57 protein-coding genes and 2 tRNA genes (2 of these 59 only partly in view) are annotated in these 54,270 nt (G+C 67.8%); 31 read left to right on the forward strand and 28 right to left on the reverse strand.

Features of this window, described 5'->3' with window-relative positions:
- On the reverse strand, nucleotides 1-96 hold the beginning of the coding sequence (locus tag MKK65_RS26850; protein ID WP_243961162.1) for an HlyD family secretion protein. It extends 1,155 nt beyond the left edge of the window; 96 of the gene's 1,251 nt are visible here — the first part of the coding sequence; it begins with the start codon at nucleotides 94-96; its stop codon lies off the left edge, out of view.
- Between the two features lie 197 nt (nucleotides 97-293).
- On the opposite strand from MKK65_RS26850, the gene MKK65_RS26855 reads away from it, so the two are divergent.
- Together MKK65_RS26855 and MKK65_RS26860 are read left to right on the forward strand one after the other, a co-directional pair.
- A complete protein-coding gene (locus tag MKK65_RS26855; RefSeq protein ID WP_243961163.1) occupies nucleotides 294-953 on the forward strand; it encodes an HdeD family acid-resistance protein in 660 nt (219 codons plus the stop codon).
- 169 nt (nucleotides 954-1,122) lie between these two features.
- A complete protein-coding gene (locus MKK65_RS26860) occupies nucleotides 1,123-3,567 on the forward strand; it encodes a PBP1A family penicillin-binding protein (RefSeq protein WP_243961164.1) in 2,445 nt (814 codons plus the stop codon).
- Between the two features lie 4 nt (nucleotides 3,568-3,571).
- Here MKK65_RS26860 and MKK65_RS26865 read toward each other — a convergent pair whose 3' ends face one another.
- The gene (locus MKK65_RS26865; protein WP_058194086.1) at nucleotides 3,572-4,000 is read right to left on the reverse strand and encodes a DUF1810 domain-containing protein; all 429 of its coding nucleotides are present in this window, start codon (nucleotides 3,998-4,000) and stop codon (nucleotides 3,572-3,574) included.
- Nucleotides 4,001-4,087: 87 nt separating this feature from the next.
- Here MKK65_RS26865 and MKK65_RS26870 point away from each other — a divergent pair, with 87 nt between their 5' ends.
- Together MKK65_RS26870 and pcaD are read left to right on the forward strand one after the other, a co-directional pair.
- Nucleotides 4,088-4,441 (forward strand): hypothetical protein, encoded by a 354-nt coding sequence (locus MKK65_RS26870; protein ID WP_243961165.1) that lies wholly within the window; start codon nucleotides 4,088-4,090, stop codon nucleotides 4,439-4,441.
- Between the two features lie 63 nt (nucleotides 4,442-4,504).
- Nucleotides 4,505-5,305, forward strand: a complete 801-nt coding sequence (pcaD, locus tag MKK65_RS26875; protein WP_243961166.1) for a 3-oxoadipate enol-lactonase — start codon at nucleotides 4,505-4,507, stop codon at nucleotides 5,303-5,305.
- Between the two features lie 42 nt (nucleotides 5,306-5,347).
- Here pcaD and MKK65_RS26880 read toward each other — a convergent pair whose 3' ends face one another.
- The 8 genes from MKK65_RS26880 to MKK65_RS26915 all read right to left on the reverse strand — a co-directional run bounded on the left by MKK65_RS26880 (nucleotide 5,348) and on the right by MKK65_RS26915 (nucleotide 12,232).
- Complete coding sequence (locus MKK65_RS26880; protein ID WP_243961168.1) at nucleotides 5,348-5,689, reverse strand: hypothetical protein; 342 nt, start codon at nucleotides 5,687-5,689, stop codon at nucleotides 5,348-5,350.
- 299 nt (nucleotides 5,690-5,988) lie between these two features.
- On the reverse strand, nucleotides 5,989-6,402 hold the full coding sequence (locus MKK65_RS26885) for a histidine kinase (protein WP_058194090.1): 414 nt from the start codon (nucleotides 6,400-6,402) through the stop codon (nucleotides 5,989-5,991).
- A 177-nt stretch (nucleotides 6,403-6,579) separates the two neighbouring features.
- On the reverse strand, nucleotides 6,580-6,831 hold the full coding sequence (locus MKK65_RS26890; protein WP_243961170.1) for a hypothetical protein: 252 nt from the start codon (nucleotides 6,829-6,831) through the stop codon (nucleotides 6,580-6,582).
- A gap of 101 nt (nucleotides 6,832-6,932) precedes the next feature.
- Entirely contained in the window at nucleotides 6,933-8,552 is a 1,620-nt protein-coding gene (locus tag MKK65_RS26895) for an ABC transporter substrate-binding protein (RefSeq protein ID WP_243961172.1), read from the reverse strand.
- A 130-nt stretch (nucleotides 8,553-8,682) separates the two neighbouring features.
- Nucleotides 8,683-9,744, reverse strand: coding sequence for an MBL fold metallo-hydrolase (locus MKK65_RS26900; RefSeq protein ID WP_243961174.1), 1,062 nt, complete (start codon nucleotides 9,742-9,744; stop codon nucleotides 8,683-8,685).
- Between the two features lie 76 nt (nucleotides 9,745-9,820).
- Entirely contained in the window at nucleotides 9,821-10,057 is a 237-nt protein-coding gene (locus tag MKK65_RS26905) for a DUF6894 family protein (protein ID WP_243961176.1), read from the reverse strand.
- Nucleotides 10,058-10,161: 104 nt separating this feature from the next.
- Entirely contained in the window at nucleotides 10,162-11,283 is a 1,122-nt protein-coding gene (locus MKK65_RS26910) for an aromatic ring-hydroxylating oxygenase subunit alpha (protein WP_243961178.1), read from the reverse strand.
- Nucleotides 11,284-11,590: 307 nt separating this feature from the next.
- Nucleotides 11,591-12,232, reverse strand: coding sequence for an ATPase (locus tag MKK65_RS26915; protein ID WP_243961180.1), 642 nt, complete (start codon nucleotides 12,230-12,232; stop codon nucleotides 11,591-11,593).
- A 295-nt stretch (nucleotides 12,233-12,527) separates the two neighbouring features.
- Here MKK65_RS26915 and MKK65_RS26920 point away from each other — a divergent pair, with 295 nt between their 5' ends.
- From MKK65_RS26920 to rimM, 5 genes are read left to right on the forward strand one after another with little or no spacing between them, the layout of a single operon-like run.
- On the forward strand, nucleotides 12,528-12,755 hold the full coding sequence (locus MKK65_RS26920) for a glutathione S-transferase (RefSeq protein ID WP_243961182.1): 228 nt from the start codon (nucleotides 12,528-12,530) through the stop codon (nucleotides 12,753-12,755).
- 18 nt (nucleotides 12,756-12,773) lie between these two features.
- On the forward strand, nucleotides 12,774-14,354 hold the full coding sequence (ffh, locus tag MKK65_RS26925) for a signal recognition particle protein (protein WP_243961183.1): 1,581 nt from the start codon (nucleotides 12,774-12,776) through the stop codon (nucleotides 14,352-14,354).
- A complete protein-coding gene (locus MKK65_RS26930) occupies nucleotides 14,351-14,686 on the forward strand; it encodes a chorismate mutase (protein ID WP_243961185.1) in 336 nt (111 codons plus the stop codon). Before ffh ends, MKK65_RS26930 begins: the two co-directional genes overlap by 4 nt.
- A 4-nt stretch (nucleotides 14,687-14,690) precedes the next feature.
- Nucleotides 14,691-15,053, forward strand: a complete 363-nt coding sequence (gene rpsP / locus MKK65_RS26935) for a 30S ribosomal protein S16 (protein ID WP_147896965.1) — start codon at nucleotides 14,691-14,693, stop codon at nucleotides 15,051-15,053.
- A 12-nt stretch (nucleotides 15,054-15,065) separates the two neighbouring features.
- Nucleotides 15,066-15,761 (forward strand): ribosome maturation factor RimM, encoded by a 696-nt coding sequence (rimM, locus tag MKK65_RS26940; RefSeq protein ID WP_243961187.1) that lies wholly within the window; start codon nucleotides 15,066-15,068, stop codon nucleotides 15,759-15,761.
- Nucleotides 15,762-15,795: 34 nt separating this feature from the next.
- Here rimM and MKK65_RS26945 read toward each other — a convergent pair whose 3' ends face one another.
- Nucleotides 15,796-16,716 carry a LysR family transcriptional regulator gene (locus tag MKK65_RS26945; RefSeq protein WP_243961189.1) on the reverse strand — a complete coding sequence of 307 codons (921 nt, stop codon included), beginning with the start codon at nucleotides 16,714-16,716 and terminating at the stop codon, nucleotides 15,796-15,798.
- 92 nt (nucleotides 16,717-16,808) lie between these two features.
- Between MKK65_RS26945 and MKK65_RS26950 the strand changes: the two genes are divergently transcribed.
- Nucleotides 16,809-17,594 carry an NAD(P)H-dependent oxidoreductase gene (locus MKK65_RS26950; RefSeq protein WP_243961191.1) on the forward strand — a complete coding sequence of 262 codons (786 nt, stop codon included), beginning with the start codon at nucleotides 16,809-16,811 and terminating at the stop codon, nucleotides 17,592-17,594.
- Between the two features lie 45 nt (nucleotides 17,595-17,639).
- Here the strand turns inward: MKK65_RS26950 and MKK65_RS26955 are convergent, their stop codons facing one another.
- The gene (locus MKK65_RS26955; RefSeq protein WP_243961193.1) at nucleotides 17,640-18,359 is read right to left on the reverse strand and encodes a class I SAM-dependent methyltransferase; all 720 of its coding nucleotides are present in this window, start codon (nucleotides 18,357-18,359) and stop codon (nucleotides 17,640-17,642) included.
- A gap of 75 nt (nucleotides 18,360-18,434) precedes the next feature.
- Between MKK65_RS26955 and trmD the strand changes: the two genes are divergently transcribed.
- Nucleotides 18,435-19,178, forward strand: coding sequence for a tRNA (guanosine(37)-N1)-methyltransferase TrmD (gene trmD / locus MKK65_RS26960; RefSeq protein ID WP_243961195.1), 744 nt, complete (start codon nucleotides 18,435-18,437; stop codon nucleotides 19,176-19,178).
- A gap of 352 nt (nucleotides 19,179-19,530) precedes the next feature.
- On the forward strand, nucleotides 19,531-20,697 hold the full coding sequence (locus tag MKK65_RS26965) for a phosphoserine transaminase (protein ID WP_243961197.1): 1,167 nt from the start codon (nucleotides 19,531-19,533) through the stop codon (nucleotides 20,695-20,697).
- A 558-nt stretch (nucleotides 20,698-21,255) separates the two neighbouring features.
- Here MKK65_RS26965 and MKK65_RS26970 read toward each other — a convergent pair.
- Entirely contained in the window at nucleotides 21,256-21,669 is a 414-nt protein-coding gene (locus tag MKK65_RS26970; RefSeq protein ID WP_243961199.1) for a hypothetical protein, read from the reverse strand.
- Nucleotides 21,670-21,897: 228 nt separating this feature from the next.
- Nucleotides 21,898-22,875, reverse strand: a complete 978-nt coding sequence (locus MKK65_RS26975; protein ID WP_243961201.1) for an SDR family NAD(P)-dependent oxidoreductase — start codon at nucleotides 22,873-22,875, stop codon at nucleotides 21,898-21,900.
- Nucleotides 22,876-22,992: 117 nt separating this feature from the next.
- On the opposite strand from MKK65_RS26975, the gene MKK65_RS26980 reads away from it, so the two are divergent.
- The 4 genes from MKK65_RS26980 to MKK65_RS26995 all read left to right on the forward strand — a co-directional run bounded on the left by MKK65_RS26980 (nucleotide 22,993) and on the right by MKK65_RS26995 (nucleotide 25,568).
- Nucleotides 22,993-23,922 carry an AraC family transcriptional regulator gene (locus tag MKK65_RS26980; protein ID WP_243961203.1) on the forward strand — a complete coding sequence of 310 codons (930 nt, stop codon included), beginning with the start codon at nucleotides 22,993-22,995 and terminating at the stop codon, nucleotides 23,920-23,922.
- Between the two features lie 91 nt (nucleotides 23,923-24,013).
- On the forward strand, nucleotides 24,014-24,811 hold the full coding sequence (locus MKK65_RS26985) for a heme ABC transporter permease (RefSeq protein ID WP_243961207.1): 798 nt from the start codon (nucleotides 24,014-24,016) through the stop codon (nucleotides 24,809-24,811).
- An 11-nt stretch (nucleotides 24,812-24,822) separates the two neighbouring features.
- Complete coding sequence (gene ccmD, locus MKK65_RS26990; RefSeq protein ID WP_058193846.1) at nucleotides 24,823-24,966, forward strand: heme exporter protein CcmD; 144 nt, start codon at nucleotides 24,823-24,825, stop codon at nucleotides 24,964-24,966.
- Nucleotides 24,963-25,568: a DsbE family thiol:disulfide interchange protein gene (locus tag MKK65_RS26995; protein WP_243961208.1), complete on the forward strand. Its 606-nt coding sequence runs from the start codon at nucleotides 24,963-24,965 to the stop codon at nucleotides 25,566-25,568. The genes ccmD and MKK65_RS26995 overlap by 4 nt, the downstream gene beginning before the upstream one ends.
- 3 nt (nucleotides 25,569-25,571) lie before the next feature.
- Here MKK65_RS26995 and MKK65_RS27000 read toward each other — a convergent pair whose 3' ends face one another.
- Nucleotides 25,572-26,186, reverse strand: coding sequence for a septation protein A (locus MKK65_RS27000; RefSeq protein WP_243961209.1), 615 nt, complete (start codon nucleotides 26,184-26,186; stop codon nucleotides 25,572-25,574).
- Between the two features lie 87 nt (nucleotides 26,187-26,273).
- On the opposite strand from MKK65_RS27000, the gene MKK65_RS27005 reads away from it, so the two are divergent.
- On the forward strand, nucleotides 26,274-26,534 hold the full coding sequence (locus MKK65_RS27005) for a type II toxin-antitoxin system VapB family antitoxin (protein WP_243961210.1): 261 nt from the start codon (nucleotides 26,274-26,276) through the stop codon (nucleotides 26,532-26,534).
- Entirely contained in the window at nucleotides 26,531-26,926 is a 396-nt protein-coding gene (locus tag MKK65_RS27010) for a type II toxin-antitoxin system VapC family toxin (RefSeq protein ID WP_243961211.1), read from the forward strand. The genes MKK65_RS27005 and MKK65_RS27010 overlap by 4 nt, the downstream gene beginning before the upstream one ends.
- Here the strand turns inward: MKK65_RS27010 and ftsY are convergent.
- Nucleotides 26,923-28,278: a signal recognition particle-docking protein FtsY gene (gene ftsY, locus MKK65_RS27015; RefSeq protein WP_243961212.1), complete on the reverse strand. Its 1,356-nt coding sequence runs from the start codon at nucleotides 28,276-28,278 to the stop codon at nucleotides 26,923-26,925. The genes MKK65_RS27010 and ftsY overlap by 4 nt on opposite strands.
- A gap of 159 nt (nucleotides 28,279-28,437) precedes the next feature.
- Here ftsY and MKK65_RS27020 point away from each other — a divergent pair, with 159 nt between their 5' ends.
- Nucleotides 28,438-29,115 carry an RluA family pseudouridine synthase gene (locus MKK65_RS27020; RefSeq protein WP_243961213.1) on the forward strand — a complete coding sequence of 226 codons (678 nt, stop codon included), beginning with the start codon at nucleotides 28,438-28,440 and terminating at the stop codon, nucleotides 29,113-29,115.
- Nucleotides 29,116-29,167: 52 nt separating this feature from the next.
- Here MKK65_RS27020 and MKK65_RS27025 read toward each other — a convergent pair whose 3' ends face one another.
- The gene (locus MKK65_RS27025) at nucleotides 29,168-29,599 is read right to left on the reverse strand and encodes a cupin domain-containing protein (RefSeq protein ID WP_243961214.1); all 432 of its coding nucleotides are present in this window, start codon (nucleotides 29,597-29,599) and stop codon (nucleotides 29,168-29,170) included.
- An 83-nt stretch (nucleotides 29,600-29,682) separates the two neighbouring features.
- On the opposite strand from MKK65_RS27025, the gene MKK65_RS27030 reads away from it, so the two are divergent.
- Nucleotides 29,683-30,306 carry a ribonuclease D gene (locus MKK65_RS27030; protein ID WP_243961215.1) on the forward strand — a complete coding sequence of 208 codons (624 nt, stop codon included), beginning with the start codon at nucleotides 29,683-29,685 and terminating at the stop codon, nucleotides 30,304-30,306.
- A gap of 153 nt (nucleotides 30,307-30,459) precedes the next feature.
- On the opposite strand, the gene MKK65_RS27035 is transcribed toward MKK65_RS27030, so the two are convergent.
- From MKK65_RS27035 to glnA, 4 genes are all read right to left on the reverse strand, one after another.
- A complete protein-coding gene (locus MKK65_RS27035) occupies nucleotides 30,460-31,098 on the reverse strand; it encodes a VOC family protein (protein ID WP_243961217.1) in 639 nt (212 codons plus the stop codon).
- Between the two features lie 150 nt (nucleotides 31,099-31,248).
- Complete coding sequence (locus tag MKK65_RS27040; protein WP_243961218.1) at nucleotides 31,249-31,590, reverse strand: hypothetical protein; 342 nt, start codon at nucleotides 31,588-31,590, stop codon at nucleotides 31,249-31,251.
- Nucleotides 31,591-31,681: 91 nt separating this feature from the next.
- Entirely contained in the window at nucleotides 31,682-32,179 is a 498-nt protein-coding gene (locus MKK65_RS27045; protein ID WP_243961219.1) for an RNase A-like domain-containing protein, read from the reverse strand.
- Nucleotides 32,180-32,339: 160 nt separating this feature from the next.
- Nucleotides 32,340-33,749: a type I glutamate--ammonia ligase gene (gene glnA, locus MKK65_RS27050; RefSeq protein ID WP_243961220.1), complete on the reverse strand. Its 1,410-nt coding sequence runs from the start codon at nucleotides 33,747-33,749 to the stop codon at nucleotides 32,340-32,342.
- A 339-nt stretch (nucleotides 33,750-34,088) separates the two neighbouring features.
- Between glnA and MKK65_RS27055 the strand changes: the two genes are divergently transcribed.
- Nucleotides 34,089-35,123, forward strand: coding sequence for a glutamine synthetase beta-grasp domain-containing protein (locus MKK65_RS27055; protein ID WP_243961221.1), 1,035 nt, complete (start codon nucleotides 34,089-34,091; stop codon nucleotides 35,121-35,123).
- A 73-nt stretch (nucleotides 35,124-35,196) separates the two neighbouring features.
- On the opposite strand, the gene MKK65_RS27060 is transcribed toward MKK65_RS27055, so the two are convergent.
- Both MKK65_RS27060 and MKK65_RS27065 read right to left on the reverse strand, forming a co-directional pair.
- Entirely contained in the window at nucleotides 35,197-35,379 is a 183-nt protein-coding gene (locus MKK65_RS27060; RefSeq protein WP_243961222.1) for a DUF2735 domain-containing protein, read from the reverse strand.
- Nucleotides 35,380-35,818: 439 nt separating this feature from the next.
- Nucleotides 35,819-36,157 (reverse strand): P-II family nitrogen regulator, encoded by a 339-nt coding sequence (locus MKK65_RS27065; RefSeq protein WP_003600526.1) that lies wholly within the window; start codon nucleotides 36,155-36,157, stop codon nucleotides 35,819-35,821.
- A 194-nt stretch (nucleotides 36,158-36,351) separates the two neighbouring features.
- Between MKK65_RS27065 and MKK65_RS27070 the strand changes: the two genes are divergently transcribed.
- A complete protein-coding gene (locus tag MKK65_RS27070) occupies nucleotides 36,352-37,857 on the forward strand; it encodes an NAD(P)H-hydrate dehydratase (RefSeq protein ID WP_243961223.1) in 1,506 nt (501 codons plus the stop codon).
- Here MKK65_RS27070 and MKK65_RS27075 read toward each other — a convergent pair.
- Nucleotides 37,850-39,349: a multicopper oxidase family protein gene (locus MKK65_RS27075; RefSeq protein WP_243961225.1), complete on the reverse strand. Its 1,500-nt coding sequence runs from the start codon at nucleotides 39,347-39,349 to the stop codon at nucleotides 37,850-37,852. The genes MKK65_RS27070 and MKK65_RS27075 overlap by 8 nt on opposite strands.
- Before the next feature lie 160 nt (nucleotides 39,350-39,509).
- On the opposite strand from MKK65_RS27075, the gene MKK65_RS27080 reads away from it, so the two are divergent.
- The 7 genes from MKK65_RS27080 (at nucleotide 39,510) to MKK65_RS27110 (ending at nucleotide 46,965) form a co-directional block, all read left to right on the forward strand.
- Nucleotides 39,510-39,594 (forward strand) — tRNA-Leu (locus tag MKK65_RS27080).
- Nucleotides 39,595-39,735: 141 nt separating this feature from the next.
- A complete protein-coding gene (gene tig, locus MKK65_RS27085) occupies nucleotides 39,736-41,157 on the forward strand; it encodes a trigger factor (protein ID WP_243961226.1) in 1,422 nt (473 codons plus the stop codon).
- Between the two features lie 125 nt (nucleotides 41,158-41,282).
- Nucleotides 41,283-41,909: an ATP-dependent Clp protease proteolytic subunit gene (locus MKK65_RS27090; RefSeq protein WP_243961228.1), complete on the forward strand. Its 627-nt coding sequence runs from the start codon at nucleotides 41,283-41,285 to the stop codon at nucleotides 41,907-41,909.
- Nucleotides 41,910-42,093: 184 nt separating this feature from the next.
- A complete protein-coding gene (gene clpX / locus MKK65_RS27095; RefSeq protein ID WP_007567156.1) occupies nucleotides 42,094-43,365 on the forward strand; it encodes an ATP-dependent Clp protease ATP-binding subunit ClpX in 1,272 nt (423 codons plus the stop codon).
- Between the two features lie 250 nt (nucleotides 43,366-43,615).
- Nucleotides 43,616-46,045, forward strand: a complete 2,430-nt coding sequence (gene lon, locus MKK65_RS27100; RefSeq protein ID WP_058193859.1) for an endopeptidase La — start codon at nucleotides 43,616-43,618, stop codon at nucleotides 46,043-46,045.
- A 69-nt stretch (nucleotides 46,046-46,114) separates the two neighbouring features.
- Entirely contained in the window at nucleotides 46,115-46,843 is a 729-nt protein-coding gene (locus MKK65_RS27105) for an aspartate/glutamate racemase family protein (protein WP_243961229.1), read from the forward strand.
- A 46-nt stretch (nucleotides 46,844-46,889) separates the two neighbouring features.
- Nucleotides 46,890-46,965 (forward strand) — tRNA-Val (locus tag MKK65_RS27110).
- A 319-nt stretch (nucleotides 46,966-47,284) separates the two neighbouring features.
- Here MKK65_RS27110 and MKK65_RS27115 read toward each other — a convergent pair.
- Nucleotides 47,285-49,372, reverse strand: coding sequence for a methyl-accepting chemotaxis protein (locus MKK65_RS27115; RefSeq protein ID WP_243961230.1), 2,088 nt, complete (start codon nucleotides 49,370-49,372; stop codon nucleotides 47,285-47,287).
- A gap of 474 nt (nucleotides 49,373-49,846) precedes the next feature.
- Entirely contained in the window at nucleotides 49,847-50,365 is a 519-nt protein-coding gene (locus tag MKK65_RS27120; RefSeq protein ID WP_243961231.1) for a cupin domain-containing protein, read from the reverse strand.
- Nucleotides 50,366-51,230: 865 nt separating this feature from the next.
- Between MKK65_RS27120 and MKK65_RS27125 the strand changes: the two genes are divergently transcribed.
- Both MKK65_RS27125 and MKK65_RS27130 read left to right on the forward strand, forming a co-directional pair.
- Nucleotides 51,231-52,118: an acyltransferase gene (locus tag MKK65_RS27125; protein ID WP_152997568.1), complete on the forward strand. Its 888-nt coding sequence runs from the start codon at nucleotides 51,231-51,233 to the stop codon at nucleotides 52,116-52,118.
- Complete coding sequence (locus tag MKK65_RS27130; protein WP_058193864.1) at nucleotides 52,111-52,371, forward strand: hypothetical protein; 261 nt, start codon at nucleotides 52,111-52,113, stop codon at nucleotides 52,369-52,371. The genes MKK65_RS27125 and MKK65_RS27130 overlap by 8 nt, the downstream gene beginning before the upstream one ends.
- Here MKK65_RS27130 and MKK65_RS27135 read toward each other — a convergent pair.
- The gene (locus tag MKK65_RS27135) at nucleotides 52,368-53,273 is read right to left on the reverse strand and encodes an alpha/beta fold hydrolase (protein WP_243961232.1); all 906 of its coding nucleotides are present in this window, start codon (nucleotides 53,271-53,273) and stop codon (nucleotides 52,368-52,370) included. The genes MKK65_RS27130 and MKK65_RS27135 overlap by 4 nt on opposite strands.
- Nucleotides 53,274-54,270, reverse strand: the 3' portion of a protein-coding gene (locus MKK65_RS27140) for an SDR family oxidoreductase (RefSeq protein WP_243961241.1). It continues 17 nt past the right edge of the window; 997 of the gene's 1,014 nt are visible here — the last part of the coding sequence; its start codon lies off the right edge, out of view; it ends in the stop codon at nucleotides 53,274-53,276.

The following is a 54,270-nucleotide window of genomic DNA, read 5'->3' on the forward strand; positions in this document are numbered from 1 at the left end:
AAGATCCAGAATGTCGCGATCGGGAGCGTCGGGCCGGCCTTCGGCCTGAACAGGGCGCGACGCAGGCTCGGCAGCCTGCCGCTGATCGTCAAACATGGCGTCTCATCACCACCGGATGGACCGGCCGCCGAGCGGCGGCCGGGCTGTACTCATGCCCGCCTCGGTCACCAAAAGTCGCCGGCCGCACCAAGGTTCCGCCCCGCGTGCGACCGTATTCAGGAACGCTTGTCGCAGTGCGGCGTTCTGCGGGCGAACCGACTGGGCACGCGCCCGGCGCGTTCCGGAGTTCCGCCATGACCAGCACCCCGTCACCGACACCCCAGGGCCCGGGCTACGGTTCGACTGCGACGTCCCCATCCGGCATTCCACTCACCGGAGCCGCCCGGCTCGACGCCATGAGCGCGTCGCTCGCCCGGAACTGGTGGCTTATCGCCCTGCGCGGCGTGATCGCGATCCTTTTCGGCGTCGTGGCCTTCGCGGCGCCCGCGGCTTTCGTGCTGTCGCTGGTGCTCTTGTTCGCCGGTTACATGCTCGTCGACGGGATCTTCGCCATCGTCGGCGCGGTGCGGGCCGCACAGCGGCACGAGCGCTGGGGCTTCCTGCTCCTTGAAGGCATCGTCGATATCATCGTCGCCGTGGCGGCCGCGCTGGTGCCGGCGGCCGCGGTCTGGGCGTTCGTGCTGCTGCTCGCCGCCTGGGCGCTCGTGACCGGCGGCCTGATGATCGCCGCCGCCTTCCGGCTGCATCTCCATTACGGGCGGTGGTGGCTGGGACTGGGCGGCCTCGTCTCGATCCTGTTCGGCATCGCGTTGATCCTGGAGCCAGGCATGTCGGCCCTGGTCCTGACCTGGTGGATCGGCGCCTACAGCTTCGCATTCGGCGTGCTCCTGCTGATCCTGGCCATCAAGCTGCGCAGCCGCCATGGGGCCGCCGGACCGGTCGTCGGGCGCTAAACGGCCCCATCGACCCAGTCATCGGCAAGATTGCGTGGCGCGGGGCACACGGTCGCCGCTCCTCGATCGCCGCGGGCGGACATCGCCCGTTTGTCGATGGGACACGCACCCGAATGCAGCTTAGAACGCGGCATCGACCGGACAGGCCGGTCCCGGAACACGCATCGCGATGACGCCAGACGCGCCGGAGCGCGCCCCGACCGATTCGGGTCCCGCACAGGGTCCCGAGTCTGACACGCCGGATCCGCGTCGGGCCGCCCGCGAGGCCCGACGCGCCGCCGGCGACCTCTTCCGCCATCTGTGGATCCTGATCGCCGCCGCCGGACGCAGCCTCATGCGCCTGGGGCAGTCGGGTTTCGCGCGAATGGCCAGCGCCCTTGCGCGCAAGCGGGACGGCGCTCGGCCAGTAACGGTGAACCCGGCAATTCGCCCGGCAGTCAATACCGGATATGTCGGCCGCCTGCGGCGTCGGCCCATGCTGCTCGCGGCCGGCCTCGCGATCCTGCTGCCCGTCCTGGCGCTGGCGATCTATCTGCTCGCCGCCCTCCTGACACTACCGCCGCTCGGCGGGGCCGTCGTCGATACCGGCCAGCGGGCGATCACCGTAGAGGCCGATGACGGCCGGGTTTTCGCTACACGGGGCAGCTTCCGCGGCCAGAAGCTCACCGCCGCCGATATGCCTCCGAATCTCGCCAAGGCGATCGTGGCGATCGAGGATCGGCGCTTTTACAGCCACTGGGGCATCGACCTGCGCGGCCTCGCCCGCGCCGCTTGGCGCAACGCCGTGGGCGGCGGCGTCCGCGAGGGTGGCTCGACGATCACCCAGCAATATGTCCGCCTGACCTCCCTCAATCAGGAGAAGACGCTCTGGCGCAAGGTCCAGGAAGCGTTCCTGGCCCTGCGGGTCGAGACGACGATGAGCAAGGACGAGATCCTGCTCGGCTATCTCGACGCCGCTTATTTCGGCGCTGGCGCCTACGGGGCGGACGCTGCGGCCCGGCGCTATTTCGGCAAACCGGCCAAGGCCCTGACCCTGCCCGAGGCGGCCATGCTGGCCGGGCTGGTGCGAGCGCCCTCGCAGCTCGCCCCGACCCGCAACCTCGGCGGCGCCAAGGAGCGGGCCGACGTGGTGCTGCAAGCCATGGTCGAAACCGGTTCAATCACGCAAGCCGAGGCCGACGCGGCGCGCAAGCAGAGCGTGACCTTGAAGTCGCCGCCCGAGGCGCCACCAGGCACTAACTACTTCCTCGACATGATCGCCGGCGACGTGAAGCGTCTGGCCGGGACCGACGGCGACATGACGGTGCGGTCGACCCTCAATCTCGACCTGCAGAGCCTCGCCGAAGGCGTCGTCGCCCGGCGACTGGACAAGGACGGAGCCAAGCGCAAGGTCGGCCAGGCCGCCATGGTGGTACTGTCGAAGACCGGCGCGATCCTCGCCATGGTCGGCGGCCGGGATTACGAGGACAGCCAGTTCAATCGTGCGGTCCAGGCGAAGCGGCAGCCAGGCTCGCTGTTCAAGCTCCTGGTCTACCTCACGGCCTACGAGCAGGGCCTTACGCCCGAGACCGTCATGGACGATCGTCCGGTGCGGATCGGCGACTGGGAGCCCGAGAACGACGACGGGCGCTATCGCGGGCCGGTGCCGCTGCGGACCGCCTTCGCGCTCTCGATCAACACGGTGGCGGCCCAGTTGGGTCAGGATGTCGGCATCCCGGCGGTGATCGCCACAGCGCGCAAGCTGGGAATCCAATCCGAATTGCCGAACGTACCGAGCCTCGTCCTCGGGTCAGGTACCGTCAGCCTGCTGGAGATGACCCGCGCTTACGGCTCCGTGCTCTCCGGCCGCGCACCCCTCGCGAGTTTCGGCATCCACGCGATCCGCGGCGCGGCCCCGCAGCCGCTCTACGTCCGGGCCGAACCGGCGCCCACCGCCACCCTGGCGCAGGAGCCGCGCCAGATGATGCTCGATTCACTGCAGGCAGTGGTCGAATCCGGAACCGGCCGAGCAGCACGGGTGCCCGGCCAGATCATCGGCGGCAAGACCGGCACCAGCCAGGATTTTCGTGATGCCTGGTTCGTCGGCATGACCCCGGAGCTCGTGGTCGGGGTCTGGATCGGCAACGATGACGACAGCCCGATGAACCGGATGTTCGGCGGCGAGATGCCGGCCGGCATCTTCCACGATTTCGTCCAGCGCGCCTCCGCCCAGCTGGCCAAGGGCCGACCGCGCCCCTCGGCGGAACGGGCCGAGCCGGCGCCGGCCGCCGCATCGGCGCCGCCGTCGACCCCGGTGGCATCCGCCGAGATCCGGGGCGTGCCCGAGGTGATCGATACCGGAACCCTCTCGCTGCGCGGGCGGACCGTACGCCTGCTCGGCGTCGTCGGCGAGCGTGGCCACCTCGCCCGCCAACTCGCGAACTACCTGCGCCGCCGCGAGGTGGTCTGTACCGTCTCGGACGGCGCCACGGGCCGCTGCCGGATCGAGGGCGACGACCTCGCCGCCTTGATCCTCACGGCGGGCGGCGCGCGTGCCGCAGAGGATGCGCCCCCGGACCTGCTCGGCGCCGAGGAGCAGGCTCGGGCCGAGCGCGTCGGCCTGTGGGGGCGGTGACCCTCTAGTTCGCGCCGAGCTTGGCGAGCGTCAGCGGATCGGGCTCGCCGTCGAAATATCGCACCATCGCCGCGGCGAAGAGCGGCTCCTGCGGCGCGGCGCGCGTGAACAGCGTCATGCTCGAGCGGAATTTCACGTCGTCGGGCGAACCGAAGAGCACGTGCGCTGAGCGGCCGGTGACGCCGTTCACCGCCGCCGTACAGGCGCGCAGGCGGTCGCCGAGCACGGGATGAGCGAGGTATGCCCTGGCCTCGTCGAGGGAACCGATGGCATAGCGCTGCGCCATCGGGCTGAAGCCCAGGCCGGCGATCTGCGGGAAGATGAACCACATCCAGTGACTGCGTTTCTCTCCGGCCCGAAGCTCGGCAAGCGCCCGCTCATGAACACCCTCCTGCGCAGCGACGAAACGCTCGAGATTGTACGGTTCAGCCATGGTCCTGCTCCGCTCTGCACGGAACCAACCCAGAGGCGGTCGATCGGATGCGTACAGCGCCGAGGCCGGATCGAGTAAGCGCTCGCGATGCTCGACGCGCTTCTCGACTTCATGATCGCCAACCCCGCGGCGAGCCACGCCCTCACAGCCCTAACAGAGACCGCCGGGGTCGCCACCGCCATGCGCTGGCTGCGCATCCCCCGGCCCGAGGCGACCGCGGCCTTGGTGGTCTCGACCTACTATTTTGGCCGCGAGGCCGGACAGCGCGAGCATGACATCAAGCATGCCGGCTGGGACGCCGTTCAAGCGCATCTGGGTGCCGAGTTCCTGTATGGCTGGTCGCTGCCGAACCTCCAGCAATGGCTGGCGCCGACCCTCACCGCCTGGGCTGTCGCGGCCGCGATCTGTCTGATTCGCCGTCACTCCGCGCGGCGGCGCTGATCAGACGGTCCATCCGGACCTATCTGCGAAGATGAATCGCACAGCCGAACACGGAGACGCTTGATGCCGCAGATCGCCGTCCGGGGGCTTGAGCTCCGCTACCGCCTCGAAGGCCCGGAGGGCACCCCCGTAGTGGCGTTCTCGAACTCGCTGGGCGCGACGCTGGAGATGTGGGACGCGGTGTTGCCAATGTTGGCCGGACGCTTCCGGACCCTTCGCTACGACACGCGCGGTCATGGTGGCTCGGAAACGCGCGACCGGCCCACCGAGATCGCGGATCTGGCGGGCGACCTCACCGGACTGCTCGACGCCCTCGGGATCGACCGTGCCCATCTGGTCGGGCTCTCGTTGGGCGGCATGACTGTGCAGGCCGTGGCGAGCGCCGAACCGGAGCGAGTCCCGAGCGTGACTTTGATGGCGACGGCGGCTCATCTGCCGAGCCCGCAGATGTGGAACGACCGGGCGGCCACGGCACGGTCTCAAGGAACCGGGGCTCTCGCGGACGCGACCCTAGCGCGCTGGTTCACGCCGGCTTTCGCGAAGTGCGCACCCGAGGCCATGCAGATCGTGCGCGAGCGCTTCGTCACCTGCGACCGGATCGGCTACGCGGTTTGTTGCGAGGCGATCGGCCGAATGGACCTGCGGCCGGCTTTGTCGCGCATCGCGGCACCGACCCTGGTCATGGCTGGACGCAACGACCCATCGACACCTCCGGCTATGGCGGAAGAGATTTGCGCCGGTATCGCCCAAGCCGAGCTGGTGGTGCTCCCCCGGGCAGCGCATCTCCTCGCCATCGAGCGCGCCGATGCAGTCGGCAGCTACCTGCGCGCCTTCCTGGACCGCTGCGAGGCGGCCCATGCCTGAGCGTTCAGGCCCCCGCGGACAATCACTGCTCCGAACGTGATCCTAGTGGCAGGGAATGCCGACATCGGCCGGCGACATCCCGCTCGCAAGCCGACGCCCGACGTGGAACAAGACCTTCTCGATCAGCGCCACGGTCGTTGGATCGCCATCGTGCTTGGCGAGGTGATAGGCGATGAGCAGGTTGTCGCTGATATCTCCGAGCAGGTCCGACGACTCGATCTGGAGGTCCACGGCGTTCGGCTCCTGAAGAGCCGCTTCTTCGTCGGCGGGCCGAGCGCATGCCGTCTGCGAGACTTCGATGACGTGACGCGCTGCGTCGATCATCGCCCGCATCTCCGCGAGCAATTCCAAGCTTGTTGCGTCTTCGGGCGTGTCGTTACGCATGGTCCGGTCCCCCAACCACCCCCAAACTGCACCTACAGGTTGCGGTCCGTCAACCACTTACCTGCACATCTTCGAGGCATGAGGGAATTATATCGCGCTTGCGCCGGGTTTTTTCCTGCGACGCTGAGCCAGACATTACCTTTGAGACAAACGAGCTACAACCAAAGGGTGCAGAAACATATCGAGCCGTATCGCGCCGCCAGGCCCGGCATTCAGTCCTGAAACGCAAGAACGCCCCCGCGAAGATATCCGCGAGGGCGTCGATATTCTCAGTCCGTGAGACGAACGATAACGAACCGTTACTTGATCAGGGCAAGCAGCGCCTTGCCGGCCTTGGAGTTCAGCTCCTTGGCGTCGAGGGTGCCGTCACCATCCGGGTCGGCCGCCTTGAAGCGGTCGGCGACGGCAGCGAGGTATTCCTTCTTGTCGATGGTGCCGTCGCTATCCGGATCGGCCTGCTTCAGGCCAGCCTTGCTCAGACGGCCCTTCAGTTCCTTGGCGTCGAGGGTGCCGTCGGAATCCTTCTCCAGACGATCGAAGGTTGCCGAGGCGACGGCCTCCACTTCCTTGAGGTCGACGGTGCCGTCGTTGTCGGTGTCGATCATCTTGACGGCGCTGGCGCCGCTCACCGGCTTGGCCAGGGCGGCGGGGACGGCGAGACCGGAGACGGCGAATGCGACCGCCGCGAAACCACTGATGAAACGAAGTGCCATTGCCAAATGCTCCCGAAACATGATGCGTGATCTTCCTAGTCTCGCCCTGGCTTTGCCGCAAGTGCGAAATTGGCTGGGCAACGCTGCACCCAGAGAAGCACAAACGTGAAAAAGGGGCCGGCAAAGGCCGACCCCTTTTACGATCATCAGATCACACTACGTTGTCGGCAGGCCGGCTCAGTAGCCATAGCCGCGACGGACGGCCGGGCGATCATCCTCGAAGCGTTGGCGGCGATACATCCGGTCATCGTCGTCGACGCGATCGCGGTCCCGGCGATATTCCTCGCGCCGGAAGTCACGCTCCCGCTGACCACGGGAGCGAAGATCGACGCTGGGGCCGTCGGGTCCGATATCGATGCGCTGGGCCGAGGCCGGAACGACGGTCGCGAGGGAGGCGGCCAAGATGGCGCCGGCGAGCAGGGTCTTCATGGGACACTCCTTCGTGCGTTGGAAGCCCAACACAGTCTCGTGAGGATCGTTCCCGATTCGCCCCAGGCTTTCCCCGACGCACAGCGTGGATCAGACCGGTCTCAGGCCAGGGTCGACAAGTCCTGAAACCAGTGCTGTGCCTGGACATAGTTCTTTACCCGCGGCGACAATGCGTGCGGATTGGTATCGTGCACCACCCAGACCTGCACCGCGTCATCGACGACGATTTCGTGGATGCGGGCGAGGAGCTTGTTCTGCTCATCCGGGTCCAGGCTCGCCTTCACCTTGTCGCAGAGGGCATCCACCTCGGGATTGCGGTAGTGGCTCCAGTTCACGCCGCCTGGGGCGATCTGCTTCGAATCGTAGAAGCGGAGGATCGCGTAGAACGGGTCCGAGGTGACGTAGGCGATGTTGCCGGCGGTGATGCCCTTGAGGCTTGGATCGGCCGCACCCTGGCGCCAGGCCGTGTAGGCGACCTCCAGTTCCACCGTCTTGAACTCGACCTGGATGCCGATCTCGGCCCAGCTCTGCTGGATGAACTCGTTGATCGGCAGCGACAGCATCTGCCCGGTGCCGCCGGTGGGGATCATGATCGTGGCCTTCACCGGGTTCTGGACCGAGAAGCCGGCCTCCTGGACGAGCTTGCGGGCCTGATCGACGTCGGTCTTGATCTGGAAGCTGGGCTTGCCGAACCACGGGCTCGACGTCTGCATCTGGCCGACCGCCGGCTGGGCGAGGCCGCCGAGCAACTGGACGACGCCCTCGCGGTCGATGGCGAGGTTGGCGGCCTTGCGCAGGCGCAGATCGCGCCAGGGCGAGCCCTCCAGCATCGACAGGTGGTAGTTCCAGACATGCGGCGTGTCGTTGCCGACGACGCGCATGCCGGACGCCTTCAGGCGCGGCACCGCGTCGGGGGCCGGCGCCTCGATCAGGTCGACATTGCCGGAGAGCAGCGCGTTCACCCGGGCGAGGTCCTCGGGCACGCAGGTCAGGGTCAGCTTGGAGAGCTTCGGCACGCGCTTCGGGTTCCAGTAGCCGGCATTCGGCAGCAGCTCGAGGCGGACCCGGGGGACCAGCTGGCCCATCTTGAACGGCCCGGTTCCCGAGGGCTGGAACGCGAACTTGGCCCAGTCGCGCCCGACCGCCTCGTACTGCGCGGGCGAGGAGATCAGGAACCACAGCATCTGGTAGGGGAACAAGCTGTCGGGGTTCTTGGTGGTCACCTGGACCGTCTTGGCGTCGAGCTTCCGGTAGCTCGCGACACCCGGCAGCCGCGGACGGACCTGGGCGGCCTGCCGCTGGTCGAAATGCGGCGCCTCCTTGTTGAGGACCTTGTCGAAGTTCCAGATCACCGCATCGGCATCGAAGGCCGAGCCGTCATGGAATGTCACGCCCTCGCGCAGGTGGAAGATCCAGACCTTGGGATCGGCCTTGTCGACCTCCCAGGCGGTGGCGAGGCCGGGGATCATCGTGCCGGGCCGATCGGCGATCCCGAGATCCCAGGCCACCAGGGGATCGTAGAGCGTCAGGCCGGTGAACTGGTAACCGCCGGCGCCCCGGTCAGGCTGGCCGGTGGTGAGCGGCAGGTCGGTCATCGAGATGCCGTAGGTCAGGCTGCCGGCGGCTGCACCCTGCGCGCCGGCCCGGCCCGCCGTACCCAACGCCGCCAGGGCGGCGCCCCCGGCCATGAGCGCGCGGCGTGTCGGCTTGATCGGGTCCATCGTGTCTCTCGGCAGTAGGGGACGCGCGGCCAATCGGCGTCGCCCCCTCCGTCGAGAGCACCGCTTGCGGGCCGCATACGGCATCTTGCATGCATCGTGCCCGACGCGGCTGCCGCCGGTATTCCGACCCTCAGGCCGCCCAGACCTGCCCCGGCCGCAGGGCCAGGAACCGCTCTGGGGCGATGCCCTGCGCCTCCAGCGCCGCGGCCAGCGCCTCGACGGGGCGCTCGATGCCCTCGTCGGTAAGCTGGAAGGTGCCCCAATGGTGGCCGAGCGCCTGCTCGGCCCCGAGGAGCGCGAACGCCTCCACGGCCTCGGCGGGGTTCACGTGCTGCGCCTGCATGAACCAGCGCGGCTCGTAGGCACCGATCGGCAGCGTCGCCAGGCGCGGGGCTCCGAACCGGGCGCGGATGTCGCGAAACAGGCCGCCGTCGCCGAAGCCGGTATCGCCGACATGGTAGTGGACCCCCTGGGCCGCGGTGAGCACGAAGGCGCACCACAGGGCCATGCGCCGGTCCTGCACGCCGCGGGCGGACCAGTGGTTGGCGGGGGTCAGGTGGACGGCCAGTCCGTCGCCGAGATCGACCGATTCGCCCCAGTCGCGGGTCTCGACATGCATCGTGTCGTCGAAGTTGCGCAGGATCGTGTCGTTGCCCAGGGGCGCCACGATCAGCGGCTGGTGGGCCTGCCAGATCCGGGCGAGGCTCGGCCCATCGAGATGGTCGTAATGGTTGTGGGTGATCAGGACCACGTCGATCGGGGGCAGATCACCGAACGCGATCCCTGGCGGATTGACCCGCTTCGGTCCGGCGAAGCGCAGCGGGCTGGCGCGCTTGGCGAAGACCGGATCGATCAGGATGTTGCGGCCAGCGACCTGCACGAGATAGCTCGCATGGCCGATCAGCACGACGCGCAGCGATCCGCTGCGTTCGGGCGGACGGTCCGCGGGGAACGGGCTGGGGTAGCTCTTGGGCCAGGGCTCGCGCTGCCGCTTGGCCTGCCAGCGCAGCACGTCCGGCAGGGATTTGTCGGTAGCCTGGTCCGGTAGGAAGAACCGCAGCCCGTCGAAATGATCGGATTTCGGTCCGCGATAATACGGGTTCTTGCCCCGCCGGTGAGCGGCATAGCCCACGCCGCCGAGCGTCATGACCGTGGCCGCACTCGCGACCGTGAGCAGGCTGCGCCGTTTCATGGAGGGGACATGGCCGGCAAGGCGCCGTGGTCAAGCTCCTTCGGCCGCGACGGGGAGCCTCAGGGTCGTCTTTGCCTCACTCGACGGCTTCCGCGGCGAGCGACAGGCGCGCGCGGAACACCACCTTGCCGACCGCGTCGCGCACGCAGGCGACATAATCCTGGCGCTCGACGTCGGGCAGCATGTCGCGGGCGATCGCCGACATGATCCGGGTCACCTTGGCGCGAGCGGCGGGCAGATCCGGCAGGTCGAAGCCGACCTCGTCGCGGACCGGCTGGGAGCCGTCATGGAGGTCGATGAAGAAGCGAGGCATCGGCGCGCAGCGTCTCGAGGGAAATAATTCCATAACATGAGTGCGCAATTATAGTTAATGATGCGTTAATCGCCTCAAATAGTTATCTATAACTGTCCTACAAATCAGGAGCGCCAGCGCAGCTCGCGCTGTTCCAGCGGGTTCACGAACGCACGACCCGCCCGGGCCGATTCCAGGGCCTCGCGCTTGAGGCGGAAATACCATTGCGAGGGCAAGTCGCCCTGGCCGAACAGCACCATGGTCGGCTTGCGGTCCAGGCCGTCCTGGGCGTGCTGGAGCACCTGCTGATCCTGGGTCAGGAACTGCCGCATCAGCGGCCAGGCGATGGGCTTGAGCAGGTTCAGGGCCGGCATGCTCCAGTAGAGGGCGTTGGTGAGCAGCGTGCGGTCCGGCGTGAGTGGCGTCGCGAAGGTGTAATTGGCCACGCGCTTCTCGCCGGCGCGGATGCGCTCCAGGCGGACGCCGGGCAGCCGGAACTCGATCTCGACCTCCGGCACGCCGCCGAGCAGGCGGTAGACCGGCGAGCTGGTCGTGGTGGCGTGGCTGGTCATGACGAAGCCGTGCGGCACCGGCTGAAACGTCTTCACCTTCTCGCGCAGCTGCTTAGACGGGCGGAACCACCAGCTGTCATGCACGAAGGCGACGTGGCCGGGATCGACCAGGCTCAAGGTGGTGAGATCGTAGGAGGCCTCGACCACAAGTTCGACGACCAGAGACCCGGCCGGCTTGAAATCCAGCTCCGGCACCGCCGCAACCGGGCCGGCAGCGGGTCCCAGACGCGGGTTCACCCACAGGAACCCGGCGCTCTCGCAGACCGGGAAGCGCTGGACCTGGATGCGCGAGAAATCGGCGGCATCATGCTCGGAGAGCGTCGGCACATCGCGGCAGCGCCCATCCGTGCCGAAGCGCCAGCCGTGGAACGGGCACATCAGCGTGTCGCCGTCGAAGCGGCCCTTCGACAGGGCCATGCCGCGATGCGGGCAGCGGTCGCGCAGGGCAAAGGGGATTCCGTCCGGCGCGCGGCCCAGGACGATCTGCTCGCCGTTCAGCTCCACGGCGCGAAGCCCGGTGCGACCGAGGCTGCGGGACTGGCCGACGCAGTACCACGCATTGCCGAGCGGCTGGCGCATGGCCTCGGGATCGAGGGCGGCGTCTTCGGCGGGACGCGGCAGGGACGTGACGGGAGCGGTCAAGGGGTTTCGGGCTGGCCTCGGAGCGCCCGTCATACGCCCGCCGGACCGGGGGCGGAAGCGGTGTCCCGGGGAGGACAAACGGGCGCAGCCGCGGGGCTTCACAAGCGGCGGTGAGCCACCTACCTTGGCATCACCCGCAACGAACGAAAGGAGGTGATCCAGTGTCTCATTGTCATCAGCCGTCAGTCTCGGCTTACCGGACCTGGACCGTCGCCTCCGGCGTGTCGCTCTAAGACGCGTCTGAGCCCCGATTTCGGGACAGTTCCGCCGGACATGTCGGTTCGGCAATGCGAAGGGCCATCCTCAAGGGTGGCCCTTCGGCTTTTCAGGGCTTGAATGTTCAGCGTTTCGGAGCCTGGAACAGCGGCTGGGCCAGGGCCTCGGTCCGCGCCCGCCACAGGTCGCGCTCCTCGCGCAGGGCATCGCGCTCGGCCGCGATCGCGTGACGCTCGACCCGCAGCGCGTCGCGCTCGGCAACGGCCCGGTCGCGCTCGATGCGCATGTGCTCGCGCTCCTGGCGAAACCGCTCGCGCTCGCTGCGGAACTCCTCGCGCTCGGCGCGGACCTCTTCCTGCTCGGCGCGCAGATCCTCGATCGAGCCGATCTCCTCGCGGATATGCTCGCGCAGCGTCCGAATCTCCTCGGCCAGGATCGCCTGCAGCTCGTCCTGACGCTCGGCCTCCAGCCGCAGCTTGGCCTTGAGCATCAGGTTCTCGGCCATCAGCTCGGACACGTCCGCATCCTCCGCGGCCGACAGCGGCCCTTCGGGCTGCGCCACGAGCCGGGGCGACCACGCCGTCTCCGCACCGCGCGGCGCCTTGGCCTCCGACTTGGTTTCCTGCAGAGCTTCGTCCGGCCGATCGTGGCCGCGCAGCTCGGCCGGGCTGTGGGTCTTCATCGTCGCGAGCCAATCCCGCAAGGGACCGGGGGCAATGCGGCTGCCGGTCTCGTGCGGCGGTAAGGTGCGGGCGGGTTCCGACATCGGCGGTCGTCCTGAACGGGTGCTGCCCGATCAGAGTCCCAACATGCTTAACGATCCGTAAAAGTTAATGGACGGGTTCAACCCTGAGGTGGTTTGCGGCCGAGGACACCGAAAATTGACTTTTGCGGCCGCGGCCGCTAACCCCCGCGCTTCCGATCCGTAGTTGATCGCCACGACACGAAGCCGACCGGCCCCTGAGGCCGGAGGTCAACGCCCGACAGCGCGTCCGCGCCCTCGGGCGCGATCTGTGTTGGGCCGATCCGCCGCGCCGGAATCCGCCGGTCGAGGCCTTCGCATGCCCCAAGTCGCCGTGACCCAAGCCGCATTGAACGTTGCGGACGCGATCAACGAGACCTGCCCGTGGTCGGGCAAGCCGATTTCGGCCGACTCGCTGACGCTCTATAACGGCGCCGTCGTCGGCTTCTGCGATCCGGACTGCCGGGACAAATTCGCGAGCGCCGTGCGCAGCTTCGAGGCCGCCCTCCAGGCGCGCCGCGTCGAGCGCGCCGGCCTCGAACAGTAAGCGCGGGTCCGAAAAACCATGTTCGAAGGCCTGTCCGATCGCCTCTCCGGAATCCTCTCGGGGCTCACCCGCCGGGGTGCCCTGACGGAAGCCGACGTCACTGCAGCGATGCGCGAGGTCCGCCGCGCCCTGCTGGAAGCCGACGTGGCCCTGGAGGTTGTGCGCGGCTTCACCGACCGGGTGAAGGAGAAGGCGGTCGGCGCCGTCGTGCTCAAGTCGGTCACCCCCGGTCAGATGGTCGTCAAGATCGTCAACGACGAGCTGGTGGCGATGCTTGGCACCGATGCCGAGGTGATCGATCTCAACGCCCCCGCCCCGGTGCCGATCCTGATGGTCGGCCTTCAAGGCTCGGGCAAAACCACCACCACCGCCAAGATCGCCCGGCGTCTGTCCGAGCGCGAGAAGCGGAAGGTGCTGCTCGCCTCGCTCGATACCCGGCGCCCGGCCGCCATGGAGCAGCTCGCGGTGCTGGCCAAGCAGGTCGGCGTCGAGAGCCTGCCGATCGTGGCCGGCCAGTCGGCGGTGCAGATCGCCAAGCGCGCCATGGAGGCGGCCCGGCTGGGCGGCTTCGACGTGGTGATGCTCGACACCGCCGGCCGTACCACGGTCGACGAGGCCCTGATGGTCGAGGCGGCCGAAGTGAAGGCCGCGACCCGGCCCCACGAGGTGCTGCTGGTCGCCGACGCGCTCACCGGCCAGGACGCGGTCAACACCGCCCGTGCCTTCGACGAACGTCTCGGCGTCTCCGGCATCGTGCTCACCCGCATGGACGGTGATTCCCGAGGCGGCGCGGCGCTCTCGATGCGCGCCGTCACCGGCAAGCCGATCAAGCTCGTCGGCACCGGCGAGAAGGTCGATGCCCTTGAGGAGTTCCACCCGGCCCGCGTCGCCAACCGCATCCTCGGCATGGGCGACATCGTCTCCCTGGTCGAGAAGGCCGCCGAGACCATCGACCACGAGCAGGCGCTCCGCACCGCGGAGAAGATGCGCAAGGGCAAGTTCGACCTGGAGGATCTCTCCATGCAGCTCGCCCAGATGGAGAAGATGGGCGGCATCGGCGGCTTGATGGGCATGCTGCCCGGCATGGGCGCGATGAAGAAGCAGGTCGAGGGCGCCAACCTCGACGAGAAGATGTTCAAGCGCCAGCGGGCGATCATCTCGTCGATGACCCCGCACGAGCGCAAGAACCCCGATCTGCTGAAGAACTCCCGCAAGAAGCGCATCGCGGCGGGCTCGGGCGTCGATGTCTCGGAGATCAACAAGCTCCTGAAGATGCACCGGACCATGGCCGACATGATGAAGGCGATCGGCTCGGGCAAGCGTGGGATCGGGCAGGCGCTCGGCTCGATGTTCGGGCTCGGCGGCGGCGGCATGGGTGGTGGAATGGGCGGCATGCCCGGCCTGCCCCCCGGCATGCCCGAGCCGACGCCCGAGCAGATCGCGCAGATCGAGAAGCAGTTCGGCGGCAAGCTGCCGCCGATGCCGCCGGGCCTGGGCGGAGGTGGTTTGGGCGGGATGCCGAAGATGCCAGGGCTTCCCGGCCTCGGCGGCGCGAAGCTGCCCGGCCTCGGTGGCTTCATGCCGGGGAAGAAGAAATGAGCGTCCTCGCCGCCCAAGCGGTTGATCCCGAGCTCGCGCGCCTGCGCGACAGCATCGACAATTTCGATGCGGCGCTGATCCATCTGCTCGCCGAGCGCTTCCGCTGCACGCAGCGGGTCGGCGAGCTCAAGGCCCGAAAGGGGATCCCCCCTTCCGATCCGGACCGGGAGGCGCGTCAGGTCGCCCGGCTCCGCACGCTCGCGGTCGACGCCAAGCTCGACCCCGATTTCGCCGAGAAGTTCCTGGCCTTCGTGGTCAAGGAAGTCATCCGGCACCACCAGACGATCGCGGCCAACCATGCGCCGTCGGTCGAAGAACAGAGAAAGTCGTAAAACAATGGCCCTGAAGATTCGTCTCACCCGTGGCGGCGCCAAGAAGCGCCCGTACTACCGCATCGTCGTCGCCGACGCCCGCGCGCCCCGCGACGGCCGCTTCATCGATAAGGTCGGCGCTTACGACCCGATGAAGCCCAAGGACGATCCGGCCCGGATCCAGCTCGATGCCGAGAAGATTCAGGGCTGGCTCGCGAAGGGCGCGCAGCCGACCGACCGGGTCCTGCGCTTCCTCGACCAGGCCGGCCTGGCGAAGCGCCCGACCCGCAACAATCCGCAGAAGGCCGAGCCCGGCGAGAAGGCCAAGGAGCGCGCGACCAAGCGCGCCGAGAAGGCCGCGGCGCCCGCCGAGGACGCCGCCGCGTAAGGCGGCCTGGCCATGGCGCGCCGCCCCGCAGGTTCATTCTCCCGCGACGGCGGTCGCCGTGGCCGCGTCGGCACGGCGATCGGTGCCATCGCGCCCGAGGCCGCGACCTCGCCCAAGGCACCGGCCCCGAAGCCGGCAGCGCCGCCCGTGCCGCCCGACGCGAATCTCGTCCTCCTGGGCGAGTTCGGGCGCGCGCACGGGCTCAACGGCGAGATCCGCCTGAAATCCCACACCGGCGATCCGTTGGCGATCGCCGGCTACGGGCCGCTCCTGACCTCCGACGGTCGGACGCTGACGCTGTCGGGCGTACGCACCGCCCCCGGTTCCTCCCCCGACATCCTGATCGCCCGGGTCAAGGATATCGGCAGCCGGAGTGCCGCCGAGACGCTCAATCGCGTCGCCCTGTTCATCCCCCGCGACCGCCTGGCGGAGCCTGAGGATGACGACGAGGTCTACGCGGCCGACCTGGTCGGTGCCACTGCGATGGACGAGGCTGGAACCGTCGTCGGCACGGTCGTGGCGGTGCCGAATTACGGCGGCGGCGACCTCCTCGAACTCCGCCCCGCTGCGGGCGGCGCCACGGCGTTGCTGCCGTTCACCAAAGCGTTCGTGCCGGTCCTGGACCTCCCGCAGCGGCGTGTAACCGTGGTCCTTTCGGAGGATTTCTTCGCGCCGGTGGGCGAGAAGCCCGCCGACGATCCGGGCTGACACCCCTATTCCGGAACTGGTGTGCCCGGCCGGCTCACGGCCCATCAATGCCAGGAAGCTCCGTCAGCGCGGCCACCAGGGCATCAACCACCAGGCGGACGCGCCGGATACGGATGCGGCTTGGCGCGATTAGGATTGAGAGCGGAACAGGCTCGGGCACGTAGTCCGGCAGGACGTGGTCGATCGCGCCCTCCGCCAGCAGATCGTCGACGAGCCAGACATGGGCGGTCGCAATTCCGCGGCCCTGCGCCAGGGCCTCGCGGGCGGCCAAGCCGTGATCGACCAGTAGGCGGCCGCCCACCGGAACCCGGATTGTCGCGCCGTCCGGCCCATACAGGCACAGCGTGTCGCTGCCGGCGACATTGCTCATGCGGATCGTCGGATGCCGCGACAGGTCGTCCGGTCTCTCGGGCCGGCCGTGATCCGCGAGATAGCGACGCGACGCCACCAGGATCCTGCGCGAGCGGCCAACGGCCTTGCGCTGCAGGCTGCTCTCTGGCAGCGGGCCGAGCCGGATCGCCACATCCATCGCCTCACGCACGAGGTCAATGCGCTCATCGGTCAGGCTGAGATCGACGTTGATTCCGGGATAGCGATCCTGGAACGCGAACAGCGCCCGGCAGACATGGCGAACGCCCAAGGCCGCCGTGCAGGACACCCGCACCGTGCCGGTCAGGTCGCCCCCCGCGTTCCGGACGCCGTCCGTGGCCTCCTCGACCATCCGCAGGATGGTACGAGCCTCAGCGTGAAAGCGCCTGCCCTCGTCTGTCAGGATGATGCGCCGCGTGGTCCGGTTTAACAGCGTCGCGCCGAGCGCGGCTTCCAGCTCGGCCATGTGCCGGCTGACGGTCGATTGCCCAACGCCTTGCTCGCGCGCCACCGCCGACAGGCTGCCGCGCTCGACCACGCGGACGAAGCTGCGCATCCGCTCCAGCGTAACGTCCGATCTATCCATTGCGCGGAACGATCCTATCCCGCCGTGCCGTCTACCGGATGGTTGAACGGGCTTCTAGCTTCGCGGCTCCTCTTACCCAGCGAGACCGCCTCATGAAGATCCTCGTCGTCTCAGCCCATCCGGATCCCGCATCGCTGACGAACGCGCTGCGCGGCGTGGCGGTAGACCAGTTGGAGGCGGACCGACACGAAGTCCGCGTCACCGACCTCTACGCCGCGGTCTGGAAAAGTGCGGTCGATCGATTCGACTTCCCGAGCCTGCCGGAGGCGGGGCGCCTGCAGGTTCCGGCCGCGTCCAGCGCGGCGTTCGCCACCGGGATCCTGACAGACGACGTGATCACCGAACAGGCTAAGCTGCTCTGGGCGGATGCCCTGATCCTGGTGTTCCCACTCTGGTGGTTCTCAATGCCTGCGATCTTGAAAGGATGGGTCGACCGGGTCTACGCCTACGGGTTCGCCTACGGCGTCGGCGAGCATAGCGAGACTCGCTGGGGCGACCGCTACGGCGAGGGCACACTGGCCGGGAAACGCGCGATGCTGGTCGTGACCGCCGGCGGCTGGGAGAGCCATTACGGCCCCCGGGGGATCAACGGGCCGATCGACGATCTCCTGTTCCCGATCCAGCACGGCGTGCTGTTCTACCCAGGCTATGACGTGCTCCCGCCCTTTATCGTCTACCGAGCTGATGGACTGAGCGAACTCGCCTTCGCGGCGACGGCAGAGAGCCTGCGGGCGCGGATGCGCACCCTGTTCAGCACACCCCCCATCCCTTACCGGCGGCAGAACGGTGGGGATTACGCAATCCCGTCCATGGAACTGCGGCCCGACCTCACCCCAGATCTGAGCGGCTTCGCGGCCCATCTGGACGGATCGCAGTAGGACGCCGGCTGCGTGCCAGGATCCTGATCGCGCCAGCCGAAGCGGTCAGCGCGGCGTCGCGGCATCCCGGCACGGGCGGATCGTCTCCGGGCGCGGCCGGTCCTCCGGCGCAGGCGCGACGAACACCGCCAGGTAGGCCCCCCCGCTCAGGGGGTGGAACCCGGTCTCCCGGTACCCGGCGGCGGCGAGTTCGCAGCGGAGCAGCGCTGGCGGGGTGCCGTGCCGCGATGGGATGTCGTCGGCGTCGACGATGCCGATCCGGCCGCCCGGGCGCATTGCCGGGGCGAGGTTGTGCAGCAGGCCGAAGGGCTGGGCGATCTCGTGGTACATGTGCACGAGGATCGCGGCATCGACCGAGGCCGGGGGCAGGCGCGGATCGTGAGCTTCGCCCCGCACCACCGTGACGTTGTCGAGCCCCTTCACACGCCGCTCCAGGCTTGCCAGGTAGGCGGGAGTCACGTCCTCGGCCAAGACCTTGCCATCGGGCCCGACCCGAGAACTCAGCCGCACCACGTAATAGCCGCTGCCGGCGCCGATATCGGCCACCGTCTCGCCGGGGGCGATGCCCATCCCGCGGGCGACCGCATCGAACTCGCCGGCCTTGTCGCGCTCGGCCTCCGAGGACCATTGCGGCGCCACGATCTCGGCCACGGGCCGGTCGGGCTTCGGGAACGCATTCGCGGGAGTGCCAGGAGGCGACAGAGGCGCCGCCGCGAGGGCCGGTCCCGCCAGCAAGACGGTGAGGAGAAGCGTGCGCCGGATCATCGCCAACAACCCTCGATGGGCCCGAACGGTGCCCGGGGCGTTGACCGTGCCGCACCCCGCGCGCGATCAAGCGCCATGACGCGCGCGGAAACGCCCTGGCGGGCCACGATCCTCACTCTCTACCCGGAGATGTTCCCGGGACCGCTCGGCGTGTCCCTGTCGGGCGATGCGCTCGCCCGGGGCGACTGGAGCCTGGAAGCCCGCAACATCCGCGAGCACGGGCTCGGCCGTCACCGGGCGGTGGACGACACGCCGGCCGGCGGCGGCGCCGGCATGGTGCTGCGCTGCGACGTGCTCGCCGCCGCCATCGACGCCGCCGCCGGGCCGGACGACCCGCGTCCGCGGCTGCTGATGTCGCCGCGCGGAAAGCCGCTAAGCCAGGCCCGGGTGCGGGAACTCGCCGCCGGGCCGGGGGCGCTGATCGTCTGCGGCCGGTTCGAGGGCGTCGACGAACGGGTCATCGCCGGCCGCGGCCTGGAGGAGGTCTCGATCGGCGATTACGTGCTGTCGGGCGGTGAGATCGCCGCCCTGGTGGTGCTCGACGCCTGCGTGCGGCTCCTGCCCGGGGTGATGGGCAAGGCGCAATCCGGCATCGAGGAGAGCTTCGAGGGCGGGCTGCTCGAATATCCCCACTACACCCGGCCGCGCGACTGGGAGGACCGGCCGATCCCGGAGGTGCTGTCGGGCGGCAATCACGGGGCCATCGCCAGGTGGCGGCGCGCGGAAGCCGAGCGGATCACCGCCGAGCGGCGCCCGGACCTTCAGGCGGGTTCCAATCAGGCCGGCTCCAAGTCGATCACCGGTCCGTCGAGGTCGTAATCCAGCGGATCGAGCTGGAGCGGCTGCCCTGCGGGACGGCGCAGCCGACCCGCCAGGGCCGGGCGGGTCGCTAACGCACCGATAACCATAAGTAAAACCGACCAAGCCGACACTATCGCAGCACTGTGGAAAGACATCAGCGTACCTCAAACACAACACGGCACGGCATTAAGGCTAACGTCCCAAGATTAATCGACGGTTCCAGACCGCCGGACGGCTCGTCCCGGCCTTGGCCATGCGCCGAAGACTATAGACCGGACAAGCGCTTGCCAGGGCCCCGGATTGGGCGCATCCCCGGCGCGGGACACTCCTCCCCGCCGAGGAGCGCCCATCTGCAAGGATGGATCCGACGATGAGCCGACCCGACAGGCGCCCGCGCGTTCCGCATTTCTCGTCCGGCCCCTGCGCCAAGCGTCCGGGCTGGACGCCGGCCGCCCTGGCCGATGCCGCGCTCGGCCGGTCGCACCGCTCCAGCATCGGCAAGACCAAGCTCGGCCGGGCGATCGACCTGACCCGGTCGGTCCTGCGGGTGCCCGACGATTACCGGATCGGCATCGTGCCGGCCTCCGACACCGGCGCCGTCGAGATGGCGATGTGGACCCTGCTCGGGCCGCGCCCCGTGGAGGTCGCCGCCTGGGAGGCGTTCGGCAAGGAGTGGGTCACCGACGCGCTCAAGCAGCTCAAGATCGCGCCCCGGATCCACCAGACACCCTACGGCGTGCTGCCGGACCTGTCGGCGATCGACACCCGAAACAGCGACGTGGTCTTCACCTGGAACGGCACCGCCGCCGGCGTGAAGGTCCCGAACGGCGACTGGATCGCCGCCGACCGTGCCGGCCTGACGATCTGCGACGCCACCTCGGCGGCCTTCGCGCAGCCGCTGGCCTGGGACAAGCTCGATGTCGTCACCTTCTCCTGGCAGAAGGTGATGGGCGGCGAGGCCGCACACGGCATGCTGATCCTCTCGCCCCGGGCGGTGGAGCGTCTGGAAAGCCACGTCCCGGCCTGGCCGCTGCCGAAGGTGTTCCGGCTCGCCAAGGACGGCAAGCTGATCGAGGGCATCTTCAAGGGCGATACGATCAACACGCCCTCGATGCTGGCGGTGGAGGATTACCTGGACACCCTCGACTGGGCGGTGCGGATCGGCGGCCTGCCGGCGCTCCACGCCCGGGCGGACGCCAACGCCAAGGCGATCTACGACTGGGTCGCCCGGACCCCGTGGATCGCGCCGCTGGCGGTCGACCCCGCGACCTACTCGAACACCGGCGTCTGCCTGGTGATCGCCGACCCGGACGTCCTCGCCCGCGGCGACGCGGCGGTGGCGGCCCTGGCCTCGGGCATCGTCGAGCGCCTGGACCGCGAGGGCGTCGCCCTCGATGTCGGCGCCTACCGCGACGCCCCGGCGGGCCTGCGGATCTGGTGCGGCGCCACCGTGGAGACGGCCGATCTCGAAGCGCTGACGCCGTGGTTGGACTGGGCGTTCGCCGAGGAGAAGGCGGCGCTGAGCCAAGCGGCGTAGCGGGGTCGGGCGGGCGCAAGGCTGGTACGAACCTGTCGGCAGTCGTTCGGCCGGATCGACGCAGCGCTTCTCGGCGCAGCCATCCCTGTCCATCGGCCCGGCGCCCGTCAGGCGCGCCACCGCGCCTCTGCCGTCGGAAGGGCGGGGCCACCGCCGGATACGGCGCTTCCGGCGCCCATTCCGCAACAGACATGTCGGAGGCGTCGGCAGCCCGATCCCGGCTCCGGGCTGCAAAACGCGGCAGCTGCCCAGCCGGTTATGGCACGCTCACTGGTAAGGGCGCGGGTTGGAAAGCCGGTCGCTTCAAACCGCGATCCTCACCGGCGTTGTGAGGACCGCGTCGCACCCTCAGGCCTGAGGCCGATCCGTTCGCGTGGAAGAGGGTTTCGTTCGCCCCATGTCGGGGATGCCGGTCTCCATCCGAGTTGTCTTCGACGCGGACATCTGTCGGTCGTGCGTGATTCGCGATCGAAAGCGGGAACCGGCGAAGCAGCCCTTGAGATGCGCGACGCCTGCAATCGATCGAAGCCCGTCATCAGGACAATTTCGATCGTCGCGTCATCCGGCGACGGGCCTGACCACCACGTCTTCGGCGTCGACGAGGGTTGCCATGACATGGGTCTGGATCCGAGCGAAAACCCTGTCGCGATCACCCGTGTCCTGCATCAACAACACGCACGAGAGGGCGATCACCTGCGGGGTGCAGTCCGCCCCTTGAGCCAGGAACTCACGGATCGCATCCACGAGGGACGCGCGCGCGTCTTCCTCCGGCAGGGAGTTCAGGACATGCGCGCAGTCTTGCCGCAGCGATGCGATCTCGCTGTCCACGACAGAAACCCAGTGCCGGCTATGGTCATAGATGAGCCAGCGCACGGACCGCGCGGCCACGGGGGCTAGCCCCGCGAGATAGCGCTGAGCGGCTGCGTCATTGAACATGATGAGGGCTTTAGCTCCGGCGGCTTTGAACGCCAACGTCTCGGATGACCACTACAGAGTTCACCGGATACGCGTCGACAAGCGCCCGCAATCGGTCGCGCGGGGATGCGACGGCGGCGCCTGCCGTTTGCGACGCTCGCGCGAGAACGGACAGCCGCAAATCCACCCGGACCGTATCACGGCCAGGCGGATTGACGTCAGAGCCGTAGACACACGGGCACTGTCCAGCCTCGGCAGATCCGCAAATCGCGTCTGCCTGCGCGGTCACGAGGCACAACCAGCGGACCGTCCGAAGAACCCGGCCCCGGTGAGGTCGGCGGACAACGCCCATAACCGCTCAGCCGCCTCGGGATCCACGGCATACGCCTTCACGCCCACGAACGGCGCTCCGACCGCCTCAGCCCGCACGGCCACGTCGCAATCCTCACAATAGAGCCCCCCAAGCCCGTCGAGCAGGGGCGACGTCGCCGCCCAGACCTGGGTGGCGGCGCCCTGGGCCGGCGTCTTGAAGGTCGGGTCTGCCAGCGCGCCGGACGCGTCGAGCCAGCCCTCCGCGATCATCTCGGCCCGGGTCAGGTGGCGCTGGAGCGGCGTGAGGATTTTCCCCGGATGCAGCGAGAAGGCGCGGATGCCCCGGTCCCGGCTGAGCCGGTCGAGATGGACCGCGAACAGGGCGTTGGCGGTCTTCGCGTGGCCGTAGGCACGCCACTTGTCGTAGCCAGAGGCGAAGTGGAGATCGTCCCAGCGGATCGGCGAGAGGTGGTGCCCGGCCGAGGAGACCGCGATCACCCGGGCGCCGGGCCGGAGCAGCGGCAGGAGGTGATTGGTCAGGGCGAAATGACCGAGATGGTTGGTCGCGAATTGCGCCTCCCAGCCCGGCCCGACCCTTCTCTCCGGGCAGGCCATGAGGCCCGCATTGTTGATCAGCCAGTCGATTGGCCGGCCGGCGGCCAGCACGCGCTGGGCGAAACGCCGGACGCTGGCGAGGTCCGACAGGTCGAGGGCATCGACCGTGACCCCGGAAATCGTTCGCGTCGCCATCCGGGCGGCGTTCGTGTCGCGCGCGCCGACGAGCACCGCGGCGCCGGCTTCCGCGAGCGCCCGGGTGGTTTCGAGGCCAAGGCCCGAATAGCCTCCGGTGACGAGGACGTACCGCCCGGTCAGATCCCGCCCGGCCAGAACCTCGGCGGCCGTGCTGCGAGCATCGAAGCCCGATCCGAGGGGCTTTTGGTCATCGGTCATGGTCCTGCTCCGCGGCGGCGGCGATGGGCCGCTGTATCGCCGCGATGATCGACCCGGCGCGCCGGACGCTCCATGCTGCCCCGTCCGCGATTCCTATGCGGGCGTCCGGTTGTTGCCATGGACCCGCTCTCCGACATCCTGTCGCTGCTCAAGCCCAAAGGCGTTCTCAGCGCCGGCCTCGATGCCGGCGGGGATTGGGCGATTCGCTTCCCGGCCCATGACGGGATCAAGTTCAACACCGTGGTGCGGGGCGGTTGCTGGGTCGCAGTGGAGGACGAGGGCGGGCCCATTCGGATCGCGGCCGGCGACTGCTTCCTGCTGACCCGGGGGCGGCCGTTCCGGCTCGCCACCGATCCGGGGCTGCCGGCGATCGACTCCGCCACGATCTATGACCACGCGGAAAACGGCGTCGCGACCTGCAACGGCGGCGGCGACTTCTTCCTGGTGGGCGGACGCTTCCTCTTCTCGGGTGATGCGGCCGGCCTGCTGTTCGATGCACTCCCGGCCATCGTGTCGATCCGGGACGCCTCGAACCAGGCCGCGATCCTGCGCTGGGCGCTGGACCAACTGAGCGTCGAGTTGCGCCTCGGCGCGCCCGGCAGCACCCTGATGGCCGACCATCTCGCGCAGATCATGCTGCTGCAGGTGCTGCGGCTCTGGCTCGCCTCCGAGCGTCCGGTCGGCTGGCTCGGGGCCCTCGCCGATCCGCGGCTCACGCGGGCGCTCGGGGCCCTGCATGCCGAGCCGGCGCGCCGCTGGACGCTGGCGGAGCTCGCCGAGCGCGCCGGCATGTCGCGCACGACCTTCGCAGACCGGTTCCGGGCGGTGGTCGGGCAGCCGCCGCTGGCCTATCTCGCCGGCTGGCGGATGCAGCTCGCTGCCGACCGGCTGCGCTGCTCGGATGCGAGCATTGCGTCCGTCGCGTATGCCGTCGGCTACGAATCCGAGACTGCGTTCCGCACCGCCTTTCGCCGCCGGATGCTGTGCACCCCGATGCAGTATCGGCGGAGAATGGCCGCATTGTTGCTGCACCGCACCCTGCGCTAAAGCTCGTTCGGAAAAGGTGGAGGCCGGCTTTTCGGACGCGATGACGCGACCGAAACCGGACCGCCGGGACGCAGTCCGAGACCGAGCCGCGATGACGCCTTCCCTCTGGACCCGCCTGTCGAATCCCAGCCACTTCATGCGCTGGTCCGGCGCCCTGGTGCCGTGGCTCGCCGCCCTGTCGGTGGGCCTGGTCGGCCTGGGGCTGTACCAAACCTTCTTCGTCGTGCCGCCCGACTACCAGCAGGGCGAGACCGTGCGGATCATGTACATCCACGTCCCGGCGGCCTGGCTCGGGGTGTTCTTCTACGGCGCCATGAGCCTGTCGGCGATCGGCACCCTGGTTTGGCGCCATCCCCTGGCCGATGTCGCCCAGCGCGCTGCCGCGCCGATCGGGGCGGCCTTCACGCTGATCTGCCTCGTCACCGGCTCGCTCTGGGGCAAGCCGATGTGGGGCACCTACTGGGTCTGGGACGCGCGCCTGACCTCGATGCTGATCCTGCTGCTGATCTATTGCGGCATCATCGCCCTGTGGCGCACCCTCGAGGAGCCGAACCGCGCCGCCCGGGCCGTGGCGATCCTGACGCTCGTCGGCGCGGTGAACCTGCCGATCATCAAGTTCTCGGTGAACTGGTGGTCGACCCTGCACCAGCCGGCCTCGATCCTGCGCATGGGCGGTTCCACCATCGACCCGTCGATGCTCTACCCGCTGCTGATCATGATCGGCGCGGCGACGCTGGGCGGCACCACGCTCCACCTCTACGCGATGCGCACCGAAATCATGCGCCGCCGGGTGCGAACGCTGACCATCCGCGAGGCCGAGCGCCTCGACCGGACCCAGCCGCGCCTCACGCCGAAGCCCGCCGGGATGCCGGTCGGGCAGCCGGTCTAGGAATCTTGCTGATGGATCTCGGGTCTCATGGCGGCTTCATCGTCGCCGCCTACGCGTTCACGGCCCTGGTCATGGCCGGCCTGATCGGCAACGCGCTTCGCGACCGGCGTGCGCAGCTGCGCGCGCTCAAGGGTTTTGGGGAGGATCGGCGGTGAGCGGCGACGACATCGCGGATCGGCCGCCTCCGGTCCGCCGCTCGCTGCTGCTGGTCGTCCCGGTGCTGGCCTTTGCCGCCCTGGCCGCGGTGCTGTTCCTGCGCCTGCGCTCGGGCGCCGATCCGGCCGCCCTGCCCTCCGCGATGATCGGCAAGCCGGTGCCGAGCTTCACCCTGCCGGCGGTCCCGGGGCTCAAGGTCGGGGACGCTCCGGTGCCGGGCCTGTCCAGCGCCGACCTGAAGGGCCAGATCACGGTGATCAACGTGTTCGCCTCGTGGTGCGCGCCCTGCCAGGTCGAGCACCCGATGCTGATGCGGCTCGCCCGGGAGCCCGGGATCCGGCTGGTGGGCATCGACTACAAGGAGCCGAACCCGGCGGCCGGCCAGCGCTTCCTGGCCCGGCACGGAGTGCCGTTCAGCGCTGTCGGGGCCGATGCCGATGGACGCGCGGCGATCGATTTCGGCGTCTACGGGGTCCCTGAGACCTTCGTGATCGGACCGGACGGCGTGATCCGCGACAAGCTCGTCGGCATCCTCACGCCGGACAATTACGCCAGCGTGCTGACGCGGATCCGGGCGGCCGGGAAGGTCGCAGCCCGCTGACCTTCACTCGCCCGGCTGCGGCTCCTTGCGCTCGTAGCGGGTCAGCAGCGGCGTCTGGGCCAGGGCGAACAGCACGGTGAGCGGCATGATGCCGAACACCTTGAAATTGACCCAGAAATCCTCGGTCTGGGTCCGCCACACGACCTCGTTCAGCGCCGCCAGGACGAAGAAGAACAGACCCCAGCGGAAGGTGAGCTTGCGCCAGCCCTCCTCGGTGAGGCTGAACATCGAATCGAGCACCACCGACAGGAGCGAGCGCCCGAAGGCGAGGCCTCCGAGGAGCACGGTGCCGAACAGCGCGTTCACGATGGTCGGCTTGACCATGATGAAGGTCTTGTCCTGCAGCGCGAGCGTCAGGCCGCCGAACACCACCACGACCACGCCGGACACGAGCGGCATGATCGGCAGGCGCCGCACCAGCACGAAGTGCACCGCCAGCGCCACCACGGTCGCCGCGATGAACACGCCGGTGGCCACGAACAGCTTCTGGTCGGGCGCGACGCCGAGCTTCTCCGAATAGGCGTTGCCCAGGAAGAAGATGACGAGCGGCCCGAGTTCCAGCGCCAGCTTCACGAGCGGCGGCAGGTGGCGGCGGGGAGGAACGGATTCGATCTGCATGCGCGTCAGTTGGCTCGGATGCGGCACCCGCGCTAGGCTGGCAGCTAGGCTGGCGGTTTCGGGGCTGTGTGGAACGGGGAGCCTACGATGTCCATCACGATCGACAACGCCGAGGTCGAGGCGCTTCTGGCCGACCTCACGGCCACCACCCACCGCGCGGCGCCGGATCTGTTGCTTGAGCTGCTCCGGCGGGAGCGGGCGCGGGTGGACGCGGATCGGGAGCGCGACCGCGCAGGCGCCGTTGCGTCCGGGCGGTTGCTGCACGAGCGAACATACGCGAGCCCGCTCGTCGATCCCCGGCCAATCGACGTGATCCTAGCCTACGACGAAAACGGCCTGCCGGTTTGAGCGTCGGTGTCGTCGATAGCTCCGTCTTCATCGCGATCCTCAATCAGGAGCCTGATGCGGACAGCTTCAGCCTTGCGATTCGCGATTTCCGGTACCGCTCGATGGCGGCAGCGTCTTATCTCGAATGCGCGATCGTGATGTCGCGCTGGGTGGTCGGCCGGGTCGAGCTCGACGATTGGCTCCTCCGCGAGTCGATCAAGGTCGTCCCGGTCGACCACGCCCTCGCGCAGGTCGCCGCCGACGCCTTCGCCCGCTACGGCAAGGGCCGGCATCCGGCCGGGTTGAACTTCGGCGATTGCTTCGCCTACGCGCTGGCCCGGTCGCTGAACGCGCCGCTCCTGTTCAAGGGCGACGACTTCGCCCGGACCGACGTCCTGCGCGTGGCGGCCTAATCCTTCTCCAGCCCGGCGATCGCCCGCGCGAAGTCCCGGGCCGCGAACGGCTCCAGATCCTCCACGCCCTCGCCGACGCCGATGAAGTGCACCGGCAGGCCGAACTTGGCCGCGAGCGCCACGAGTATGCCGCCGCGCGCCGTGCCGTCGAGCTTGGTCATCACCAGGCCCGAGACCGGCGCGGCCTGGGAGAACAGCTCCACCTGCGAGATCGCATTCTGGCCCACGGTGGCGTCGAGGACGAGGATCGTGGCGTGCGGCGCCTCCGGGTCCTGCTTGCGCAGCACGCGGACGATCTTCTCCAGCTCCGCCATCAGCCCGGTCTTGTTCTGGAGCCGGCCGGCGGTGTCGATCAGCAGCACGTCGGTCCCGGCGGCGGCCGCCTGCTTCAGGGCGTCGAAGGCGAGACCGGCCGCATCAGCCCCTTCCCCGCCGCTCACCACCGGGGTGCCGGTGCGCGCGCCCCAGACCTTGAGCTGCTCTACCGCCGCCGCCCGGAAGGTGTCGCCGGCCGCCAGCATCACGGTCCGGCCCTCCGCGCGCAGCTTGGAGGCGAGCTTGCCCAACGTCGTCGTCTTGCCGGCGCCGTTGACGCCGACCGTGAGGATCACGAACGGCTTCTTCGTCGCGTCGATGGAAAGCGGCACCGCCACGGGTTCCAGCGCCCGCTCGACCTCCGTCGCCAGGATCGACCGGACCTCGTCCGGCGAGATGCCCTTCTCGTAGCGGCCCTTGCCCACCGCATCCGAGATCCGCGTCGCGGTTTCCAGGCCGAAATCGGCCTGGATCAGGGCGTCCTCCAGATCCTCCAGGGTGTTGGCGTCGAGCTTGCGCTTGGTGAACAGGCCGGTGACCCGGTCGGTCAGGGCCGACGAGGTCCGCTTCATCCCGGAGGTGAGCCGGGTCCACCAGCCCGTGGCCTCGGGCTCCCGGTCCGGCCCGGCGCCGGCATCGTGGGCGAGCGCGGCGGCGGAATCCACCGGCTGGATGTCGGGCATCGGCTCGACCACCGGCGCCCGATTCACGTCCCCGGTATCGACCGGGTCGGCGCCGTGGGCCGGATCGTCCCCGGCCGTGCCGGCGGGGGGGCGCTCGGGCTCGCCCGCGATCGGCAGGAGGTCCGCCCCCTCGACCACGTCGGCGACGAGAGGCTCGGATTCGTCCGGCGGCAGCGGAATATGGGTGACGTCCTCCGCCCCGGTGGCGTAGTCGGGCTGGCCCTCGGAGGGCGAGGCCGGCGCATCGGCGGGCAGCTCCGTCTCCGCATTGTCCTCGGCCGTGCCATCGCCCGTGTTCTGGCCCTTGCGCCCGAACAGGCGCCCGAACCAGCCGGGCTTGTCCTCGCTCGCCATGAAACCTTGCCCTCGCCCCGCCTTGCCCACCCGATGTCGAACCCCTAGAGCCGTCGCCGACCGCGTTGCAATCGGCAACGGCTCCAAGTCCTTGGTTTGACGCGCTCGCCTGCGCCGAACCGGCCGCCGCTTCGGCGGCACGCGCTCAGGCCCGACCGGATGTCCCTCACCTTCGACATAGGTGCCCGCCTCCTCTACCGCGATGCCCTGCTGCTCGTCATCGACAAGCCGCCGGGCCTGCCGGTCCATCCGGGCCCGCGCGGCGGCGAGACCCTGACCGACCATCTCGACGGTCTTCGCTTCGGCCTGCCGCGCCGCCCGGAGGCCGCGCACCGGCTCGACCGCGACACTTCGGGCTGCCTGGCGCTCGGGCGTCACGCCAAGGCGCTCGCCCGCCTCGGCAAGCTGTTTTCCGGCAGCGTCGTGGACAAGACCTATTGGGCCGTGGTCGAGGGCGGCCCCGATGCGGAATCCGGCCGGATCGACCTGCCGCTGGCGCGCCGCTCCGACGATCCGCGCTCCTGGTGGATGAAGGCCGACCCGGCGGGCGACCCGGCCCTGACCCATTGGCGCGTCCTCGGCCGGGCCGGCGGCCGGACCTGGCTGGAGCTGAAGCCGGTCACCGGCCGCACGCACCAGCTCCGGGTCCATTGCGCCGCGTCCGGCTGGCCGATCCTCGGGGATTCGATCTACGGCAGCGGCCCGCGGGACGGCAGCCTGCACCTGCACGCGCGGACGCTGACGATCCCGCTCTATCCGAAGCGGGACGCGATCACCGTCGAGGCGCCGCCGCCGCCGCATATCGCGGCGGCTCTGGCGGACATGGATACGGCCTGAGGATCGGCCACGGGACCGCGCCGCGCATCGCCGACCTCCGATCGGACAGCGTCTAACGGCGCGGCGTCGGCCGCCAATCCGGGGGCGCCATCTCGAAGCCCGCAAAGTCGAAGCCCGGCGAGACCGTGCAGCCCACCAGCGTCCAGGCGCCGAGGCTGGTGGCGGTCTGCCAATGGCCGGCCGGTACCACGCATTGCGGGCGGTGCCCGGCGGCGAGGTCGGGTCCGAGATGCTGGGCGGTGGCGTCGTGGCCGTTCGGGCTCGTGGTGATCACCAGCGGCGCGCCGGCATGCCAGTGCCAGATCTCGGTGGCGTCCACGCGGTGCCAGGCCGAAGCCTCGCCGATGTCGAGCAGGAAGTAGATCGCGGTGCCGGCCGAGCGGCCGTCCACCATGCGCGGATCGCGGAAGGTCTCGCGGTAATGGCCGCCCTCCGGATGGGGTTTGAGGCCCAGGGTGGCGATCACCTCGGCTGCTGTCGTCATTCGCCTCTCCGCGTGCCGCGCCGGCGGCTTGCCGGCACTTGGCGCCGATGGTACCGGCGCAACACCCTCAAGGTCCCAAAAAAATGCCGAGCCCGATCGTACGCCTCCACCGCGGCGACCTGCCCGCCGATTACGATGCGGGCCGGGCGGTGGCCATCGACACCGAGACGCTCGGCCTCAACCCGCACCGGGACCGGCTCTGCGTGGTGCAGATCTCCACCGGCGACGGCACGGCGGACGTGGTCCAGATCCCGCAGGACGGCCCCGAGCCGGTGGTGCTCAAGCGGGTCCTGGCGGATCCCGGAGTCCTGAAGATCTTCCACTTCGCCCGGTTCGACGTGGCGGTGCTGTTCAAGGCGTTCGGCGTGATGCCGGAGCCGGCCTACTGCACCAAGATCGCCTCGAAGCTCGCCCGCACCTACACCGACCGCCACGGGCTCAAGGACGTGGTCCGCGAGCTGGTGGGCGTCGATCTCTCCAAGCAGCAGCAATCCTCCGATTGGGGCGCCGAGACCCTGACGCAGGCCCAGCAGGATTATGCGGCCTCCGACGTGCTCTACCTCCACGCGGCCCGGGAGCGGCTCGACGCCATGCTGGCCCGCGAGGGCCGCACCGATCTCGCCGCCGCCTGCTTCGCCTTCCTGCCCACCCGCGCCCGGCTCGACCTCGACGGCTGGCCGGAGACCGACATCTTCGCGCATACGTGAACGATGGTGCGGGTTTCCTGTGCAGAGTGAGCCGTTTCGGCAACCGCAGGGCGATGGACCCCTGCTAGGTTGCGCTTGCCGAGGCTCACGAGTCCCGGCCAGGCCCTCCTCGCCGGTCACCCACCCGATCAGGCCGGCAAGGAGGGTCCGTCCTCAGGTCAGCGTGCGCAGGCCGGACGGCGTCGCGATCCGGGCGGTCCAGCGCGGGGCCGGGCCGGGCTCGATCCGCGGCGGATCGGTCAGGCCGAGGTCCGCATGGAGCGCGGCCACCGCCTCCGGCTCCGGATGGGTCAGCCAGAAATTTTCGAGCCGCGCCCCGAGATCCGGCATCGTCCCGGCCGGGTGCGGACGGTCGCCCCAATCCATCACGCGGGGCGCGGCGCCGTCCGCCGGCCAGGTCCCGTCCGGACGCAGGCCGAAGCGCCACGACAGCGTGCCCCGGGTCATCGTCGCCGCCGTGCCGAGCAGATCGGGATGGGCCGCGAGCAGGGTGTCGAGATCATCGGTGCGGGCGACGAAGCCGCGCAGCCGCCGGCCGGCCCCCCAATCCGCCCGCACCCGCGCGGCGTCGCCGAGGCCGAACCAGCGAGCGCGCGCCGGCGGCTCTGCCTCGGGATCGACGGCGATCACTTCCAGGAACGTCGACGCGCCGAGGCGGAGCAGGTGGTTGCGGGTGCCCATCTCAGGGTGGCGCCCGCCCTCCGGCATGTCGAGGCCGAGGCAGGAACGGACATGGGCCACGCCCTTCGCGAGGTCGGGGGCCACGACGACGAGGTGGTCGAGGGTGAGCATCCGTGCATCCGCCACATTGAACGATCGAGATCGCAACGCGACAGACAATGAATTCCGGGGCTGCGGCAAGCGGCCCCAACTTCTACCGTACCCACCTCGTAAACGGCGTTCGCCGCCTCAGTACTCCTCTGCTGGTTCCCGGGCCGGACGTTACAGTCTATCCCGCACCCGTTCGAGGAAGGCTCTCAGTTCGGCACCGTCGTAGAACACGACATCGGCCGAAGACGACCACCACAATTTTCGCAACTCCTCATTCGAGACGTTGTCCTTGGTGATCGAGCCAAGATATGATCGCAGACGTGCGCGCTTCGAATTGTCTGAAAATGGAGATAGAGCAAAAGTAATAATTTCCTCCTCGGTTGCAATATCTTCCATCAGGTCCTGATAGAATTGGCGAGTGAATTCATCGAACTCTGGGGAAGTCAATTTAATCTCCCTCGGTTTGGGGGTGTGCCGTTCGAACTCTAAATCCGCGCGATAAAGTTGGTTCATGCATTATGAGTGCGCCTACACCAGTTGTATTTCGCAAATATAACACGCCATCATTTGTGCTGTAAGCCTCCCTGCCAGTTTTGTATCCAAATTATTTGGTAATAAATGCATCTTTAATAGTTCCTGATGCAACAAGATCAACTATCGATTTGTTTGCTTGTATGGTCTGATTTACGAGATCGTTCGCCGAATCAATCGATGAGAAACTTCCGTTCCGTTTTAACCCCCCGTGCGCAAGGGGAGTGCTCCATTGCGATTTACGGATTCGCTCCAGTAATTCATCGTCAGTCTTTCCGACGTGTCGACTTACTGTATGTCCTCCACGTGCCTGTTCGGCCATGAGATCAACTTTGTATCGCTGATCATCTTCATTGCCTACGAGGATAAGATGCGCGTCGTCGTCCGCTCCCAGACCTACGGGACGATCCTCATCTGTCCATTGTCCGCCGTCTGGACGTCCAGCAGGTACCCGCGGCTGACCGGGATTGTAGGCTTTGACAATGAGTTGGAGTCGAAAAAGCTTCAGCTCAAACTTAATAGCCGCGAGGTTCCACCGCGTCCGCTGAACAGCAATATCATCAGAAAGCATAGAGCACCCCGCCAGCTGCGGTCGCTCATATTAGGCAAATTATCTTATTTGTCAAGAAAGTTCGCTTTTTGTTCCATGACGGACTCAGCGCTTGTTAAGCGGCATCCTGTCACGTCAAATCGTGTAGGGGGCCGGGCTCCACGCCCGGCCCCCTCTCACATCACAGCGAGTAGTACTGCACGAACTCGATCGGGTGCGGGGTCATCTCATAGCGCAGCACCTCGGTCATTTTCAGCTCGATGAACGAGTCGATCTGGTCGTCCGTGAACACGCCGCCCTCCTTGAGGAAGGTCCGGTCCTTGTCGAGGCTGGAGAGCGCCTCGCGGAGCGAGCCGCACACGGTCGGGATCTGCTTCAGCTCCTTCGGCGGCAGCTCGTAGAGATCCTTGTCCATGGCCGGGCCCGGATCGATCTTGTTGCGGATGCCGTCGAGGCCGGCCATCAGCAGGGCCGAGAAGGCCAGATAGGGGTTGGCCATCGGGTCGGGGAAGCGGACCTCGACGCGCTTGGCGTTCGGGCTCTTGGTCCACGGGATCCGGCAGGAGGCCGAGCGGTTGCGCGCCGAGTAGGCGAGCAACACCGGCGCCTCGTAGCCCGGCACCAGCCGCTTGTAGGAATTGGTCGACGGGTTGGTGAAGGCGTTGAGCGCCTTGGCGTGGCGGATGATGCCGCCGATGTACCAGAGGCATTCCTGGCTGAGCCCGGCATACTTGTCGCCGGCGAAGACCGGCTTGCCGTCCTTCCAGATCGACTGGTGGACGTGCATGCCCGAGCCGTTGTCGCCGAAGACGGGCTTGGGCATGAACGTCGCCGACTTGCCGTAGCTCTGGGCGACGTTGTGGATGCAGTACTTGTAGATCTGCATGTGGTCGGCGAGCTTGGTCAGCACGTCGAACTTCATGCCGAGCTCGTGCTGGGCGCTCGCCACCTCGTGGTGGTGCTTCTCGACCTTCACGCCCATGGACTGCATCGCGGCCAGCATCTCGCCGCGCATGTCCTGGGCCGAATCCTGCGGCGGGACCGGGAAGTAGCCGCCCTTGGTCTGGACCCGGTGGCCGAGGTTGCCGCCCTCGTAATCGGTGAAGCCGTTGGTCGGCAGCTCGGTCGAATCGAGCTCGAAGCCGGTGCGGTACGGGTCGGCGGCGAACTTCACGTCGTCGAACACGAAGAACTCGGCCTCGGGGCCGACATAGATCGTGTCGCCGATCCCGGTCTGCTGCAGGTAGGCCTCGGCGCGCTTGGCGGTGCCGCGGGGATCGCGCGAATAGGGCTCGCCGGTGGCCGGCTCGAGCACGTCGCAGACGATCGACAGGGTCGAGGCGGAGAAGAACGGGTCGAGGCAGGCGGTGGACGGATCCGGCATCAGCAGCATGTCGGACTCATTGATCGCCTTCCAGCCGGCGATCGAGGAGCCGTCGAACATCGTACCTTCGGCGAAGATCTCGTCGTCGATCAGCGACACGTCGAACGTCACGTGCTGCCACTTGCCGCGCGGGTCGGTGAACCGGAAGTCCACGTAGCGTACGTCGTTGTCCCGGATATTCTTCAGAACGTCGGCCGCAGTCGTCATCGTGGGCATCCTCCTGGAAGGTCGTCGGGGATTCTCGCGCGGAGCGGGCACCTTAGGAACGGGCCGCACCGGCCGCGCCGCTTGATATCCGTCGGGAGGCCGCCTTGCCACCCGCGCGCGGGAGGAATCGCTCACGGAGCCGGGCGTTTGGCCCATATCGATGGTCCGTCATGGGTCCGGGGACCGCGGAGACCACGAATCTCTCTCGCCCGCCCCTGGGGGAGAAGATCCTGGCATGCTTCATGCAAGGGCGGCTGCGGCCGTCGAGACGGCGGCAAGCCGTTCGCGTCGCCCGGGCTTTGGCCGGATCGCGCATCGACAACGGACGAGAGAACCGGAATGACGAAATATAAGCTCGAGTATATATGGCTCGACGGGTATACGCCGGTCCCGAATCTGCGCGGCAAGACGCAGATCAAGGAATTCGACAGCTTCCCGACCCTCGACCAACTGCCGATGTGGGGCTTCGACGGCTCGTCCACGAAGCAGGCCGAGGGCGGCAGCTCCGACTGCATGCTCAAGCCCGTGCGCCACTTCCCCGATCCGGCCCGCAAGAACGGCGTCCTGGTCCTGTGCGAAGTGATGATGCCGGACGGCAAGACCCCGCACGAGTCCAACAAGCGCGCAACCATCCTGGACGATGCCGGCGCCTGGTTCGGCTTCGAGCAGGAGTACTTCCTGTACAAGGACGGCCGCCCGCTCGGCTTCCCGGCCAGCGGCTTCCCGGCCCCGCAGGGCCCGTACTACACCGGCGTCGGCTACTCGAATGTCGGCGATGTCGCCCGCAAGATCGTCGAGGAGCATCTCGACCTCTGCCTCGACGCCGGCATCAACCATGAGGGCATCAACGCCGAGGTGGCCAAGGGCCAGTGGGAATTCCAGATCTTCGGCAAGGGCTCCAAGAAGGCCGCCGACGAGATGTGGATGGCCCGCTACCTGCTGCAGCGCCTGTGCGAGTCCTACGGGATCGACGTCGAGTACCATTGCAAGCCGCTCGGCGACACCGACTGGAACGGCTCGGGCATGCACTGCAACTTCTCGACCGCGTTCCTGCGCGAGCACGGCGGCAAGGCGTATTTCGAGTCGCTCATGGAGGCGTTCAAGAACGCCCGCGAGGATCACATCGCCGTCTACGGTCCGGACAACCACATGCGGCTGACCGGCAAGCACGAGACGGCCTCGATCCACGAGTTCTCGTACGGCGTGGCTGACCGTGGCGCCTCGATCCGCGTGCCCCACTCCTTCGTCAACAACGGCTACAAGGGGTATCTGGAGGATCGCCGCCCGAACTCGCAGGGCGACCCCTACCAGATCGCCTCGCAGGTGCTGAAGACGATCTCTTCGGTACCGACCGAGGCCGCTGTCGCCGCCTGAGGCGGACCGGGTGCTTCGGGCGCCCGTCGATGGATCACCGGAGCCGGGCCTGCGTGCCCGGCTTCCTTGCGTTTCAGGTCCGGCGCGGGCGCTCGTCGTCGCGGATCGCGGCCTCATGGTACCAGGCGCCACCCCCGATGCTCGGGACGGGCGCCGGCTTGGCCGTCTCGATCGCCCGCGGCGTCATGCGTGCACGCCGGAACGCCGACAATTCGTAGATCTTGGCGGTCTCACGCCCGTCGGTACCGGCCATCATAGGGTCCTCCTGCGTGGGGCAAAGCGGCCGATCCGGCCGTCCGTTCCCCGGAGGATGTGGTGCTACCGACGCAGTACTCCATGGCCCGACGCGCAGATGCCGGACATTCGTGCAGCGTGAATTCTTAGGCAGAACGGGAAAAACGCCGGCTTTCGTTCGGAGAATGCTGGTCGTTCTTGGGATGAGACCCGGTGATTCATGGGCGCGGAGCGGCGCGAATCCTGGCTCACAGCCCGGCTGATCGCATGCCTGCCACCCGATGACGGCGGCAACGGCTTCGGAGCAGGTCGTTCGTCACTAAATCGTCAACCCACTGGCAACGACGCCAGTCTGGGAGCCGCCACGACCTGGAATCGAGCACACTCCTGGGCTGCTTCGCCACTTTCGCTCTGACGGTGAGGCCGCAACGATCCCGATGGTGTTGCAGCCCCGGCCGGGCTCAGATCGCGTCCGTGCCGGTCTCGCCCGTGCGGATACGGATGGCTTCTTCGATCGTCGAGACGAAGATCTTGCCGTCGCCGATGCGTCCGGTCTGGGCCGACTTGCGGATCGCCTCGACGGCGCCCTCGACCAGCGCGTCCGACAAGACGATCTCGAGCTTCACCTTGGGCAGGAAGTCGACCACGTATTCGGCGCCGCGATACAGCTCGGTATGGCCCTTCTGACGGCCGAAACCCTTCGCCTCGATGACGGTGATGCCCTGGAGGCCGACCTCCTGGAGCGCCTCCTTCACCTCGTCGAGCTTGAAAGGCTTGATGATCGCTTCGATCTTCTTCATGCCGCTCGGGCCTGCGCTACGCTGCCGGATATTTCTAACATCGTCGGTAAGACTCCGCCACGCCGTTTTCGCGACGCGCGTCACGTTAGTGCCCATTCGAAGCGCAGGCTACGCACATCCTTCGGGCTTTCGATGAATTTGTGGCGCATTTTTAATCAGCAGTGTTCGGTGCACGGGCAGACGTGGAGATGAGCATGCAGGTGCTGACGGTCGCGGCGATGCGACGGGTCGATGCGGCGGCCATCGATGGGGGAATCCCGGGCCGCCGGCTGATGGAAGCTGCCGGGACTGCGGTCGCCGAGCGGGCGGCGATGCGGCTACCGGAGGACGGGCGGGTTCTGGTGCTGTGCGGCCCCGGCAACAACGGCGGCGACGGGTTCGTGGCCGCCCGGCTGCTGGCGGAACGCGGCTACGCGGTCGACCTCCGCCTGCTCGGCGAGCGCGGAGCGCTCACGGGCGACGCGGCCCTGGCGTCCGAGGCCTGGACGGGCCGGGTGCAAGCGGCCGTGGGCGACGCCCTGCCGCCGTGCGACCTCGTGATCGATGCCCTGTTCGGCGCCGGCCTGTCGCGCGACCTCGACGGGGCCGCCCGCACTTTGGTCGAGGCCGTCAATGCATCCGGCCGCTCAGTGCTCGCCGTCGATGTGCCGAGCGGCGTCGACGGCGATACCGGTGCCGTGCGCGGCGTCGCGATCCGGGCCGTGGAGACCGTGACCTTCGTCGCGTTCAAGCCGGGTCATCTGCTCCAGCCCGGCCGAGGCCTGTGCGGCCACCGGCACCTGGCCGATATCGGAGCGGGCCAAGCGGCTCTGGAGGCCGGCCGCACCGCTGCCACGCCGCCGCTCTACCGCAACGGGCCGGAGCTGTGGGCGCCGACCTTTCCGCGCCTCACCGGCGAGAGCCACAAATATACCCGCGGCCACGCCCTGATCCTGTCGGGCCCGGCCACCAAGACCGGCGCAGCCCGGCTCGCCGCCCGGGGCGCCCTCCGGGTCGGGGCGGGTCTCGTCACCCTGGCCTCGCCCCAGGCCGCATTGGCGGAAAACGCGGCCCAGCTCACCGCGATCATGCTGCGTCCCTGCGAGACGGCGGACGATCTCGACGACATGCTCACCGACGAGCGCCTCAATGTCGTCCTGGCCGGGCCTGGCCTGGGCATCGGCGAGCCGACCCGCGAGCGCATCGCGGTGGCCGCCGCCGCCGGGCGGGGCCTCGTACTCGATGCCGATGCGCTCACGAGCTTTGCCGGACAGGCACCGCTGCTGGCCGCTCATCTCGCCGACGGCGACGCGCAGGCTATTCTCACCCCCCACGAGGGCGAATTCACGCGGCTGTTCAGCGGGACGGAGGCCACCGCCGAGGGCTCCGACAAGGTCGCCCGCACCCGCGCCGCTGCCGCACTCACCGGCGCGGTCGTGGTCCTGAAGGGGTCCGACACGGTGATCGCGAGCCGCGACGGGCGTGCGGCGATCAACGACCATGGCAGCCCCTATCTCGGCACCGCCGGCTCGGGCGACGTGCTCGGCGGCCTGATCGCCGGGTTGCTGGCGCAGGGCATGCCGCCCTTCGAGGCGGCGGCGGCCGGTGTCTGGCTGCACGGCGATGCCGGCCTGCGCCACGGTCCGGGCCTCATTGCCGAGGATCTCCCGGACCTGATGCCCGCCGTGCTCGGGGGCCTCCTCGACGCCGCGCTTATGTGACCTCGAACATCGTCCAGAGGCCCGTATCGAACCGTTCCAGCACCGTGGCGCTGATTAGCCAGCGCCCCGGATTGTCGGCGAGGAAGCCGATACGGGCGGTCCGGCCTTCGAGGAGCTGGAAGGTGTCGAGCCAGTAGGGCTCCCAGCCATCGTCCAACGGATGCAGCAGGCGGAAGCAGTGGCCGTGCAGGTGCAGGGCCTGCGGGAAGCCGGTCTCGTTGCGCAGCGCGAGCACGACAACCTGACCGCGCTTGACCGTGAAGATCGGCTGGAGCCCCGCGGTCGCGCTGGTGCCGTTCACCGCCCAGATCTTCTGAGGATCGCCGGTATAGACCGGCTCCGGGGCCGGCTTGTCCTTCGGCGCGTCCTTGGCAGCCTTCGGCACGAAGGCCCCGCCGGTGATCACCACGTCCCGCCGCAGGGCGTTCTGGAGCTTGATCTCGGCGGGCAGGCGCTTGTTCTCACCGATGGGGCCGATCGGCGGTCGCTTGTCGGTTATGCGGGCGCCCTTCGTGGTCACGGTCGCCAGGGTGAGCCCCTGGCCGACCAGGGCGATGATCGAGCAGGTCGCCCCCTCCTGTTCGGGCAGGTCGACCATCAGATCGTAGCGGGTGCCCGGGGGGAACGGCAGGGTCGCCCGCAGGGGCTCGAACGTGTCGGTCGGCTGCCCGTCGACCGCCGCCACGTAGACCTTCACGCCTTCGAAGCGGAGCCGCGTCCCACGCGCGTTGCAGGCATTGCCGAGCCGCAGGCGGACCCGGGCACCCGGGCGGGCCTCGAACGTGTCCGGCACAAGCTTGCCGTTGATCGTGACGAGATTGCCGAGGCGCCCGTTCGTCGCCGCGAACAGCGGCTGGCCGAACGGCATCAGGCTGGCATCGTCCTCCAGCCGCCAATCCTGCATCACCAGGCCGACATCGGCGTCGACCAGCGGCGGGCTCGCCTCCTCGACGATCAGCATGCCCGCCAGCCCCCGGCCGGACGGCTCGCTCGACCCGCCGACCACAAGGGGGCGGATCAGGTAGGTCCCGGCATCCGGGGGCGTGAACTGGTACAGGAAGTCGCCCCCCGGCGGGATCGGCGCCTGGGTCACGCCGCCGACCCCGTCCATCGCGTTGACGTTGCGCACCCCGTGCCAGTGCAGCGACAGCGGCTTGTCGGTGCGATTCTCGACCTTGAGCCGGACCGGCTGGCCGAGCTTGATCCGCACCAGGGGCGGCAGGGCCTTGCCGTCGAAGCACCAGACCGGTGTCTCGGCCGCGGGCTCGGGCCGCAGCCGGGTCTTCCCGGGCGCGGCCGGCAGGGCGGGTGCCGGGGCGGTGGGTTCGGACGGCAACGGGTTCGGGGCCGCCGGCGGCTTTTCGGGAGCCGTCGCCTGCGCCCGACCGGTCTCCGGCATCAGCGCGAAGGCGGTCGCCGTGGAGAGCAGGGTTCGGCGCGACGGTGCGGCCGTGCGCGGATCGGTCGGCGGCACGGGGCGGGATGGGGTCATGGGATCTCGACGGCGGCTCGCAACGGGCCTGGGTAGATAGCCGTGTGCCCAGGCGCGCGCCACCGCCGCCACGGGAGGTTAAGTTTTTTGCTGCGGGCCGTGCGGCCCATGCTATAGGGCGCGCTTCCGGCGGCCGGCGACGCGCCGGGTGTCGGCACGCGCGGGCGTGGCGGAACTGGTAGACGCGCTGGATTTAGGTTCCAGTGTCGCAAGACGTGGGGGTTCGAGCCCCTCCGCCCGCACCAGGACGCTTCGAGATGGCGCGGCCCCGCTCGGGGCCGCCTCATCCCCGTATCCGACACCGTCGTATCCCGGACCGCTCGACCAAGCCGCACGACGCCGGCCCGGCCGGCGACCACAAGGTCTTTTGAAGAGCGACGACGACGATGCAGGTGACCGAGATCAACGCCCAGGGTCTGAAGCGCGAGTTTCAGGTGCTGCTGGCCGCCCAGGAACTCGAGGAGCGCCTGACGACCGAGCTCTCCGGCATGAAGGACAAGGTCCAGCTGAAGGGCTTCCGCCCCGGCAAGGTCCCGGTCGCGCATCTGCGCAAGGTCTATGGCCGCTCGGTCATGGCCGAGGTGGTGCAGAACGCCGTCAACGAGGCCAACCGCAAGATCGTGGCCGATAACGGCCTCAAGCTGGCTCTGGAGCCGCAGGTCGAGTTCCCCACCGACCAGGCCGAGGTCGAGAAGGCGCTCGACGCCAAGGCCGACCTGGCCTTCAAGGTCGCCCTCGAGGTGATGCCGAGCTTCGAACTGGCCGATCTCTCCGACGTCAGCCTCAAGAAGCTCGTGGCGAAGCCCGAGGAGTCCGAGGTCGACGAGGCCCTGCAGCGCATGGCCGGCCAGAGCCGTCCCTTCAGCGAGCGGGATGAGGGCGCCGAGGCCCAGAACGGCGACCGCGTGACCATCGATTTCGTCGGCCGCATCGACGGCGAGGAATTCCAGGGCGGCAAGGGCGAGGGCATCGACCTGGAGCTCGGCTCCGGCTCGTTCATCCCGGGCTTCGAGGAGCAGCTGGTCGGCGCCAAGGTCGGCGACAAGCGCGTCGTCACGGCGACCTTCCCGGAGGCCTACGGGGCCGAGCACCTCGCCGGCAAGGATGCCGAGTTCGACGTGACCGTCACGAAGATCCAGGCCCCGGGCGAGTCAAAGATCGACGACGAGTTCGCCAAGTCGCTCGGCATGGACTCCCTTGAGAAGCTGCGCGAAGCGATCGCCAAGGCGATCGGCGGGGACTTCGAAGCGGCGTCGCGTCGCAAGCTCAAGAAGGACCTGCTGGACGCGCTGGACGGCAAGTACGCCTTCGAGCTGCCGCCGACCCTGGTCGCGCAGGAATTCGCCAGCGTCTGGGCGCAGGTGGAGCAGGACCTCAAGGCCCGCGGCAAGAGCTTCGAGGACGAGGACACCACCGAGGAGAAGGCCCAGGCCGACTACCGGAAGATCGCCGAGCGGCGCGTCCGGCTCGGACTCGTGCTTGCACAGGTCGGCGAGAGCGCCGATATCAAGGTTTCCGACGAGGAGGTGAACCAAGCCCTCATCGCTCGGGTCCGGCAGTTCCCGGGCCAGGAGCAGCAGGTGTGGGACTTCTACCGCAAGAACCCGCAGGCGCTCGCCGAGCTCCGGGCGCCGCTGTTCGAGGAGAAGGTGGTTGACCACGTCCTCGGCCAAGTCAAACTCGTCGAGGAGCCGGTCTCGAAAGAGACGCTTTTCGCCGATGAGGATGACGACGACACGACCGGCGAGAAGCCGGCAGACAAGGCCGAGGCCAAGGACGCGTCCAACGCCGAGGCAAAGGCCGACTGAGCCCCGCACTGTCCCAGGACGGCGGGCATAGGGTTAGGCGATGGTTAAGCATCGCCGGTGTTCGCTGACATGCCCGGGCTGCCCTGATTCGCGGCAGCCCCGGGCCTCACTCTGGGCAGGACGAGATGAGAGATCCGATCGACGTCTACAACAACGCACTCGTGCCGATGGTCGTCGAGCAGTCGAGCCGCGGCGAGCGCGCCTTCGACATCTACTCCCGCCTCCTGCGCGAGCGCATCATCTTCCTCACCGGTCCCGTGGAGGATTACGGTGCGTCGCTGATCGTGGCGCAGCTGCTGTTCCTCGAGGCCGAGAACCCCAAGAAGGAAATTTCCTTCTATATCAATTCCCCCGGCGGCGTCGTGACCTCGGGCCTGTCGATCTACGACACGATGCAGTTCATTCGTTGCCCGGTCACGACCCTCTGCGTCGGTCAGGCCGCCTCGATGGGCTCCCTGCTGCTCACCGCCGGTGAGCCCGGCCATCGCTTCGCCCTGCCGAACGCCCGGATCATGGTCCACCAGCCCTCCGGCGGCTTTCAGGGCCAGGCCACGGACATCCTGATCCATGCCCGCGAGATCGAGGCGCTGAAGCGGCGCCTGAACGAGATCTACGTGAAGCATACCGGCCGTGACTACGCAGCCATTGAGAACGCGCTGGAGCGCGACAATTTCATGACTTCGGATGCGGCCAAGGAGTTCGGCCTCATCGACGAGGTCATCCAGAAGCGTCCCGAGCCCGCCGCCGCCTGACGGTTGCGTCGCCTGACCGCCGCGGCGTGGCCTTGATCCCGCCGCGGCAGCGTGTTTGCATCCGATGACAGGGCCCATCGGTCAAAGGCGCGCAGCATACTGTTTCTTTAAACGGGCCCCCTTACGTTGAAGCGATGCGCGTGCGCCCTTAGCCGGCTGCGTACGCGACGAATCGGAGACCGATATGAGCAAGACTGGCGGCAACGACTCCAAGAGCACGCTGTATTGCTCGTTCTGCGGCAAGAGCCAGCACGAGGTCCGCAAGCTGATCGCCGGCCCGACCGTGTTCATCTGCGACGAGTGCGTCGAGCTGTGCATGGACATCATCCGCGAGGAATCGAAATCCTCGCTGGTGAAGAGCCGCGACGGGGTCCCGACCCCGAAGGAGATCCGGCGCGTCCTCGACGATTACGTCATCGGCCAGGACTTCGCCAAGAAGGTCCTCTCGGTCGCGGTGCACAACCACTACAAGCGGCTCGCGCACGCGACGAAGCACAACGACGTCGAGTTGGCCAAGTCCAACATCATGCTGATCGGGCCGACCGGCTCGGGCAAGACGCTGCTCGCGCAGACCCTGGCCCGCATCCTCGACGTGCCGTTCACCATGGCGGACGCCACGACCCTGACCGAGGCCGGCTATGTCGGCGAGGATGTGGAAAACATCATCCTCAAGCTGCTCCAGGCCTCCGACTACAACGTCGAGCGGGCGCAGCGCGGCATCGTCTACATCGACGAGATCGACAAGATCTCGCGCAAGTCCGACAACCCCTCGATCACCCGCGACGTCTCGGGCGAGGGCGTGCAGCAGGCGCTCCTGAAGATCATGGAGGGCACCGTCGCCTCCGTGCCGCCGCAGGGCGGCCGGAAGCACCCGCAGCAGGAATTCCTGCAGGTCGACACCACCAACATCCTGTTCATCTGCGGCGGCGCCTTCGCTGGGCTGGAGCGGATCATCTCCCAGCGCGGCAAGGGCACCTCGATCGGCTTCGGCGCGAGCGTGCAGGCCCCGGACGACCGCCGCACCGGCGAGATCTTCCGGTCGGTCGAGCCCGAGGATCTCTTGAAGTTCGGCCTCATCCCCGAGTTCGTCGGCCGCCTGCCGGTCCTGGCGACGCTCGAGGATCTCGACGAGGCTGCGCTGAAGAAGATCCTTCAGGAGCCGAAGAACGCCCTGGTCAAGCAGTACCAGCGGCTGTTCGAGATGGAGAACGTCGACCTGACGTTCCAGGACGATGCGCTGTCGCTGGTCGCCCGCAAGGCGATCGAGCGCAAGACCGGCGCCCGCGGCCTGCGTTCGATCCTGGAGACGATCCTGCTCGACACGATGTACGATCTGCCGGGTCTCGAATCCGTGGAGCAGGTCGTGATCGGTCCCGAGGTGGTCGAGGGCAAGTCGCGCCCGCTCTACATCCACGGCGACCGCAACAAGGAAGCGCCCGCCAGCGTGAGCGCGTAAGCGCTTGGTAGGGTTGCGTTAAACGCCCGGCTCCGGCCGGGCGCGCTGCGGGGAACATCTTGAAAACGCTGCTTCCCGCAGCCACCTCAGGCTCATCGCGGTGGCCGCTCGCTCCTTCGAGGAGCGGTCCGCGTCGCCAGCCGCAAAGTTCACGAGCATTCCGACCCTCGCGGCCCGGTCGGCCCCTGGCAGTCGGTTCGCCCCATCACCGGGGGAACCGAAGCCGGGTGTCCCTGAGAGGAAGTCCCCTATGACACAGTCGAAATCGCGCCAGCCGGTCGTCCCGGGTTCGACGGGCTCCTACGCCGTTCTGCCCCTGCGCGACATCGTCGTCTTTCCGCACATGATCGTGCCCCTGTTCGTCGGCCGCGAGAAGTCGATCCGCGCCCTCGAAGAGGCCGTGCGCACCGATCGCCACATCCTGCTCGCGACCCAGATCAACGCGGGCGACGACGATCCCGCCACCGACGCGATCTACAAGATCGGCACCCTCGCCTCCGTGCTGCAGCTCCTGAAGCTGCCCGACGGCACCGTGAAGGTGCTGGTCGAGGGCATTGGCCGCGCCAAGGTGACGGGCTTCACCCGCTCGGACGAGTATTACGAGGCGACCGCGGAGGCTCTGCACGACGAGCTCGGCGACCGCGTCGAGGCCGAGGCGCTGGCGCGCTCGGTGCTCTCGGAGTTCGAGAACTACGTCAAGCTCAACAAGAAGATCTCGCCCGAGGTCGTCTCGGCCGTGACCCAGATCGACGAGCCCTCGAAGCTCGCCGACACGATCGGTTCGCACCTGCTGGTCAAGATCTCTGACAAGCAGGGCATCCTGGAGACGCCCACGGTGGCGCAGCGCCTTGAGCGCGTGCTGTCGCTGATGGAGAGCGAGATCTCCGTGCTGCAGGTGGAGAAGCGCATCCGGACCCGCGTCAAGCGGCAGATGGAGAAGACCCAGCGCGAGTACTACCTGAACGAGCAGATGAAGGCGATCCAGAAGGAGCTGGGCGACTCCGAGGACGGTCGCGACGAGCTGGCCGAGCTCGAGGAGAAGATCGAGAAGACCAAGTTCACCAAGGAGGCCCGTGACAAGGCCACTGCCGAGCTGAAGAAGCTCCGCCAGATGTCGCCGATGTCGGCCGAGGCGACGGTGGTGCGCAACTATCTGGACTGGATGCTCGGCATCCCGTGGGGCAAGCGCTCGAAGATCAAGAAGGATCTGCTCGGCGCCCAGGTCCTGCTGGACAACGACCATTTCGGTCTGGACAAGGTCAAGGAGCGGATCGTCGAGTACCTCGCCGTGCAGCAGCGGGCGAACAAGCTCACCGGCCCAATCCTGTGCCTCGTCGGCCCCCCCGGCGTCGGCAAGACCTCGCTCGGCAAGTCCATCGCCAAGGCGACGGGTCGCGAGTTCGTGCGCATGTCGCTCGGCGGCGTACGGGACGAGGCCGAGATCCGCGGCCACCGTCGGACCTATATCGGTTCGATGCCCGGCAAGATCGTCCAGTCGATGCGCAAGGCCAAGACCTCGAACCCGCTCATCCTGCTCGACGAGATCGACAAGATGGGCATGGATTTCCGTGGCGATCCGTCCGCGGCGCTCCTCGAGGTGCTGGATCCGGAGCAGAACAGCACCTTCAACGACCACTACCTGGAGGTGGATTACGACCTCTCGAACGTGATGTTCGTGACGACGGCCAACACCCTCAACATCCCGGGCCCGCTGATGGACCGGATGGAGGTGATCCGTATCGCCGGATACACCGAGGAGGAGAAGGTCGAGATCGCGCGCAAGCACCTGATCCCGAATGCCTTGAAGAAGCACGGCCTCGGGACCCACGAGTGGTCGATCGACGACGACGGGTTGATGATGCTGGTCCGCCGCTACACGCGGGAAGCCGGCGTCCGTAACCTGGAGCGTGAGCTGTCCAACCTGATCCGCAAGGCGGTAAAGGAGATCCTGATCACCAAGACCAAGTCGGTCGCGGTGAACGTGGATACCCTTCCGGTCTTCCTCGGCCCGCCGAAGTTCCGCTACGGCGAGATCGACGCGGACGATCAGGTCGGCGTGGTCACGGGTCTGGCCTGGACCGAGGTCGGCGGCGAGTTGCTGACGATCGAGGGTGTCATGATGCCCGGTAAGGGCAAGATGACCGTCACGGGCAACCTGAAGGACGTGATGAAGGAGTCGATCTCGGCGGCCGCATCTTATGTGCGCTCGCGAGCGATCGACTTCGGGATCGAGCCGCCGCTGTTCGAGCGTCGCGACATCCACGTCCACGTTCCGGAGGGGGCGACCCCGAAGGACGGCCCGTCCGCCGGCATTGCCATGGCCACCGCCATCGTCTCGACGCTGACCGGCATCGCGGTGCGCCGCGATATCGCGATGACCGGCGAGGTGACGCTCCGCGGCCGGGTGCTCCCGATCGGCGGCCTGAAGGAGAAGCTGTTGGCGGCGCTGCGCGGCGGCATCAAGACGGTGCTAATCCCCGAGGAGAACGCCAAAGACATCGCCGAGGTGCCCGATAGCGTGAAGAACGGGCTGGAGATCATCCCGGTCTCCCGCATGGATCAGGTACTGGAGAAAGCCCTGGTGCGTGTGCCGGTTGCCATCGAGTGGGAGGAGCCCCTGCCGGTGGCTGCTAAACCCGCCCGGACAGACGAGGAAGGCGCGGCCTTCATCGCCCACTGACCGACCGGTGACGTGACGAGATCAGCCCCCGGAGCCCCGCTCCGGGGGCTTTTTCGTGGGGAGAGTCCGGTGACGCGTATCCTGCTGATCAATCCCAATACCAGCCAGGCCGTGACCGACCTCGTCGCCGGCCATGTCCGCCGCCAGATCGGCGACGCAGCGGAGGTCATGGCGGTGACCGGTCGCTTCGGCGCCCGCTACATCGCGAGCCGTGCGGCCGCGGCCATCGCCGCCCATGCCGCCCTCGACGCGCTGGCAGCGCATGGCGACGGGTGCGACGCGGTCTATCTCGCCTGCTTCGGCGATCCCGGCCTGCTCGCCCTGCAGGAGCTGTCGCCGGTCCCGGTAGTCGGCATGGCCCAGGCGGCCTGCCGGGAGGCTGCCACGGCGGGCCGCTTCGGCATCGTCACCGGCGGCGCGGCCTGGGGGCCGATGCTCCACGACTTCGTCGGCACGCTCGGCCTGTCCGACCGCCTCGCCGCCATCACCACGGTCGCCCCGAGCGGCGGCGAGATCGCCGAGGATCCGAACCGCGCCCTCGGCATCCTGGCGCGGGCCTGCCGGGACTGCCACGACGCCGGGGCCGCCACGGTGATCCTTGGCGGCGCCGGCCTCGCCGGCCTCGCCCGGCGCCTCGCCCCTCAGGTCCCCTGCCCGCTGATCTGCTCGGTGGAAGCCGGCACCCGCGCCGCCCTCGCCGTCGCAACGGCGCCCGAGGCTCGAACGATGCGCCCGGCCCCCACGGAGAGCATCGGCCTCGCGCCCGCCCTCGCGCGCCGGCTAGCCGCTCCCGAATGAAGCCCCCTTGCTTCACACCGACCCGATGCCGTAACGGTCGGCCGCCGGGCGGTTAGCTCAGTTGGTAGAGCGTCTCCTTTACACGGAGAGGGTCGGGGGTTCGAGTCCCTCACCGCCCACCAGAGCGCGCCGACCTGTTCGCTTTTTGCCAGGGGAGCGGGGGAAGCGGCCTCTTTCTCGATGGCGATACGCTGACGGGGCTTTGACCCGGGAAGGCGGCTCGGACCGCCCAGTATGCAAAACGTCCATCAGCTGCCGAAACCCGGATTCTCCTTGCTTGCGCGCGGGCCATGCGAGCGGTTTCGCGCTTTCGTGCATGCGCGATGAGGGCTGCGCTGGTCATGCGTCCCCCGCCGCGATCCCGCGAGCGGCCGAACGGAGCCGGGATTTATCCGCGCCCTGTTCGGCGGGGTTTCCGGTGTTCGCCCGTCGCAGGTGTCCTCACGCCGAGCGGACCTGGTCGAGGAAGACGGTCACCTGGTGTGTGAGCTGGTTCGCCTCGACAGCCAGTCGAGAGGACGATTCCAGGACCTCGTGCGCCGCGGCACCCGAGGTCTTGAGCGATTGCGCCACAGCCGAGATGTTGACCGTGACGTCGCTCGTCCCGCCCGAGGCTTCCGCGATGTTGCGCACGATATCGCCCGTCGCGGCGCCCTGCTGACTGACCGCCCTGTTGATGTCCGACGTCATGTCGTTCATCGCCTGGATCGTACCGGCGATCGACTGGATGGCGTCGACGGCCTTCGTCGTCGACGTCTGGATGCCGCTGATCTGCGCCGCGATATCGGCGGTCGCCTTGGCAGTCTGAGTCGCCAGGTCTTTGACTTCCGCCGCGACGACGGCAAAGCCCCGGCCAGCCTCGCCGGCACGCGCCGCCTCGATGGTCGCATTGAGCGCCAGGAGATTGGTCTGTCCGGCGATACTGGAGATGAGCCCGATCACCTCGTTGATCTGGCCCGCGCTCTGCGACAGGTCCTGGACAATCACGGCGGTGGCATTCGCCTCTTCGACCGCTGCCCGCGACATGGCCTGTGAATCCCGCACCTGACGGCCGATCTCTTCCACCGACAAACCGAGTTCCTCGGCCGCGCTCGCGACGACGGTGACGTTCACTGCGGCCTGCTCGGCGGCTGCCGCGACGGCCGTCGAGCGAGCGGTCGAGTCGGCCACGGCAGAATTCATCTGACTTGCGCCGGACTCGAGCGCGCGGGCGGATTGAGCGACGATCTCGACGATACGGCCGACATTGGTCTCGAAACCGCGGCTGAGATCCGCGAGCACGTCCTTCCGTCGCAGGTCCGCCTCGGCGCGACTGCGTTCGTTCTCGACCTCGAGTTCGCGATTGCGCTTCAAGCTGGTTTTGAAGACTTCGACCGCGGCGGCCATGCCGCCGATCTCATCGGCACGGCCGACGCCCGGTATCGTCTCATCAACGTCGCCGGCGGCAATCCGCGACATGCTGTCGGTCATCTGGCGGATCGGCCGCGACACCCGGCAATAGACCAGGATCGAGATCCCGATGCTGATGGACAGAGAGCCGACGATGATGGTGATCGCCAGGTAAAGGCGCTGTCGGGCGTCGGACAGTTTCGCGCCGATCGAAGCGTCGGCCTCGGCAAACGCAGCATCGCGCAGCGCGATGACCTTTATCCAGGTCGGCACCGTCTTCTGGCGATAGTCCTCACCGGCAAGGGGGTATTGCCCGGTGACCGCTCCATCGAGCACCTTCTGATTCAGGTCGCCGAACTGCTGGATGTAGATCGATTTGACGGCCAAGACCGCGTCCTTGAGATTCTTCGGCGTCGTCTCCTGCTCGATCAGCGGCGAAAGTCTGTTCCAGGCCTCGAGGACCTGACCCCGCAGTTTGACGATCTGTTGTCGGTCGACGTCGGAAGCCGGCTTGCCGCTGGCGATGAAGTTCAACAGCATGCCGGCTTCACGGCCGCCCGCATCGCGCAGATCCAGGACAAGGGTGGCGAAATCGGCGTATCGGAAAGCGTTTCCGTCCACCGTCGCGAGCTGCCGCGTTTGGTCGAGCATCGCCGCCAGCACGACCTTGTTGATCTCGGCACTTTGTTCGCCGGCCAGTTTGATGGCGTCGCCCCGCGCGCCGGGTTGAGCATTGCGAATACGGTCATCCCCGGCGGCGCGCGCCGCGCTCCACATGCGCGTGATGCGGTCCGTCGTCTCGACCAGGGGCTGCGCGGCCGAATCGACGGCCGCCAAAGCACCGGCGGAAGCGCGTGCAGCCGTCATCGCCGTATCCGTAGCCTGACGCATGGTTACATGGGCATTGTTCTGCGACGCCCCGCCTTGCGGCTCCGTGCTGATCAGCAAGGTGAACATGCCGCGCTCAGGATTCAGCGTCGCCGGAACGTTCGACAGCGCCTTCAAGATGTCGAGCCGCGCCGAAGTCAATTTCACGGCAGATATTGCCGAAAATTGATCGACTGCGATGATGGAGCCCAGGCCGCAAGCAAGCAAAGCCAGCATCAGTATACAGATAGAGAGCAAACGATTCAGAGACATAAGCCCTCCACCCGGCTTCCTTTTTCGCAACGCCCAAGATGATGTTCCGCCACGATATAACAAGTCGTTAATGTTTACTTGAATCAAGTACCTGTCCAGCCATCAATCTCATTGCCGGTATAATTGAAGATATGAAGCCGGCATACCGGTTGTCAATTTTTATCAATATTGATTCATGCGAATACAAATACAGCAGGATATCATCTCTTTGTAGTTCCACTACCCGATACGGTTGTATCTTAATGACGGCGCGCTCTGCACTGGCGCATCGGCCAAAAACCCTGCCCATGACCGCATTGTTCGATCTCGACAGCCGCGAAGCTGCTCAAGCCGTTCTCGTTGGTTCGACAATCGGGAACGACACTGAGTCGTGGCAAGCGTCTGCACGTGCCGGATCGCGACCGGTCTCGGTCACCGACACGCGCAGACAGGGAAGTCACGCAAAGCGTGCCTGCACCTCGGGCATCAGCCCGTTCAGACTTCGCGCCAGCCAGGCTTCGTCGTGTCGGTAAGATGGTAGGTGATCGGCCCAAGCCCGCTGATCGCAATGATCGCCGGTTCCTTGATGCCCGACTTCACGCCGTCGTAATGCGGTGTCTTCGCGACGCGATGGACATAAGAGCCGGCCGGAACCGGCACCGTCGCCTCCGGGGAGAAATCCGATCCGCTCGCCACGTACCACGTGCCGGACAGAACCACGCAGAGGCGGTCGGTTTCGTACCAGTGGGGGGCGCTCATGTAGCCCGGATGCCAGCGGATCAGCACGAAATACTGTCCCGGGTCGCTGATTTTGCCGAACATCGGCGCCTGCTCAGCCATTCCAGGCGGGAAGTTGTAGAGGGGCTGCCACGGAATCTGATCCGGCAGCTTGACGATCGTCTGCGTGGGATCGACGCCTGCGGCCCGGGCAGAGCCTCCTCCGAGCGTCGCTGCGGCGGCGGCCAGTAACGGGGCAAGGAGCAAATCGCGCCGATTGGCTGCGAAGTCGACCATTGTATGTCTCCAAATGAACCGCACAGATCGCGGGTTGGTCGAGCCTCACCCATGAGGAGAATCGAGCCAGCGCAATCGTATAGCACGGCCATGACAATACGTTTTATGGCTCAACAACACCGTTCGCTAAAAATAACTTATAGCCATCGTAGACTAGCGACTCGACGATTTTCATATTGTTGATGTTATTATTATGTTCTGAAAAACGATCTTCACATTTTGTATTAACTTCGGAGCAATTTATTTGTATTGATGAGATCATCGGCCTTTGATCAGATGCTTAAATTTCTCTGTCAGTTTTTCACGCCATAAGTCTATTTCATCAACACATCGATTGCATATACCGCATAGATTGGCTGCATATGGTCCGCGTAAGGAATTCAGCCCGGGTGAGATGGTATCGGCCTGAATCGTAAGGCTTGTCGACACATCGCGATTGGCGGGGACGCGCTTTGCCAAGGAGAAGGTCTCGCGCCGTGCCGTCTCTGCGGCGTTGTCAGCGATGGCGATCGTGCTGAGCGGTAAGGCAGCGACGGCACACCTGTAAGCGTATTGGGCTCTCTGATTGGAGGAGCGCCTTCGGTTCGAGGTCGCTGCGCGATGCATTGAGGGCGGTCGCCAGGGAATACCGGACCTTGGACGTGCCGAGACGCCCCGAAACCGGTACGGCTCCGGCTCTCGGAAGGCCGGCTGGACAGGATCAAGATAGTCGTCCGGGGCGATATCGACGCTGCGCAGAGTGCTGCGCCGGCGACGACTCGCTGGCGCGCGCCAAGCTCCTCCCCGCGGCCCGGCATTCCATTGGTCGATCCACGCCGCCGCCACACTACATACCCGATCATAAGGGTGTGGCCGGAGATGTCGTGTGCCTGTGCGTCTGCTCAACAACGGCAATAACAGGATCCAGATCGCGCAGGATTTCTTGGACAATTCCGATGGGACGATCACCATCAACGGTGACGGCAGTCATGTCCTGATCGGGGATGGCGCCAACGCGTTCGAGCGGATGTCGCTCACCTGCGGGCCGAGCTCCACCGTCCATATCGGGCACGGCGTCCGCCTCGCCTCCGTGCAGATCTATGTCTGCCCCCATTCGAAGCTTTTGATCGGGCATCACAGCGCCTTCGCCAACGAGGGCCAGATCTTCGTCCACGAGACGAAGCCGATCACCATCGGGCACAATTGCCTGATCTCGGAGGGCGTCAATTTCTGGGTGAGCGACGCCCATTCGATCATCGATCTCGAATCCGGCCGGCGGATCAACCCGTCGCGACCGATCCATGTCGGCCATCGGGTCTGGCTCGGGCGCAATGTCAGCGTGTTCAAAGGCGCGCATATCGGCGACGGGGCAATCATCGGGGCCCAGTCGCTCGTCAGCGGCGTCATCCCGGGCAACACCCTGGCCTACGGATCGCCTGCCCGCGTCGTGCGCGAAAACGTCAGCTGGGACATCAATCTGATGCCCGACGATGGGGCCGATCCGGGCCCGTCGCCGGAGAAGATGGGGCCGACCGATGGCTTGTCCCGACCGGCGGATGCCCGGCTCGCCCTGGCCGAAGCGCAGTACCGGACGGAGGCGGTCCAGACCGTGCTGGCGGCGGTCCTCGCCAGCCAGAGCTGGCGCGGCCTGAACCGCAAGAAATTCCGGCGGCTGATCGCCGAGGCGAGCAGCGCCGTTCCCGACGCGGGGCCGGCCGCCGTGCAACACGCGGTCCTGCTCGCCGAGGCCCGCAAGGTCCTGTGGCTTGGGTGAGCGTCCCTCCGCCCCCTCGGTCCATTATGTCGGCTTCCGGGACGACCGGTACTGGAACGCCTACCGGATCTTCGGCGGCCCGCGGGTGATCCACCGGCGCTGGGATTTCTACGCCACGCGCGATGTCGGGCCGGGCGATGTCGTGATCTTCGCCCAGGGCGACGAGACACAGCCGCTCGCCGACCGCAACGCCACCGACATCGACGAGCGCTGGCTGCTTGGCCCCCGCCCGGATCCGCTCGAGGACGTCTAACGCCCGATCGACCGGGCCGCCCGCACGACCGCGTCGGGATGGGTATGCGGGAACATGTGCCCGGCCCCGGGCAGCATCTCCAGTGTCGCCGTGGGGATCATTTGGGCAGCAGCAGCCCCGTGAAGGTAGGAGTTCACGACGATGTCGGCGCCGCCGCACAGGATGCGCGTGGGAACCCGGAGGCTAGAATAGCGCATCGCGCTGCGGGTGAGCGCCGGCCAGAGCCAGCCGGCATCCTCGCCCTCGGCGGTTATCTGCGCGGCGCGCCCGGCGAGGGCGAACGGAAAGTCCTGACGAAAGCGCTGCGGCATCGCCTGGGGCAGGAACATCGCGTTCCAGAGCAGCGGGAGAAGCGAGGGATCGCTCGACGCGTGCAGGATTCGGGTCAGCAGCTCGCCACCCAGCGGCAGCGCCCGCGGTCCGAACAGCAGATGCTCCAGGCGCAGTTCCGGGAAGCACACCGGCGCCAGGGAAACGACCCCGGCGATCTCATCCGGGTAGAGCATTCCGTAGGCCAGGGCGACTGCCCCACCGAACGAGTGGCCGAGGATCACCGGACGCTCCAGACCGAGCTGCCGGACCGCGTCCCGGATGCACGCGGCCTGGTCCCAGATGTCGGCGGCGCGCCCCCGCGGCCGCAGGCTGAACCCGTGGCCGGGGCGGTCGACGGCAACCACCCGGAAATGCTCGGCCAAGGCCGGCACCGGCCCGAGCCATTGGTCCTCCAGGCACATCATCATGCCGTGGATCGCAACGAGATCGGGCCCCGAGCCCATCTCGGCATACGCGATGGTCCGATCGTCCGGCAGGTGGACGAGCCGGCGCGGAACGATGCGGGGATCGGCCTGCTCACCTGGGGTCGGCTGAGCCGGCCCCGGGAGCGAACGCGCAGAGTGGGTCAATTACAGGCGCTTCCGGCGCCTGGGGCTGGTGCCGAGCAGGGCCAGGGCCGCCACCGTGCCGACACCGAGCAACCCGGCTGCCGTGGCGAGCGGGTGCAGGCTCGCCCGGGTATAGGCGCTGGTGCGCATCACGTAGACGGGCGGGTCGCCGCGGGTGATACCGGCCGGGACCGGCGCATGCAGGGCTCCGGTCGGATCGCGGGGCGGAATTCCGCGCTTCTGCATCGCGATGATCGCTGGGCCCATGTAATCGTAGGCGCCCGGGGCGAATTCCTTGCCGGCGACAAAGGCCTTGCCGGCGCCGCCGACGAAGATGTCGCGCTGCGGATGCACGGCCGCGTGCAGGATCGCGTTGGCGACTTCCTCGGGCGGGTAGATCGGCGGCGGCAGGGTCGGCTCGCGATCCATGTAGTTGCGCGCACGCTGCGGCAGGGGCGTGTCGATCGAGGCCGGCTTGACCAGCGTCACCGAGATCGGTGCGTCCTCGACCATCAATTCCATGCGCAGGGCGTCGGTGAAGCCCTTCACGGCATGTTTCGAGGCCGCGTACATACCCTGGAACGGGAAGGCGAGGTCGGAGGCGATGCTGCCGACATTGATCAGCGCGCCACCCTGCGCGTGCAGGTGCTCCACGGCCACCAGCGACCCGTAGATCGTGCCCCAGAGATTGGTCTGGATCAGGCGCTGATGGTCTTCGTCGCTGATCTCGCGGAGGCGGCCATAGATCGAGGCGCCCGCGACGTTCACCCAGGTGTCGAAGCCGCCGAACGTCGCGATCGCCCGGTCGGCGATGGCCTGGACGTCGGCGCGGTTGCCGACATCGGCGACGACGTGAAGCGCCTTGCCGCCGACGCCCTCGATCTCGGCCTGGATCCTGGCCAGGGCATCGCCGCTGCGCGCCGCCAGCACGACCCGGGCGCCGCGCTCCGCCGCCATCCGGGCGGTCGCGAGGCCGATCCCGGACGACGCGCCGGTGATCACCACAACCTGCTCGCTG

The organism is Methylobacterium sp. J-001 (genome assembly GCF_022829565.1).
Lineage (GTDB): Bacteria > Pseudomonadota > Alphaproteobacteria > Rhizobiales > Beijerinckiaceae > Methylobacterium.

Bases quoted from the DNA above. Each gene is read 5' to 3' on its own strand.
- MKK65_RS26855 (WP_243961163.1), top strand. From the start codon at position 294: ATGACCAGCACCCCGTCACCGACACCCCAGGGCCCGGGCTACGGTTCG.
- MKK65_RS26860 (WP_243961164.1), top strand. From the start codon at position 1,123: ATGACGCCAGACGCGCCGGAGCGCGCCCCGACCGATTCGGGTCCCGCA.
- MKK65_RS26865 (WP_058194086.1), bottom strand. From the start codon at position 4,000: ATGGCTGAACCGTACAATCTCGAGCGTTTCGTCGCTGCGCAGGAGGGT.
- MKK65_RS26870 (WP_243961165.1), top strand. From the start codon at position 4,088: ATGCTCGACGCGCTTCTCGACTTCATGATCGCCAACCCCGCGGCGAGC.
- pcaD (WP_243961166.1), top strand. From the start codon at position 4,505: ATGCCGCAGATCGCCGTCCGGGGGCTTGAGCTCCGCTACCGCCTCGAA.
- MKK65_RS26880 (WP_243961168.1), bottom strand. From the start codon at position 5,689: ATGCGTAACGACACGCCCGAAGACGCAACAAGCTTGGAATTGCTCGCG.
- MKK65_RS26885 (WP_058194090.1), bottom strand. From the start codon at position 6,402: ATGGCACTTCGTTTCATCAGTGGTTTCGCGGCGGTCGCATTCGCCGTC.
- MKK65_RS26890 (WP_243961170.1), bottom strand. From the start codon at position 6,831: ATGAAGACCCTGCTCGCCGGCGCCATCTTGGCCGCCTCCCTCGCGACC.
- MKK65_RS26895 (WP_243961172.1), bottom strand. From the start codon at position 8,552: ATGGACCCGATCAAGCCGACACGCCGCGCGCTCATGGCCGGGGGCGCC.
- MKK65_RS26900 (WP_243961174.1), bottom strand. From the start codon at position 9,744: ATGAAACGGCGCAGCCTGCTCACGGTCGCGAGTGCGGCCACGGTCATG.
- MKK65_RS26905 (WP_243961176.1), bottom strand. From the start codon at position 10,057: ATGCCTCGCTTCTTCATCGACCTCCATGACGGCTCCCAGCCGGTCCGC.
- MKK65_RS26910 (WP_243961178.1), bottom strand. From the start codon at position 11,283: ATGACGGGCGCTCCGAGGCCAGCCCGAAACCCCTTGACCGCTCCCGTC.
- MKK65_RS26915 (WP_243961180.1), bottom strand. From the start codon at position 12,232: ATGTCGGAACCCGCCCGCACCTTACCGCCGCACGAGACCGGCAGCCGC.
- MKK65_RS26920 (WP_243961182.1), top strand. From the start codon at position 12,528: ATGCCCCAAGTCGCCGTGACCCAAGCCGCATTGAACGTTGCGGACGCG.
- ffh (WP_243961183.1), top strand. From the start codon at position 12,774: ATGTTCGAAGGCCTGTCCGATCGCCTCTCCGGAATCCTCTCGGGGCTC.
- MKK65_RS26930 (WP_243961185.1), top strand. From the start codon at position 14,351: ATGAGCGTCCTCGCCGCCCAAGCGGTTGATCCCGAGCTCGCGCGCCTG.
- rpsP (WP_147896965.1), top strand. From the start codon at position 14,691: ATGGCCCTGAAGATTCGTCTCACCCGTGGCGGCGCCAAGAAGCGCCCG.
- rimM (WP_243961187.1), top strand. From the start codon at position 15,066: ATGGCGCGCCGCCCCGCAGGTTCATTCTCCCGCGACGGCGGTCGCCGT.
- MKK65_RS26945 (WP_243961189.1), bottom strand. From the start codon at position 16,716: ATGGATAGATCGGACGTTACGCTGGAGCGGATGCGCAGCTTCGTCCGC.
- MKK65_RS26950 (WP_243961191.1), top strand. From the start codon at position 16,809: ATGAAGATCCTCGTCGTCTCAGCCCATCCGGATCCCGCATCGCTGACG.
- MKK65_RS26955 (WP_243961193.1), bottom strand. From the start codon at position 18,359: ATGATCCGGCGCACGCTTCTCCTCACCGTCTTGCTGGCGGGACCGGCC.
- trmD (WP_243961195.1), top strand. From the start codon at position 18,435: ATGACGCGCGCGGAAACGCCCTGGCGGGCCACGATCCTCACTCTCTAC.
- MKK65_RS26965 (WP_243961197.1), top strand. From the start codon at position 19,531: ATGAGCCGACCCGACAGGCGCCCGCGCGTTCCGCATTTCTCGTCCGGC.
- MKK65_RS26975 (WP_243961201.1), bottom strand. From the start codon at position 22,875: ATGACCGATGACCAAAAGCCCCTCGGATCGGGCTTCGATGCTCGCAGC.
- MKK65_RS26980 (WP_243961203.1), top strand. From the start codon at position 22,993: ATGGACCCGCTCTCCGACATCCTGTCGCTGCTCAAGCCCAAAGGCGTT.
- MKK65_RS26985 (WP_243961207.1), top strand. From the start codon at position 24,014: ATGACGCCTTCCCTCTGGACCCGCCTGTCGAATCCCAGCCACTTCATG.
- ccmD (WP_058193846.1), top strand. From the start codon at position 24,823: ATGGATCTCGGGTCTCATGGCGGCTTCATCGTCGCCGCCTACGCGTTC.
- MKK65_RS27000 (WP_243961209.1), bottom strand. From the start codon at position 26,186: ATGCAGATCGAATCCGTTCCTCCCCGCCGCCACCTGCCGCCGCTCGTG.
- MKK65_RS27005 (WP_243961210.1), top strand. From the start codon at position 26,274: ATGTCCATCACGATCGACAACGCCGAGGTCGAGGCGCTTCTGGCCGAC.
- ftsY (WP_243961212.1), bottom strand. From the start codon at position 28,278: ATGGCGAGCGAGGACAAGCCCGGCTGGTTCGGGCGCCTGTTCGGGCGC.
- MKK65_RS27020 (WP_243961213.1), top strand. From the start codon at position 28,438: ATGTCCCTCACCTTCGACATAGGTGCCCGCCTCCTCTACCGCGATGCC.
- MKK65_RS27025 (WP_243961214.1), bottom strand. From the start codon at position 29,599: ATGACGACAGCAGCCGAGGTGATCGCCACCCTGGGCCTCAAACCCCAT.
- MKK65_RS27030 (WP_243961215.1), top strand. From the start codon at position 29,683: ATGCCGAGCCCGATCGTACGCCTCCACCGCGGCGACCTGCCCGCCGAT.
- MKK65_RS27035 (WP_243961217.1), bottom strand. From the start codon at position 31,098: ATGCTCACCCTCGACCACCTCGTCGTCGTGGCCCCCGACCTCGCGAAG.
- MKK65_RS27040 (WP_243961218.1), bottom strand. From the start codon at position 31,590: ATGAACCAACTTTATCGCGCGGATTTAGAGTTCGAACGGCACACCCCC.
- MKK65_RS27045 (WP_243961219.1), bottom strand. From the start codon at position 32,179: ATGCTTTCTGATGATATTGCTGTTCAGCGGACGCGGTGGAACCTCGCG.
- glnA (WP_243961220.1), bottom strand. From the start codon at position 33,749: ATGACGACTGCGGCCGACGTTCTGAAGAATATCCGGGACAACGACGTA.
- MKK65_RS27055 (WP_243961221.1), top strand. From the start codon at position 34,089: ATGACGAAATATAAGCTCGAGTATATATGGCTCGACGGGTATACGCCG.
- MKK65_RS27060 (WP_243961222.1), bottom strand. From the start codon at position 35,379: ATGATGGCCGGTACCGACGGGCGTGAGACCGCCAAGATCTACGAATTG.
- MKK65_RS27065 (WP_003600526.1), bottom strand. From the start codon at position 36,157: ATGAAGAAGATCGAAGCGATCATCAAGCCTTTCAAGCTCGACGAGGTG.
- MKK65_RS27070 (WP_243961223.1), top strand. From the start codon at position 36,352: ATGCAGGTGCTGACGGTCGCGGCGATGCGACGGGTCGATGCGGCGGCC.
- MKK65_RS27075 (WP_243961225.1), bottom strand. From the start codon at position 39,349: ATGACCCCATCCCGCCCCGTGCCGCCGACCGATCCGCGCACGGCCGCA.
- tig (WP_243961226.1), top strand. From the start codon at position 39,736: ATGCAGGTGACCGAGATCAACGCCCAGGGTCTGAAGCGCGAGTTTCAG.
- MKK65_RS27090 (WP_243961228.1), top strand. From the start codon at position 41,283: ATGAGAGATCCGATCGACGTCTACAACAACGCACTCGTGCCGATGGTC.
- clpX (WP_007567156.1), top strand. From the start codon at position 42,094: ATGAGCAAGACTGGCGGCAACGACTCCAAGAGCACGCTGTATTGCTCG.
- lon (WP_058193859.1), top strand. From the start codon at position 43,616: ATGACACAGTCGAAATCGCGCCAGCCGGTCGTCCCGGGTTCGACGGGC.
- MKK65_RS27115 (WP_243961230.1), bottom strand. From the start codon at position 49,372: ATGTCTCTGAATCGTTTGCTCTCTATCTGTATACTGATGCTGGCTTTG.
- MKK65_RS27120 (WP_243961231.1), bottom strand. From the start codon at position 50,365: ATGGTCGACTTCGCAGCCAATCGGCGCGATTTGCTCCTTGCCCCGTTA.